The sequence below is a fragment of the Peribacillus sp. YIM B13477 genome (genome assembly GCF_042787955.1).
In the GTDB taxonomy this organism is placed as follows: Bacteria; Bacillota; Bacilli; order Bacillales; family DSM-1321; genus Peribacillus; species Peribacillus frigoritolerans.
Map to the genome: position 1 here is coordinate 287,615 of NZ_JBHZPD010000002.1, position 57,671 is coordinate 345,285.

The window sequence follows — 57,671 nt, forward strand, 5'->3', positions numbered from 1 at the left end:
ATTACAAGAATCGTACCTCCTTTTAAAAGTTTAGCTTACTGTACCGACATAAGAGATAACTAATTCTCTTACTAGCACTTCCCACGTCAAAATCTAAACGGCAAGATGTTCGAATAATCCAATTACTCCATTGTTACTTTTTGATCATTGGAAACAAAATGGGAAAGGATGATTACCATGAAGAAAGCGGAAGTTGGAAATATCATTGAATTTAGAGAAGGCTTAAAAGGAATCGTCGAGAAAGTGAACGAGAACTCAGTAATCGTGGACGTCACGTATATGGAAAATTATCGTGATTTGGAGCTTGAACAAAAAACAGTCGTAAACCATAAAAATTATAAAATCATAGGATAATCAATTTATCAAACGGGATGGTTTCTAGATGACCATTCCGTTTTTCACTTTTTAGCAATCGTCCCATTCAATTCCCCCGCTTTTTGTAACCATTTCCATTTCATGCCGTCTAATTCATTAAAGGGAAAAGCACCTGTATGTGATGCAGGAATATCCAGTTTGAAATTTCTATCAGAAAGAGGAGGGAAACACATGACTTGTTGGACGCGTTATATTGGCTGTGTCACATTCGCCGCTTTTCTGCTGACTGGCTGCGGTACGGCCACAGACGAAAATGCAGATGAGCCACAGGAAGATTCAATAAAAGAGGAGAACGAAGGCAACACTTCTCAAAGAGGCAATCGTAATAAAATAAGACTGATGGAGCAAAACCTGCAGTATACAATGAACGGGGAAGCAAAAGAAAAAACAGCATTCCTAAAAAAAAGCGATAATCAACCGTTCAGCCTCTATGTTATGCAACAATTCAGGTTAAGTGCCGAAGAACCAGGAAAAGATATTGTGTTCCTGATTGAAGATGACTCCATTTATATGAGAATCGAATTGTTGAAGGCCGATGTCAGTTGGGATGAGGTGGAAGAAAATGTTCAAGACCAGCTGAAAAGCATTTCAGAAACGATTAGGGATCCTTCACTCGATATCGAGAGCGGCACAGGATTTGAAGTGGAAAGTGGGGATGATGTCATTACTTCCATTTTGCTCAAGGATGAAAAAGCCCCCGTCCGCTTAACTATGTTCACGAAAAAAGATAAAGATTACCGGGATGCTTTTCTAGAGATGGCTAAGACGCTGATGAAAGGGTGACCATTGATTTCCCCATGGTCCGGAGGGCTAGAGGCAGTCCCTCCGTTCTCCATTACTCCTTGCCTGCCTTGCTCTTCCAGACCAGCACTAAAAAAAGGAGGCTTATGTATCCAAAAACCGGATAAATATATCCTAGTAACCTTCCATATCCGAATTCACTAATGACTAAAGCTATTAAAAAGATCACCGCTATGATCAGCATGCTTGGCAATTTAATATAACTGCTGATTTGTCTCTGTAAGCCATATATGTTTCCGATGACCGAAGTGAATATCTCGCCGTATATCACCAAAATGAACATCCAATACAACTGACTGGCCGCAGTTCTCATAATAACTGCTGAAGGAATTTCATAACGATTCACGTCAGGAAGTGTCATAAGTGAAAAATGCCCCGTCAATAAAATGATGGTCAGGAATATCCCTCCTAGAATTGCTCCATGCTTAATGACCTTCTCATCTCGAACTTCATACGCAACCGGAACCAGCACAGCCTGTGCCAAAGCAAGGTTAAAGGCTGTGTAGGCAAAGGGGGACAAAATCATTTTCACGGTGATCACTTCATCCGGAACTTTTGTAAGGGTCTTAAAGAAATCCCCATTACCTAAAGTCGAGAAAAAAAGAATCACGCTAAAGCAGATCATGATTGGTACAACAAACGAGTTCACAGTGAAAACACCGCGCATGCCCATCATCAGGACCAAGGATGCCAGTATGATCGTAGACCAACTTCCAATACTTTTAGGCACGCCAAGTTGTTCTTCAAAAACGGCTCCTGAACCCGAAATCATGACAGCCGTCACCCCTAACAGCATGATAAGGAAAAAAAAGTTGATGATTCCTGCTATTTTCTTGCCAAAAAGAAATTCATTGAACTCCTCATAAGAAGATGCTCTGATCCTTGCAGAAATGAGCATGATTTTCGTCCCGGTGAAAATGAAAATATAACCTGCTATTAAAATCCCGATAAAGCCATAAAAACCATAACGGGTAAAAAACTCGACAATCTCTTTTCCAGTTGCAAATCCTGCACCGACGACTGTGCCTACATAAACCGCTGCAATCTGAAAACTCCCTGACCACCTTGACAGCATACTCTCCCCTCCTCCCTACATTTATATGTAAGGAAGAGACATTTAAGACAAGCCGGGCAATATTCCTTTCGCCAGCTGTTTTTTTCCTCGGTTTCATTCTCTCTTAGTGCAGTCTGAAACCCCCTATGCATTTCACTTTGAAGCATCATTCCGAATGCATGAAGATTTAAAAAAACGCTTGGAATAATCTCCAAGCGTTCAGACTGTATACTAATTAATAAACGTACCAGTTGATTCCAGAAATTCGCTCCCTTTCCGCCGACTGTCTTTCATGCCGCATCATTGCAAGCACCTCGGCAGGAGTGTTACAAATTTCTTCAATCCAATAAGGTTTCTTTCTATATAAAAAAGGGTTCATGAAGGATAACCAAGTCTTCTTTTATAATCATGGTTCGGAGTTAGACCATTTCATAATGCCTTATCATCAACAGTGGAGAGCCATTCGTCTATCACCTTCACAACGGACTGTACAGTACCGTCAACAAACGGGGATTTCAGATTCGCAGATTCAACGAGATCAAGGAAGGACTTGCTGCCTCCAAGTTGGCACAGATTCAGATAATCCTCCCAAGCCGTTTCATCTTTTTCAGTCGATCTTTTCCAGAATTGGAAAGCACAAATCTGGGCCAATGTATAGTCGATATAATAAAAGGGTGATTGATAAATGTGGCTTTGCCGCTGCCAATACCCGCCATGCTCCAAGAATTCATTTCCTTCATAATCGCGATGCGGCAAATATTCCATCTCGATCTTACGCCAAGCCTGCTTTCTTTCAAAGGGGGAGGCATTAGGATTTTCATAGACAAAATGCTGAAATTCATCAACAGCTACCCCATACGGGAGGAATATGAGGGCACCGCTTAAATGGGAAAACTTATATTTTTCCGTATCTTCCTTGAAAAATAACTCCATCCATGGCCAAGTTAAAAATTCCATGCTCATCGAATGGATTTCACATGCTTCATATGTAGGCCAATAATACTCAGGAATATCAAGATCACGGCTGCGATAAACTTGGAATGCATGACCTGCCTCATGTGTCAAAACATCAATATCCCCGGAAGTACCATTGAAATTGGAAAAGATGAATGGAGCTTTATAGTCTTCTATAAAAGTACAGTAGCCACCGCTTTCTTTTCCTTTTTTCGCCACAAGGTCCATCAGGTCATTATCAATCATATAGTTGAAAAACTGATTCGTTTCAGGCGATAGTTCCTGGTACATCCTTTTCCCATTTTCGATGATCCACTCAGCATCGCCTTTTGGAATGGCATTACCGGTTCTGAAATGAAAATTCTCATCATAATAGTTCAGCTTCTCCAATCCAAGACGTTCCCGCTGCCGTTCCTTCAGCCGGGTGACAAGCGGTACCACTTCCTCTTTCACCTGCTTGCGGAATGCAGCAACCATATCAGCATCATAATCAGTCCTTGTCATCCGATAATACCCAAGTTCCACGAAATTCCCATAACCCAGCGCTGTCGAAATCCCATTCCTTACCTTGACAAGTTCATCGAATATACGATCCAATTCCTCCTGCTTTTCTTCAAAGAAACCGTAATATGCCTCACTTGCATCCTTCCTTAACTTACGGTCCGAGGATTCCATAAAAGGCTGAAGCTGCGCAAGCGTTAATTCTTTCCCATCAAAGCGAATTTTTGCAGAGGCGATTAATTGTGAATACTCACTTGATAATTTATTTTCTTTTTGCAGCTGTGGTATGATTTTGGGCGAAAAGGTTTTGAGTTGGGCCTCTGCCAGGTCAAATAGTTGAGTTCCCCATTTCTCCTCAAGCTCCTTACGGAATTTCGAGCGAACGAGTTCATTGTAAAATTTCGAGGTCAATTCTTCCATTTCAGGGGAGAAGTCATCTAAGTAATCATTCTCCGCTTTATAAAAAACATCATTGGTATCTATGGAATGCCGGATATAGACCAAATTAAACATCGTACCTACATAATTTCGAATTCCGTTTATTTCTTCCATGGCTTTTATTTGTGCATCGGCATTTGCAGCGTCCGTAAACTTTTCCAAAGCTTTCATGAACCGGGTTTTAATTTCATCCATTTCAGGACGTTTATATTGATACTCATTAAATTTCATATGTAGGCTCCTTTTCGAATATAAAACATTTTTTCTGTATAACAGAGTGACGTTATCCAATCGAATTCGTTTCCAAGAAAAATTCACCATTATCACGGTTATCGTAATGTAATTTAATTCGCCACAGCGTTATTAAAAACCTTTTTATGTCGCTAAAACAAATTCATGTTTTATCAGACACAAAAAAACCAGCACCTGAAGTTAAATCCGGTGCTGGTTCTTTAGCTAATTTTGAGCGGAATACCCAATCTTTTTAAGCAATTCGATCACGGTCGCCTTTTCATCTTGCGTAAGTACACTCATGATATCATCGATTCTTTTTTCATGCTCAGGAAATACTCCTTCAATAAAGGCCTTTCCTTTATCGGTTATCTTTGCAAAGGTTACACGGCGATCCTCTTTACATGCTATGCGCTGCAGATATTCCTTCTGTTCAAGTTTATCCACGACATAGGTAATGCTGCCGCTGGCTAGCAGGATCTTTCCGCCTATTTGCTGAAGAGGCTGATCCCCTTTATGATAAAGCAATTCCAATACTGCAAACTCAGTTGGATTCAATCCCTCTTCAGCTATATGTTTATTAACCACATCATTAATGGATCGATGAGCTCTAGACATCACAATGAACAGTTTCAAAGACTGTTGGATGTTATTATTCTCCATAACTTCACAACCTTAAAAATTTTTAATTAAAATATCTTGAATTAAAAGTTATTATATGACATAAAGGCTTTTTTGTCAATCTGCCCTGTTAGTATGCACTATTGTTTAATCAATCATTTTGATATACTTGAAAAAAAAGCTAAAGTAGTGACAAACATGAAAACGAGGCATAAATTCACCACATATCTACTTATTGTTATTTTACCATTAATTTTTCTCTCTATCATTTATTGGATGCATTTAGAACGTTCCCTTCTAAAAGAAAGACAGGAACAAGCTGAATGGGCGGGAACGGTTTATCAAGAATACATAGATCAAGTTATAAGGGAAACGAAGGAAAACCTTGAGCTGCTTAGCCTTAGCAGTTCCGTGCTTTATATGGATGACAAAAAAACCGAACTTCTTATGAACTGGATCAAAGATACAGATTCCAGGTATGCCGGAGTATATTGGCTAAATCGCGACGGTGTTTCCATTTCGGGTACGAGTAAGAATTTCCATCATTACCATTTAATCGAACAAAATGATATGGAACGTGCAGTAAAAACTGAAAAAGCAGTTGTTGCAGGAACAAAGGAGCTTTATAACGCTCATTTTAATTATTTTTCCATTTTTGCTCCCATACTGGATCAAGATAAAAAAGTGCAAGGGTTTTTATTGGCACATATCAGGCTGGATCATATGGAAAAAATATTAAAAATGCTCAGCCCTGGTCATTCCTTTATATTGGAAACAAAGGATAAAACCCGAATTTTAGATATAAATGCCGAGGGATTCAATGGACATTCAACATCGGTGGATGTTCCTTTGAACGAAGTCGATTGGACACTGTCCGTCAAAGTGCCCGACAAGATTAACACAAATAACATGAATGTTTTTTTAATGCTTGTCTTTTTCACCTTCTTTATTACTCACATGATTTATATCATCATGGAGGAAGTGATCGTTCGCAGGCATGACAAAAACCAAAAATTACTAAACGAAAGCCAAAAAATAGATTTTGTCGGTACATTGGCTGCAAGTACTGCACATGAAATAAAAAACCCACTTACCGGCATAAAAGGGCTAGTGCAGTTACTGGTAGAAAAACACCCTGAGGAGCAAGACCAGTTCTATTACTCTGTCATCATGAAGGAAATTGAACGGATCAATAGCATCGTCAGCGAATTTTTGATTTTAGGAAAGCCAATGGTACAAACTTTATCCTTATATGATATTCGCAGTATCATTGCTGAATTGAGACCAATAATAGAATCAGAAGCACGTCACTTCAATATTGAAGTGGAATGGAAAATCATAAAGGAGCCAATCCTGGTTCATTGTACAAAGGACCAACTTAAACAAGTCATTCTCAACATTGCCAAAAACGGTTTCGAGGCCATGGAAGTTGGGAAAAAGTTAAGGATTCGAATTCACCATGAAAATGAATGGGCTAAAATCATGATTATCGATAACGGGCAAGGACTGAATGAAAAAGATATAGGGAAAGTGTTCGATCCCTTCTATACATCGAAAAAAGAAGGAACGGGATTAGGGCTATTTGTGTGTAAACGAATCATTGAATCTTTTAACGGCACCATCGAGTTTTCAAGTAAACCTCTGGTCGGTACAACCGTTACAATCAGCCTGCCGCTTATAAAAGACCACACGTAGCAATACTTTGAAGAGTTACCGATTTTTTCATGAAGACTAGTAACGATCCCGATTTATTTAAAGGTGTCATGCATACGGTGCATGCTTATTGAATCTATTTATGGAATAGGTAAAAATCTTAATAAGGAAGAAGGATATATACAGATGGGAAGTATCGCTGCCATTAAAACAAAAACGCAAAAACAAGATATGACTCTGAAAATCATGATCATCATAGGCATATGCCATTTAATGAATGATTCTCTTCAGGCCGTCGTACCGGCCATGTTCCCAATCCTCGAAAAATCAATGTCGCTTTCGTATACACAGCTTGGAATGATTGCATTCTGCCTGAATATCGTCTCATCGCTCCTGCAACCGGCAGTTGGGTTTTATACGGATAAAAAACCGTTTCCATATGCATTGCCCATTGGGTTGACCAGTACTTTAATCGGGGTCATCATTCTCGCAATTGCCCCAAACTATACCATTATCCTTGGTGCAGTCATCCTGATGGGCTTAGGGTCGGCCATATTCCATCCGGAAGGCTCCAGGGTTGCCTACATGGCAGGCGGACCAAAGAGAGGCCTGGCACAATCCATTTATCAGGTCGGCGGGAATAGCGGGCAGGCACTTGCCCCACTCATCACAGCCATCGTACTAGTTCCATTTGGTCAAAAGGGCGCACTCTGGTTTGCCCTGGTTGCCTTAATGGCCGTTATCCTATTGCTGTATATTGCCAAATGGTATACCCAAAAATTAGTTCACTTCCAGCCTAAAAAGCTTGCTGCAAAAATAATCAATAAAGAGCGGTCCCATAAAGTGGCCAAAGCCCTGGTATTGATTTTATTCATAATCTTTGCCCGTTCCTGGTATGTATCGTGCATGACGAACTTTTATAGTTTTTATTTGATCGAACAGTATTCATTCACGATAAAAGCCGCACAATTTTTCCTATTTGCCTTTTTGGCAGCTGGTGCTGTCGGTACTTTTTTCGGAGGCCCGCTTGCTGATAGATTCGGGCGTAAAAACATCATTTTCTTTTCTTTCGCTGCCAGCATGCCAATAACCGCACTTTTACCATTCGTACCTCCTACAGCCGCTTTTATCTTATTATTGATAGCGGGATTCATTATAATGAGCAGTTTTTCCGTCACGGTAATATACGCACAGGAATTGGTCCCGGGAAAAGTCGGTACGATGGCAGGCTTGACCGTAGGTTTAGCCTTCGGAATGGGTGCCATTGGATCCGTTTCATTGGGAGCCATTGCAGATATAATTGGAATTGAATCAATGATTAAACTAGTGGGATTCCTGCCATTACTGGGGATCATCAGCATATTGCTACCGTCTGATCTAATATTGAAAAAATGGTATGCAGAAGATTGATGCAAAATGGTTTTTTCCAGGAACATATTCTTTATGTCTAAATACAATGAATTATTGTTTCACCCAAAAATTCGCAAAGATGTAACGATAAGTACCTTACAAAGGAGAAATTTATGAGTGGAGTTTTATTAGGAAGCATCCTATCTGCTATGTCTACAGGGTTTGGTGCGTTACCGATCTTGTTCATTCAAGGTTCAATCACACATCGATTCAGAGACACGCTACTGGCATTTACCGCTGGAATCATGATGGCTGCTTCGTTATTGAGCCTGATCCCTGAGTCTCTGGCCACCGGGGGGTATATTCAGCTGGTAATTGGGGTTTTTCTCGGGGTAATGACATTAACGATCATGGAACAAAACATTCCTCATATCGATCTCAGCCATACGAAAAGTGGTATTCAGTTCGATGAAAAGGCCTTGCTCATCATCACTGCCATTACACTCCATAATATTCCTGAGGGGCTTTCTGTCGGGGTCAGTTACGCCTCTGATACAGCTGATACAGGTAACTTGATCGCTTTTGCCATCGGCCTGCAAAATGCTCCGGAAGGCTTACTGGTCGCCTTGTTTTTAATTAATCAAAAAATCGGTAAACTCACAGCATTCCTGATTGCAACCTTAACCGGCACCATCGAAATAATTACAGGCTTACTGGGTTATTATTTAACCTCTTACATTGGGTTCCTGGTTCCATACGGCCTAGCTTTCGCCGCCGGGGCCATGCTTTTCATCGTTTATAAGGAACTGATTCCCGAAAGCCATGGGGATGGTAATGAACGCACATCCACCTATTCCTTCATTATCGGTCTTTTGTTTATGGTCATATTATTGGAAATTTTATAATTGCGGTACTTCCATGGCTGGCTCCATCAAGTGAGTCAGCTCTTACTTTTTATTTATCAGTGTAATCCATTTCAGAAAAATCAAGACTTCTAAACCAATCCGATGCACGAAAGACACCTTCTGGTGACCTCCCCTCGATATATACCCCAAATCCAAAGGAAATTCAAAAGATATATTCTTGTTTATATAAGTCTTTCTTTATTTGTTTTCAGATATGATTCATTTCACCAGAAATCACACAAAGTTGATTATCTCTTGCCTGCTAATATAAAAAGTCATGGGCATTCAGTTCCTTCTAAAAGGAAATGTCTTCATTAAAGGGCTGCTGTACAATAACAACCATTTCATCTCGCTTATTTCTCACTTCCACTGATGAATGATGTTGAAGGATCAGATACTCATTTATAAGTTTGTCAAGCTGCTCACTTTGGCGAAGGGTATACTCATGGCCAAGTCCATACATTTTCGCCAACTCCATCATTTCCCAACGCTTCATTCGAATCTCAGAACAAATTTCCGTTGCACACCTAGAATTCATAACTACATTCACTACTCCTGCCCTTTTAAAGTTACATTATAATAAAGAAGTATTACAAAATATGCCTTATATGTAAATAGATTCGCAAAAAAAGACAAAACTTCTTAAATTGCGATATGGCTTGGTCCATCAGCAGACAGGATATGACGGAAATTCCTAAGCATAAGCATCATATATTGATCAGGAAGATTTCATATGAAGGCAGCTCCGAAAATCGCTTTGAAAGATTCCCCTATTTGGATGCTATTATTAGTTTTCGCTTATTCAATTCTAGCAAATAATTTCTCAATGATTTAAAAGCAGGACAGCCCCTTAATTGAAGCAAAAATATTTATCATTGTTACAACCCTCATATGTAATCCCAGGATAATGATGCTGGAATAAAAAAAGGAATCCGATAAAGGATCCCTAAGGAAATAACCATGCTTTCCGTTAACTTAAGAAAGGTATAGAGCATCCCCTTCTACGTTACTCGAATGGCAAATAAATATGAAAGCTCGTCCCTTTTCCCACTTCGCTTTCCACTTCTATATAGCCATTGTGTTCTTCAATGATTTTATAGCTGACCATGAGCCCCAGCCCTGTTCCCCTATCCTTTGTCGTATAAAAAGGTTCACCCAATTTTTTTAGCATTTCCGTTGAAATCCCCATGCCTTTATCCGTAATTGAAATGCAAACGTATTTCTCTGAAAATCGGCTTGTTTTAATGTGAACAGACCCGCCATCCGGCATGACTTCCAATGCATTTTTGATGATATTAATGAACACTTGCTTTAACTGGTTTGCTTCACATAAAACCTTACATTCATCTTCTTCAAAGTATGTCTCGAATTGAATATTTTCCAACAGTGCCTGAGCGGCCAGTAATTCCAGTGTCTCTCTCAATATGGTATGAACGTCCTGTTTGAAAACTTTTAGCGCCTGCGGCTTTGCCAGAACCAAAAATTCCGTGATAATGGTTTCGATTCGCTTAATTTCGGATGTAATCACATGAAAATATGTGGAAAACTCCCCTTTAACACCATCCTCAAGCAACTGGATAAAACCTTTTAAAGCTGTCATTGGATTCCTGATTTCGTGAGCAATACCTGCCGCCAATTCACCAACGACATTCAAAGTATCCGATTTTCGGATTTGTTCCTGCATTTCGAGATTTTTACTCACATCACGGAAAATGCTTAAATTCAGGTTCGAATATAAATTTTTCCTCGTCAAAAATTCAATATGCTTAACTCTTCCATCTTCGAATGTTATCGGAATGATGGAGGAGTATACCTCATGCTTATAAACATTTTCAATGTGAGAGTTCAAGACTGGAGCATTTTCAGGAATTTTTTCGATGAACCCCTTAACAGATAAAGAAAGCAGTTTGCGCTTCGAAATCTCCAATATTTTCTGACCCGCTTCATTAATATCCGTGAACCCTTCATGATTCCATAAAATCAGGCCGTCTAATGTCCCCTCAAAAATCTTCCTGAACTTCTTCTCACTATCCCTTAATTCCTTCTCAATCAGCCAGCGCTCACTGACATTTCGAAAGATCGTTACGTTATACCCGTCACCTTCATGTTTTTTTGCAGTCAATTCTAGCAATTTAATTTGGTTATTAGGCATTTTATAAATTAGCTCACCCCGCACCTGGGTGTCTCTTTCAAATGTTTCCATCATCTGACTAAAATGGTGATTGTTACTGTAAACGTATTTCCAGATATAACTGCCAATCAAATCCTCCCTGCTGGATTCGAATATTTTACACGCTGAATGATTGACCCGAAAAATGATCCCGTCATCATTCCAGAATATGATTGCATCCATGGACTGGTCGAATAATTCCGCAAAAATCCGTTCGCTCGTCTCTAACTTTTTTTCTATTATATTTGATTCTGTAATTCTTCGAAGCACAGACATATATAGTTCATTTCCTACCGTTGAACTTATCGAAAAAGTAAAATGATGCAGTTCATCCCCGACCTTTATCTCTACCTCCCCTTTATAGTTCGACTCATCAAAGGCTCTTTGTATGCTCTCATCCCAATATCCCCGATAATCTGGAGAGATGAGGTCCCTCATATTCTTACCGACAATCTCTTTTTTCGGAATGCCCAAGGCATGGATAAAGGCATGGTTCACTTCCATTATTATTCCTGAACTGTCGAATAGAACGATGCTTTCTATGGCTGTATCGAAAATGTCCAAAAACATCTGTCTTGACATCCCTGTTTCCCTTGACGAAGAAACGTCCAATGTCACATCCCCCAAACGATAGAACTGCTGTCCTTCGGAAAGTGATCCCATTCGTATAAACTCTATTTGCTTAAGGGCTCCGGTATGTAGCTGGATAATTTGCCTTTCACTTTCATTCGAGGTTTTTAGGGTGCTTGACACTTCCTGGTTATTTAAAGGGATGACATCCAGAAAGTCAGTTATCCTCATGGACTCCAGTTGATCTTTAGGTGTTTCCAGCAGGGCACAAGCGGCATCATTGGCATAAGTGAGACGCAGTTCCTCATCAACCCTGATATAAGGCTCTGACATTGAATCGAACATATTCAGAAACCCTTCGATCTGTTTATTCAATTTTAAAATTTCCTGTTTATATTCCGTTTCATTCTCATAACCGATATTCATATTAACCCCCCTCATCAAAACCCATACCTACCCAACTTTATTCGACATCCATCTTGATTTTCCTCGGTATTTTTCGAAAATCAGCGCAAACACCTTTATCCAAAATTAACCTATATATCAAATGATAGTATATTGAATGCTGTAAAACTTAGCGTTAAGCTTAATTTAAGGTTTTTATAATAAATTTAATAAATAATGATTTAGTACAAGGTATTTAGGGAATAAGAAATAACAATGCTTTCTAGCTACCTTAAAATTTAGTAAATGGAGGCAATAAATGAAACAACGTGATTTTTTCTTCGATAACGCCAAGTTCATTCTCATGGCATTTGTCGTCTTTGGTCATTTGCTGAATACGTATATACATGACAGTGAAACGATATATGCTTTATATAAAACCATTTATTCCTTTCACATGCCTGCCTTTATCCTTGTTTCAGGATTCTTTGCGAAAGGTTTTTATCAAAAAGGGTATTTAGGTAAAATTACTAAAAAGCTGATTTTACCCTACATCATTTTCCAATTGATATATACCGTTTACTATTATTTCTTATATGAACGTTCTGCCATCACTGTAGACCTGCTTGACCCCCAATGGTCGCTATGGTTCTTGATCAGTTTATTCTGTTGGAACATCATGCTGCTTGGTTTCTCAAAGCTAAAGCCATCAGTAGGCATAGGTTTATCTTTAATAATCGCATTATTGATTGGTTATATAGACAATATTTCCAATTACCTTAGTCTCTCCAGGACATTCGTTTTTTTCCCGATGTTTTTAATCGGGTACCATTTAAGCAAGGAACATTTAAAAAAACTATTCACTCCCAAAGTTCGTTTGGCATCACTTATTGTCATGTTAGTGATTTTTATCGGTTTTTATTTAAATACCGATATTAATTATAAATGGCTGCTCGGTTCGAAACCATATGCCGAACTTGAAGATGCGACAATCGTATCCATGTTTAAACGCCTGGGATTTTATGGATTGAGTATCATTTCAGTGTTCAGCTTCCTTTCGTTCATCCCACGCAGACAATATTTCTTTACGAATTGGGGTAAACAAACCCTTTATGTGTATCTGCTGCATGGTTTCTTCATTCGTTTCTTCCGCGAAAGCACCATACAGGAATACTTCAGCAATACAGAGAGCTTTATCATGCTCGCCGGACTCTCTTTGTTGATTACGGTGTTATTATCAAGTGAAATGATCGCTTCCATGGCACAGCCGATCATCGAATTGAAGGCGACCAAAACAAAACGATTCATGACTAAAACGAAAGACTATATTAAACAAGCTTTTTAAAAAAAACGGATGAAGCATTTCCTGCTTTATCCGTTTTTTCAAATTCGTTTTCTTATCCGACTTTCAAGCAGAAAAGATTCCCCTTCGATACCATAACTCATTTTTCAAATGGAGCACGCTATGGTAAAATTACTCGTTAGTGCTTGTTGGCTTAAAAAGACATGTACACGAAAGGAGCCAGGCGTTTCTTTTACGCCCTTTAACATGAATATAATAATCAGTACTCTTAACGCAAAATATATCCATACATCGCTATCCATCCGATATTTAAAAGCTTACGCCCAGCCTGATTATGATGTCCAGCTGGCAGAATATACGATAAAAGATCCAATTATGAACATCGTTGGTGACCTTCATTCCAAAAAACCTGATGTCATAGGGTTCAGCTGCTATATTTGGAACATCGAGGAAACAATGAAAGTCGTAGCCATGCTAAAAAAAATCAACCCGGAATTGGTCATCATTCTCGGCGGACCTGAAGTCACCTATGATGTTGGGGAATGGCTTGATCAGATTCCCGGGGCAGATTTCATCGTAATAGGTGAAGGTGAAGTCACCTTCAAGGCCCTTTTATCTGAAATTGAAGGTTCGAATGACTATAAGAAGATCGGCGGCATTGCGTACCGACAAGATGGAAAAAAAATCATCCAGCCTCAGAACGGCAAGGTTGATTTAAAATCCCTCCCTTCTCCATATCGTTTGGAGGAAGACCGCGGCGACCTATCTAAACGTGTCACCTATATCGAAACTAGCCGAGGTTGCCCGTTCAGCTGCCAATTTTGCCTTTCATCGATTGAAGTGGGTGTCAGGTATTTTGATCGTGAAAAGATCAAAGAAGATATCAGGTACCTTATGGCTAATGGTGCAAAGACGATTAAGTTCGTTGACCGAACCTTTAATATCAGCCGAAGCTATGCCATGGAGATGTTTCAATTCTTAATCGATGAGCATCTTCCCGGTGTGGTTTTCCAGTTCGAGATCACGGCGGACATCATGCGTCCGGAAGTTATCCAGTTCTTGAACGACAATGCCCCTGCAGGACTGTTCCGCTTTGAAATAGGGGTACAATCGACGAATGATCATACGAATGATCTAGTAATGAGAAGACAGAATTTCGAAAAACTGACCAGGACCGTAACCATGGTAAAAGATGGTCAGAAAATTGATCAGCATTTAGACCTTATTGCCGGTTTACCGGAAGAAGATTATCATTCTTTCCGAAAGACCTTCAATGATGTTTTCGAGCTTAGACCCGAAGAGATGCAGCTTGGTTTCTTAAAGATGCTTCGTGGAACCGGCTTACGGATACGAGCCGATGAACACCAATATATATACAGCGAACATGCTCCTTATGAAATATTGGGGAATAATGTTTTATCCTTCGATGACATTGTCCGTATTAAACAAGTTGAAGATGTACTTGAAAAATACTGGAACGATCATAGAATGGATCATACTACTGAATATCTTGTCAAAACGGTATTTCAATCACCGTTCGACTTCTTTCAAGATTTCGGTACCTATTGGGATGAACAAGGGTGGTCACGAATCGGCCATCAGCTTGAAGACTTGTTCAGACGTTTACAGCAGTTTTTGGCTTCCCGGGAATCTGCCGAACTGAAAAACATTATCGGACTCATGAAATTGGATTATTTCATGAATCAAAAATACAAACCACGTAAACCTTGGTGGGAAGCTTCATTAGATAAAAGTGGTCGGAAAGAGATATATGAATATATTCTCAATAAGCCTGAACAGCTTGGTTCCTCTTTCACCGCTTTGGCCCTGAATGAAAAAGAAATACACAAACACACGTTGCTCGAGGCACTTCCCTTTGATTTGGAAACGTATTTAGCCGAGGGAACAATCGTCGATAAACCTTCATTCATGCTTGCCTATTTTGATCCGAGTGGTAAGGGATCAACGATTTTCCCTCTTTCAAAATCCGGCAGCATCATGCTTTAATAATAAGGACGGACCCAAGGCTGGGTCCGTCCTTTTTTACTTATCACTTTCACGTTTTTTATTTTCTTTTGCCAAAATTTCATAAATTTTAGTTGCGTTCATATCGCCGCTGAATTCGATTCCAAATTCAGTTCGTACATGTTCACCCATCTTTTCCCCGCTGTTCCGTTTTTCTTTATCCATTACTTCTTCCTTTTCTGCCTTGCTTTGAATTGCGGTTGGCACCTTTCATTGCATTTTCCTCCATTGCGAACTCATTGGAAAATTCATTTTCAGCTTGATTTCTTTTTGGCGTTTTACTTGCTTTGACAGCTCCATCCACATTGGCTTTCCGTTTCATTTTCATCCACCCTTTTTAATATAGTTTACCTTTTAGAATGGGGTAAAAATGCCGGAAATTATTCAGGGATAATATAGGGACAGACGAGAAAAATAACCGTAAAACGAAAAGGGAGACACTACATGAAAAAGAAATTGGACTCACCAATTGTCAACGATACACAACCACACCAAATTAACGCACCAAGCTTTAAAGGGACCGGCATAAAACCTCAGGCTCCATTCGTCAATGATTATGGAGTCGTCATTGGCGACAGTAAATATGCCTCTGAAAACTCACCACTCGAAAACTGGAGCGAGGATACAGACCCGGAAATCATGGCTGGAGACGAATGGGTACACCCCACCAATGATATAGGCTGGAATTCAACTGAAAACCGCCAACTATTAGAGTCTAAAATAGCGCCGCAGCCGCCTTTCATGCATCCAGATAAAGATGTTGGCACTGATACGGATTGAGGCGTGCTTTCTTTAGGGTCAAAGGAACAAGTGAAATCCTATAAGGGGTGCATCATACACCCCTTATTCTCACTTAACCTGCAAAATCAACTTCCCTTTCGTTTGCCGGGCGTTCATTTCCTCATGAACGGCTGCTGCCTTTTCAATTGGGTAGATGCCCCCGATAGTTAACTTAAGCTCCCCAGACGCAACGTATGCAAAAAGGTCTTGAATGCTAGGCAACAGCAAATCCGGGTTTTTCATGATCTGTGGCAGGAAAAAACCCACGACGGATTGATTGCGCCTCATTAATTGTTGCGGGTTCATCGTATAAGGCTTACGACTTGCATTGCCAAAAACAACAAGACGTCCAAAGGGAGCCAAACATTTCAATGTTTTATTGAAAATATCCCCTCCAGCCATTTCCAGCGCGACGTCTACTCCCTTTCCTCCCGTGACCTCTCGGACTTTCATTTCCCATCCTTCTTGCGTGTAATCAATGAGTTCATCTGCCCCCATCTCTTTAGCCAGTTCCAACTTTTCCACTGTACTGGCGGTGGCAATCACTTTTCCAGCCCCGAAGATTTTGGCTAACTGTACGGCAATCGTTCCCACTCCCCCACCAGCAGCATGGACCAATACCGTTTCCCCCTGTTGCATGCGTCCCATTGTCTTAAGAATATGATAGGCGCTCAGACCTTGGAGGGGCAAGGCAACAGCTTCATGGAACTGAATGGCATCAGGAAGCGGAATGGCCGAGAATTCATCAGAAAGGGCATATTCTGAATATCCACCAGATTCAATTAAGCTGACGACTCTTGTACCAGGTTTGATTTTGGTCACCTTTCCACCAACTTCCACCACTACGCCAGCCACTTCCGCACCGGGAATGAACGGAAGCGGCGTAGGAACTACATATTGCCCTTCCCTTCTGGCTGTATCTGCATAATTGACGCCTACACAATCGATTTCAATCAGAACTTCATGCCCTGTTGGCACAGGTCTTTCCATTTCAGTCAATTTCAGTACTTCCGGTCCGCCGTATTCTTCAAAATGAATAGCTTTCATCTTTATCCCTCCCTTATTAATTTCCTGTAAATTCCGGCTTTCTTTTTTCTTTGAATGCCGCTACCCCCTCCAGATGATCTTCCGTGGAAGCCATCAAGGTTTGCGTAATACGTTCCTGTTCCAGTATTTCATCAAGTGTAGCCGTAAATGAATGGCTGACGAGCTTTTTCATCATCCCATATGCTTTTGTCGGTCCATTTGCCAGTTTTACCGCAAGTTTCAATGATTCCTCTTCAAGTTGATTGAGTGGATATAAATAATTAATGACACCTAGCTGATATAAGCGTTCTGCAGAAATTGGCTCGGCCGAAAAGAAGAGCTGCTTTGCAAGGTGGGGCCCTACTAATTTAGGTAAAAAATACGAACCCCCTCCATCAGAGATCAGGCCTACCTGTGAAAAACTCATGGCAAATTGACTATCATCGGAAGCCACGATCAGATCACAGGCGAGTGCCAAATTGAATCCGGCACCAGCAGCAAATCCATGGACGGCAGCGATTACAGGAACCTCGGAAGCATCCAGAGCCAATATGCATTCATTCATTCTGCCAACATGATCATACAATTGACCTGCAGAGGCCTGCCCCATTGACTTCACATCGCCTCCTGCAGTGAATGACCTTCCCGCACCTTTGATGATGACTGCCCTTATATGCGGTGTTTGTTTAACATCCTTAATCGCTTTCGTTAAGCTTGCAATCATATCCGGACTAAATGCATTCAAGCTTTCAGGGCGATTCAAAGTCAGGATCATTACATTATCGATTACTTCTTTCAATAAGTGTTCTTTTAACATTTACCCATCCCCTTTTTCTATTTGATCAACCAGCCGCCATCCACCAATAAATCCGTACCAGTCATATAGGAAGCCTCCGGGGAAGCAGCAAAGGTAATGACATTACTTATTTCCTCCGCTTTCCCCACTCTTTCCAGTGCCGTGTTCCGCTGAATGGACTTCACGAATTTTTCATTTTGCAGTCCATCCTCCGTCAATGGCGTTTCAATGAATCCCGGTGATACGGAATTGACCCGAATGCCGACCGCAGCGAGTTCCAGTGCCAAAGATTTCGTTAAACTGATGACTCCGGCTTTAGCAGAGCTGTAATGCGGGATGAACGCTCCTGCCTGATGTCCTGACAGTGAAGCAACATTCACGATTGCCCGATTGCTGGAACCTTCATTTCCGCCACTAGCTCCTTCTTCCATCAATTTCCCCAAATACTTGGAAACTAGAAAGACACTTTTCAAATTGACATGTTGAATCATATCCCAATCAGCTGCAGATGTATCCAGGAGCTTCGAGGACTTTGAACCACCTGCGTTATTGATTAAAATGTGAAGGTCACGATATTTTCCCTTCACATACTTGGCCAGCTCCATTACCTCTTCCTCGACGGTAACATCTGCAGGGAAAATATCAGCAACCGGAATCGGATGCCTGGCATTGATTTCTGCAGCTGCTTCCTCCAGCTTTCCTTTCGTCCGCCCTACCAACAGCACTTTTGCCCCTTCGTCCGACAAGCGAATCGCCGTTGCTTTCCCAATACCAGAGCCTGCACCAGTAACCACCGCTATTGACTGCGAAAACCTCATCCCCTTCACTCCTTATCTGTATTTTTGAACTACGTTTCCTGCCTTTTCAATTCCGCTTCGATCCTTCCATCCACCAACTCTGGTACAAGATCCAACGAACCTTTTTGCGCCGCCAATTCCAAATCGGCGATCAAACTATGTTTGTCAAACAACTGTCCGACATACGATGATTTCAGGATATCAAAGGCATTTTCGCTATTCGTGCGATAAAGCGCGTTGGCAGCCTTTGCTGCATCGTTGAGTATGAACGTACCTTGTGATCCAGCAATCAGGCAATCTATCAAATGGCCTGCACCGTAAAAGTCTTCCAGACTGAATTCACCTGAATTTCCCGAACAAACGATGAGGATCGTTTCTGTTTTATGATATTTTTTTATTTTTTCCGCAACAGACGGATTATTCAACAAAGAAGCAATATAAACCCTTTTGGCAGCGGCTGAATGCCTCAACGCGACCGTTCCATTAGTAGTTGACAATATTAAAGTTTTGCCGCGTACCAACTTACTCAATAGCGTTGGACTTGGATACATTAAATCATCAACCGGCTTTGCTTTTAGTTCTCCTGCCACTACAAAATCCCCATGGTCCAAGTCCTGGCTTTTCACCAAGGCATCCAGTGGATCCATGACAGGTATCACCTGGCGTGCTCCATCATGAAGTGCTGAAATAATCGTGGTAGTCGCTAATAACACATCCAGGATGACCGCAACTTTCTCCCCTTCTTGAAGCTTTTCCACATCTATCTCTTCTTTTTTTAGTAGTAAATGAATGTTTTGAATATATTCCATTTTATTAAACTTCCTTCGCAGCTACATTTGCAGCATGAGTGAGTAAGCTTTTCACCGTTTTTCCAAGATTGGAAAAACGGGGATCATCAGTCTGGCCTTTTTTATATCGATAATAGATTTGCTGAAGGATGACAGCTAACTTAAAATAACCAAAGGTTAAATAAAAATCGACGTTGGTAACATCCCTGCCACTTCTTGCTGCATACGTCTCGATAAACTCCCTTCGGGTCAGGAAACCAGTTAAAGTCGTGACGGACGCTTGACCCACACCGATTTTGATAAGTTCCGGGTCACCGCTTTCAGTCCAGTAGCTTAATGCCACTCCTAGATCGGCTAGCGGATCACCAACGGTGGACATTTCCCAATCAAATAAACCAACCATCTCTGTAAGGTCCTGATTGAACATGGCATTATTGATCTTATAGTCATAATGGATTATTGAAGTCTGGCTATACTTCGGGATATTCTGTTGAAAATAATTAATAAGCGGACGTATTTCCTTTATTTCATCAGTCTTTGCTCTCTCATAGCGGGAAATCCATCCGTGTACTTGTCTTTCAATGAAGCCTTCAGGTTTGGATATTTCGACCAAACCCGTTTTCTCATAGGGAATCGAGTGAAGATCAGCAAGCCGATTCACCATCACATATGAAAGCTGTCGGCACTTTTCAACAGTAGGCTCGATTCCCTTCGGAAATTCAGTATCTATTACAATTCCATGTTTCCTTTCCATTAGGAAAAAAGGGGCCCCCGCAACCGATTCATCTTCCGAGAACAGAATAGGCTCGGGAGCTGCTTGGAAATATGGGTTGATTGAGGAAAGGATATGGTGTTCACGCTTCATATCATGTGCCTTTGGAGCAACAGGGCCAAGCGGCGGCCTTCTGAGAACAGCCTCCCACTCACCAACTTTCAGCTGATAGGTCAAATTGGAATAGCCCATAGAAAATTGTTGTAATTCCAACGGTTCATTTGGAAGGTCCAATACATTTTTTCTTAGGAAACCTTCTAATGCACCAATATTCAATTCCTCGCCGGGCCGAACAGGAATCGTATCGTCAACCATGTTCTTCCACTCCTTTAGCCTTTGTCATTCTAATTATGAACAAGATGTGAAATGAGCTTTTCTTTAATAAATTCAGGAATAGGTTCACTTTTTTGTTTCAAAAAATTAAAACAGACTAAAACTGCACTTCCTTTAGCAATCACTTCCCCAGTTTGTGAACAGAGGATATCATGGATCATATCACAGCTTTTCGTACCTACCTTTGTCAAAGATGTACGAATGGTCAAGAGTTGATTGAAATATCCCTGAGCAATAAAGTCGCATTTAGTGGAGGCTAACAAAAAATTCCAAGATTCTACATTTGTCGCTAGGCCTAAAGCTTCAAAAAATTTCATGCGTGCTTCTTCGAGGTATACGAAATAGCTTGTGTTATTGATGTGGCCCAAAGCATCCGTTTCGGAAAAACGGACGTTGACTTCCAATTCATGCATAAGCCCCCTCCTTGATTAACGATGTACGAAAGCAGGTTTACGTTTATCCAAGAAAGCGGAAACCCCTTCTTTAACATCTTCAGTTTGGAAGATTTCTTCAAAAAGATTCGTTTCAATCTCTAGACCTTGTTCAAGTGTTGCCTCACTTCCTTCATTAATCGCCTTCTTGATTCTCGAAAGTGCCTGAAGTGAGTGCCTTGTCATCCGTGAGGCCAAGATTTTCGCTTCCGATAAGCCGCTGCCTTGCTCAACGACTTTATTGACAAGCCCGATCTTTTCCGCTTCCGCGGCACCAAGCGGATCACCGGTAAATATAATCTCTTTTGCCTTTGCATTACCTACAAGTCTTGACAAACGCTGTGTACCGCCAGCTCCAGGGAATAAGCCTAATTTCACTTCCGGCAGTCCGATTTGAACTTGTGTTTCAGCTACTCGCAAATCACAGGCCAGTGCCAGTTCGCATCCGCCGCCCAAGGTCAGGCCATTTAATACAGCTATCGTAGGTTTAGGAAACTGTTCGATTTTAGTTAGGACGGCATGACTTTCCTTTACCATTTCTTTCATATTCGGGTTCCCCATCATGCTAGGGAATTCTTTTATATCAGCTCCGGCCGCAAATGCGATATTGCCTGCACCGGTTATGAGTACCGCAACAGTTTCAGTATCTTTTGAAAGTTCATCGAAAGTTTCTCCCAATTCTCTGAATACTTGTTTGCTGATTACATTTAATGGAGGATTATCGATGGTGATTACCGCAAGCTTATTTTCCTTAACCACATTAATTAATTTTGTCATCAATTCTTCACTCCTTGGTTTGGATAATCATACCAGCCTTTTCCTGTTTTCCTGCCCAAATGTCCTTTATTCACCTTTTCTTCTATACAAGCATTTGGCTTGTCTTCTTGATTTCCAGTTTCATTGAAACGCTGCTGCATGACAAAATACCCTACATCAATACCTGATAGATCCATCAGTTCAAAAGGACCAATGGGATGGCCTAAAGCTTTCCTGCAGATCAAATCGATATCCTTATAGTCAACAATTCCTTCTTCATACAAATATAAGGCCTCACGCTGCAACGCTCCCAAAATTCGGTTGGCTACGAATCCCGATATCTCTTTCCTCAACAAAACTCCTGTCCTATTCATATTCTCTGTGACTTCCATTGCAAGCTTCGCTGTTTCCTCGGATGTTTGGTCACTCATTACAACCTCAACACAATCCATTACTAGAGGCGGGAAAAAGAAATGCATATTAATGAACTTATCCGGACGATTCGTCACACTCGCAATCAGGCTATTGACAATCGTTGAACTATTCGTTGCAAAGATGGTTTCTGCTGGGGCCAGTTCTTCAAGTTGGGCGAAAACCTCCTGCTTCACATCAAGTTTTTCAACTACCGCTTCAATGATCAAATCAGCCCCCCTGGCCGCTTTCTCAAGATCGGTGGTATATTGAAGACGGCTAAAAGCAGCCAATTTACGATCTTCAGACAATTTTCCTTTTTGAACCCATTTAGTCAAAATGACGTCCAATTTTTCTTTGGCTGCATTCAACGCATTTTCATGAACATCCTGAAGAATCGTTTCGTAACCTCCTAGTGCAGCAAGCATCGCAATTTGATGCCCCATCTGCCCAGCCCCAATAACGGTAATTGATTTAATTTGCTTGTTGGCCATGCCTTCTATCTCCCTTCGACTAACCGGTTAGTATGTAACCTGGTCACGCTTCAATTCCCTGCAGAATCATCCCCATAAAAATGGCTGCAACTTCCTGTTCGGTTTTTTCACCTTCTGGGTCGAACCAATGATAGCTCCAATTGGCCACACCCAAAATAGCAAAAGAGATGATCGATGCATCGAGATTGGAACGCAGTTCTCCGCTCTCGATGCCACTAATCAGAACTTGCTCGATTTTATTACGGAACTCATCCCGCTTAGGAAGGATTTGTGCAAGCTTATCGTCACTTAGATTCTTCATTTCACGGAAAAAGACCGTTGCGCTGGATTTTTTGGTTTTAATGCTCTTTAAAAGCATCAAGACCATATCGAAAAGTTTATCCTTGCAGCTTTTCCCAGATTCCAACATGATTCTTTCCTGCTCACTAAGCAACTCGTCGATATAAGCTAGATGAATATCCATTAGCAACTGCTCTTTGCTCGTAAAGTAATAATAAAACGTTCCCTTCGTCACCCCGACCGATTCGACGATATCAGAAATCGATGTTTCACTAAAGCCCTTCTTTTCAAATAAGCGTATGCTATGTTCTGTCATTTTTTCTTTCATGTATGCATCCTCGCAATCTGTTAAAATTTCAGCTGAATTGATATCATACGCTTTCGTGCTATCAAAACCCTTTTATTTCCTGGAAAGTTCTTCTCTTAAAGCCCGCCTTAAAATCTTTCCGACATTTGTTTTCGGTAACTCTTCACGAAATTCAACGAAATGCGGAACTTTATAAGCCGATAGGTTTGCACGGCAGTAATCGATGATTTCCCGTTCATTGGCCGTTTTATTATTTTTAAGTACAAGCACCGCTTTTACCGACTCCCCTCGGTAAGCATCTGGAACTCCGATGACAACGGCTTCCTGGACAGCCGGATGTTCATAGAGAACTTCCTCGACATCTCGCGGATATATATTATAACCACTTGCGATGATCAAATCTTTTTTCCTGTCGACAATATAGAGGTATCCATCTTCATCAACTTTGGCGATATCACCCGTATAAAGCCAACCATCCCTTAGCGTAACCGCCGTTTCCTCTGGCATATTCCAGTAACCTTTCATCACTTGAGGCCCTTTGACGACCAATTCCCCCAATTCGCCGGATCCCACTTCCTTTGTTCCGTCTTCCAGGTCCATCACTTTATATTCAGTCGAAGGGACACCAATCCCTACGCTCCCAGGTTTCCTTTTTGCAAATGCCGGATTACAATGCGTTGTTGGAGAAGCTTCCGTAAGACCGTAGCCTTCCAATATCTTCGCACCTGATTTTCGTTCGAACTCACGCAGCAGTTCCACGGGCATCGGTGCGCTTCCGCTGTTACAGACCTGAATGGAACCCATTCCATATTCTTCTGCCTTCGGATGATTCGTCAACGCTACATACATGGTCGGTACACCAGGAAAAGTGGTCGGCTGTTCACGCTTAATCGTTTCCAGCACTTCTTCTATTTCAAATCGTGGCAGCATGATGGAGTCACCCGCGATATACACGGATAAATTCATTGCGGACGACATTCCAAAAACATGAAAAAGCGGGATGACCGACAGCGTTCTTTCAGTACCTATTTTTAATTCATGCTTGAAGAATTCATACGTTTGAACGACATTGGCCAGAATATTGCTGTGTGTCAGCATCGCCCCTTTTGAACGGCCAGTCGTTCCTCCTGTATACTGAAGAACGGCTATATCATTTTCCGGATCGATTGATACGGGATTGATTTTTCCGTCTCCTGTCTTCATGAATTGATCAAAAGACGCATCAGGCTGAAAATCTGCATCCGAAGTCTGCAGGCTTACGACGATAATATTTTGCAAATTTGAATGTTGCTGCACACTTTTCACTTTCGGGTATAATCCATCCAATACAACGATCGTTTCTGCACCGGAGTCCTGTAAAATATGCTGCAGCTCCCTTTCAACCAGCATTGGGTTGATTTGGGTGATAATGGATCCTGTTGTCAATGATCCATAATAAGCTATTACGTACTGCGGACAGTTAGGCAGCATGATGGCGACACGATCACCTTTTTGAACACCTTTTTTTTGCAAGGCTGAAGCAAAGGCTCGCGACGCATGAAAAAGTTCCTGATAAGATATCTTTCGGTCATAAAAAGTAATAGCTGTATTGTTTGGATGGGACTCACATGCATTTTGAAGGATTCTTTGCATCGGGAACTCAGGGACTTTTATTTCCTTTGAAATTGAATCAGGATAAACGGAAAGCCATTTTTTTTCATTCATCATTTCATACCCTCCAGCCATATTTACTTACCTTTCATTACTTTGCATGTGAACCCCCATCGACGATCAAAATATTACCAGTCACAAAATCAGATGCCTTTGAGGCCAGGAAAACCGCTGCCCCTTTCAAATCATCATCACTCCCTAACCTTTTTAGCGGCGTGGAATCCAGGATAGGATTCTTTCCTTGCTCAAGAACCCCTTTCGTCATTTTTGTCGGAAAGAAACCGGGTGCGATTGCATTAACATTGATATTATGCTGACCCCATTTAACGGCTAAATCCTTCGTTAAAGTAATGACCGCCCCTTTACTCGTATTATATCCGACCGTATCGAGCACCCTCGGGTCGGTACCCCCTAATCCGGCAACGGAAGCGATGTTTATGATTTTCCCATGTCCCTGCTCGATCATGACCCTGCCTGTTGTCTGGCTCATGATAAAGGTTCCGGTTACATTGACATTCATCACCTTCTGCCACGCTTCAAGGGGCATGTCGACGGCTGGTGCCCCCCAGGATGCCCCGCTATTGTTCACTAATATGTCGATGGCACCAAATTCACGGTAAGTTTCGTTAACGACTTCCTGGACATCTGACGGATTGGTGATATCACACTTGAAGGAAAGCGCTTTGACTCCAAGCTTTTCGATTTGCGAGGCAACTTCGTCACATGCTTCCTTCTTCCTTGAACAAAGTACGACATTTGCCCCTGCTTCGGCAAAGCCGGTCGCTATTTGTGCTCCCAATCCTCTCCCTCCACCGGTTATGATCGCCGTCTTTCCAGTTAGATCGAATAAGTCGGTAACTTTCATATTTTCACCTCATGCTTTTGTTGGTATTTTCGAAGTTCTATTTTAGCAACTTGTGAGCGGTGAACTTCATCGGGACCATCAGCAAGCCTTAAAGTCCGTGCATTGGCCCAATGAGCAGCAAAAGGGAAATCATCGGAAATCCCGGCAGCTCCAAAGCCTTGGATGGCCCTGTCCAGCACATTCAATGCCATATTTGGCGCCACCACTTTTATCATCGCGATCTCCGCCTTCGCTTCCTTGTTCCCGACGGTATCCATCATATAGGCAGCTTTTAAGGTCAGAAGTCTTGCTTGTTCGATTTCAATCCGTGAATCAGCAACCCACTCCATGATTACACCTTGTCTCGCCAATGTTTTACCAAAAGCGACACGTTCTTGAATGCGCTTACATAATTCTTCAAGTGCTCTTTCAGCCGCGCCGATCAGCCTCATGCAATGATGTATCCTTCCCGGTCCGAGCCTTCCTTGGGCAATCGCAAATCCTTTTCCTTCACCCCATAGAATATTCGTTGCCGGGACCCTTACATTTTCAAACGTGATTTCGGCATGGCCATGCGGGGCATGATCATAACCAAACACAGGGAGCATTCTTTCGATTTTGACACCAGGTGTATCGAGCGGGACAAGAATCATTGACTGTTGTTCATGCTTGGCCGCCTCAGGATCTGTCTTACCCATGACGATGGCAATCTTGCATCGGGGATCGCCTGCTCCTGAAGACCACCATTTTCGGCCGTTGATGACATACTCATTACCCGCCCTTTCAATCCTGCATTCGATATTGGTCGCATCGGAAGACGCCACTTCCGGTTCCGTCATCGAGAAGCATGAACGGATTTCTCCAGCAAGCAAGGGCTTCAGCCAGCGTTCTTTATGTTCATCCGAGCCATATCTCACCAACACTTCCATATTACCAGTGTCCGGCGCATTACAGTTGAAGATTTCAGGTCCTATCGTCGACCTACCCATGATCTCGCAAAGCGGGGCATATTCTAGATTTGTTAAACCCGCGCCATAACAGCTATCAGGTAAAAATAAATTCCATAATCCTTCTTCTTTTGCTTTTGCAGTCAATTCAGATAAAATCGGGGGAATTTCACTCCAGCGGCTTTCCTGTGCTTCGAGCTGCTTTTTGTATGTCGATTCATTTGGGTAAACGTGCTTCTCCATGAATTCCGTTAACTTCTTTTCCAGATTTTTCACCTTTTCAGTATGTTCAAAGTGCAAATTGAATTCCTCCTTTTAACTTACTAACCGGTTAGTATGTTATTACTTTTAAATTATATACACAAGATTCTGACTTTTTCAACAATTGAATCTTTTGTTTTCTTGTCATTCAAGATCCTGTATCTTGACCTTTTCGTTCTCACTATATTGCTTTTGTTGCACGATTGGAAAAATACAAACGATTTTCGTACCTTTTTTCAGTTCACTTGTGATGAATACTTTTCCGCCATGCTTTTCGATGATTCTAAAACAAACGGAAAGACCCAAACCCGTTCCTGATGTTTTTGTAGTGAAAAATGGTTCTCCTACTTTTTGAAGGGAGTTTTCCGGAATACCATCCCCTTCATCCAAAATGCTCAAAAAAACTTCCCCATTTTTTTCATTTATGCTCACAAATATATTTCCGCCATTCGGCATCGACTCTATGGAATTTTTTATCATGTTTATTAGCACTTGCTTGATTTGGTTTTCATCAAAATACATAAAAATTGGTTCTGAATCATAATTTTTATGAATTTGAATATTGTTCAGTACGGCATTTGTCTCCAACAGCGTTACGGCATGGTTGCAGCTTTCCTTTATATCCTTCTCAAGGAATACCGCCCCAGCGGGTTTCGATAGCAGCAAGAGTTCATTCAGCACTTTCTCGATTCGATTTATTTCCGAAAAAATAATATCGTAGTATTCCTGCTTTTCGGCACCGCCATCTTTAATCAGCTTCACGAATCCCATTATCGCCGTCATCGGATTCCTGACCTCATGTGCAATCCCAGCCGCAAGTTGGGCAGCCGTTGATAACTTGCTTGATGTGATGGCCAAATGTTCGTTTAGGCTCACAAGCTTTTCCTCCGCATGTTTACGTTCATTAATTTCCGATAATATGCCCGCCGTCCCGATGAATTTCCCAGCGTCATCGTAAATAAGTTTAACGAATGCCTCCACCCAGCTTGTTCCCTTTTTCGCATTTAGTTTAATGTCCGCACGAAAATATTTATCCCCTCGATGAAAGGAGTCCGCAAAGGCCTTTAATACGTCTTGATAAGAATTGTTATCCATATGTTTAGAAAAGTGAAGCCCCAGGGATTCATTCACGGATGCACCACTCATCGATTTCCATGCCGGGTTTAAGTACAACCATTTTCCTTTATCATCCGTTTGGAAAATAACCTCATTGAAGCTATTGACCAATTCTTTAGAGTAATTGGAGAAAATGCGATAACGCCCTTCACTATCCTGCAATAAAGCGATCGTTTTCCGTTTATGATCATAGATGGCACCCAAACACCAGGCTATGGTTAAAATTACGACTAAATATATTCCTGCAAAGGCGGAAAACCCCCGTTCTTCATGACCCAGCCACCCTATATAGGGTAATATCAATACAAAAAAAAGAACAGGGACAATGATCCTTCCAGTATATTTCTTCACATTCTCCACCTCCTTACCAAAATGATTTATACTTCATCCGATCGAATTCCAAGTAAGGGATCAAATTATGCATATTTGAAATGGCAGGACACTCACTTATAGGTAAATTTCAACATTTTATCCATGATTCCTGCAAACAACACAAAAAACCTTCCCACGGGTGGAAAGGTCACTGTTCAACTTAAATCATTTACCCAATGATGACGCGTTCTTTTGGATAATGGAAATTTTCCGTAACTTCTTTATGGCCTATGATATACAGGAGGGAGGTTATCCCAACACGGCCAATAAACATAATGATCATAATGACAATTTTACCGGTATTGCTGAGGTCAGGTGTAATTCCCATCGAAAGGCCGACTGAACCGAAAGCCGAACATACTTCAAAAATGATTTGCATCAAAGTGAAATTTTCGGTAATGGATAATATGAAGACCGCCATTATGCAAAGAAGCGATCCCATGATCATAACCGCTGTCGCTTTTCGGATATCATCGGGATGAATCTCCCGTTTGAAAACTTTTATGGAACGCCTTCCTCTCATGAAATTCCATAAAAATAGAATCATGATGGCCAGTGTAGTTGTCCGGATTCCTCCCCCGACTGAACTTGGGGAGGCTCCAATGAACATCAATATGCTCAACAACAAAAGGGTCGGTTCCGAAAAGTCACTCACATTCATGGTTGCCAACCCGCCGCTCCGCGTATTGGAGGACATAAATAATGAGTAAAAAAACGATTCATGCCAGTTCTTATTTTTAAAGAACCCATTAATTTCCAGAAGGTAAATCAGGATCGTTCCTCCAACGATAAGGGAAAAGAAAGTGACTGAGGTCAGCTTCGTGAACAAAGAAAAATGAAACTTATAAGTACGTGCCTTATTGGACAAAAACTCCCTCAGTTCAATCAAGACAGGAAACCCAATGGCTCCAAGGGTAAGCAGCATAATCGTTATGAACTGTACAAAATAATCGTCTTTAAATGGAATCATCGATATACCGGTAATATCAAAACCAGCATTCGTGGTGGCACTTACGGCTAAAAATAAGCCATTTAAAAAGGCTTCTTTCCCGTTGGGAAAATAATTCAGAAAGTAAATGCCTAAAACGAGAGCCCCTATCATTTCAATTACGACAAAAATCTGAATGATTTGGATCAATAATTTAACAAGACCGGAAAGATTCGATTGGTTTTGATCTGTCATGATCAATTGTCTTTCCTTCAAGCCGATTTTCTTGCCCACTATAAGCCAGAAAAAGGTTCCGAGTGTCATGATGCCAATACCGCCAAATTGGAGAACGAACATGAGAATGAAATAGCCTACCTCATTATACACTTCGGGCAAACTTACAACTGTTAGACCTGTTACACTAACTGCACTTACGGCTGTGAATAAAGCATCCATGAACCCAAATTCCACGCCTGGCTTAAGAGCGACCGGCAGACTCAACAGTACGGTCGAGATGCTGACTGCCAAAACATAATAACCGACGATAAGCTGAGCTGGTGTTAACTTTGATAATATTTTTTTGATAGCAAACATAAAGAGTTTCCTTTCTTGCTCCTTTATAGCTATGCAAATCACATAACCATTAAAAATCTAGTTTACCCTTTTTTCATTCTTTTTTCCATTCTCTTTTAAAACTGTCTTACTTACAACAAAAAGGCAGGTTTACCAATAAGTTTGATACTGCTCGTATAAGTAAAACTCCACATTCTACTTATACTATCATTACAGCGGCAAAAGCCGTTGAAAAAGCAAAGGGGAGATTCAAATGGCTAACAGCAGTAACAACCTTCTTGTTCCAGGAATCGAACAAGCATTAGAACAAATCAAATATGAAATTGCATCTGAATTCGGTGTACAATTAGGTTCCGATACTTCAGCACGTGCCAATGGTTCAGTTGGCGGAGAAATCACGAAACGTCTTGTTCAACAAGCACAATCTCAACTTAAAGGTCAATAATTCACAATTAAATATCCATGGCTAAGAGTCCAGCTCCATGCTGGACTCTTTTTAATGATTATGTCCATTTCCATTTCCATTATTGCCTCTACCCCTTTTCGACTTATCCCAATCTTTCTTATCTTGTTTATACTGCTCACCCTGTTTACCTTGTTTAACTTGTTTTTCCTGCCTATCCTGTGGATCCTGTTTATCTTGTCTATCATGTTTATTTTGCTTATTTTTATTGTCGGGCTTTATAGAATCATCACTATTCTTTTCTTTGAGTGATGAAACTTTTTTCACATCGAACTTTTTATCTTTCTGTTCATTTTTCTGCTTGTCCTTTGATTGGTTGCGGTGAAAGCTATCCGATTTCCCTTTTGACTCGTTGCTTTTTTCCTTATATCCATTTATCGCATTCCGTCTTCCACTTGTATCTTCCCGTTCGGTTTGTTCCTTAATTTCGGTAACTTCCGCGTTTTTCCGTTCAGTCGGTTTGGCTTCATTGGCCGGCTTTTGTTTTATTTCATTTTCATTATTCTCTTTTTTCTTTTCTTCATCCGATTTGTTTTCCGCACTTGACATTAAGCCCTTTTCTTTCGGAATAACAACGTTTTCCTCGACTTTTTTAACTGGCGCCGGGGCAGGCTCCCTCTTATTGACCTTTATCTTATCTTTATCTTCATTCAACTTCTTTTCGAGATACTTACCCGTGGATATGCCTTGTTCCCTAGCTTGCTTCCGATCGCTTTTTGTTGCCTGGATCACTTTCATCTTTTTTTTGGAAACATTATCCTGCTCAGATATTTCTTTTATTTCCTTTTTTAAATTCTTATCCAGTTCTTTATTTTTTTCCATTAACGTTGTGGAAACGACTATTTGTTTATTTCCTTTCAAATAACCAAGTTGCTTCGTCGTTTCAACGATTCGGTATGTGACAGCCTTTATATCCTTGCCTTTCCAGTCCTTCAGCTGACCGATCACAAGCTTTCCGTCTTCATTTAATCCTGTAAGCTTAAGAACTTCTAAATCATCGTCAAGCTCCAATTCAATGCTTGGATTCACATCTATCGTCATATATGCCGACACAGGACCAGAGAAATAAGAAGGAAGTATTGAAAAGAGAATCAGGAAGGTGGAGGCAATGCTTAGCACGGCCGTTTTTTTGAAAGATGAATGAATATTGGAAAAGGCTAAAGTGAATTTTTGTTTTGCAGGTGAAAAAGTGATTTCCTCACCCACTTCATATTCCCTTTCCTGCCTTTTGGTTTTCAGAAATTCACCCTCGGGGGTCAATAGGGTTACAAATCGTTTATTAACTGAAAGAATAACTCCTTTTTTCATTCATCGATAGCCCCTTTTATATAATCATTCAAATACAAAAAATCTCCGTTTATTATGATTGCCACGGCAATGATGTATTTTCTGTTCCGTTCAATCGTTTTTCTGCTTACTTCCACTTTTCCCTCAAGCTGTTTTACGGGCAGCCGCTTTTTTGCAAACAGGATTTCCTTCAGTTCGTCATCTTCCATTAACAATTTAGCGATCATAATAGCTCCCTTCCTGGCATCTGCATGTTTGGGAGAGTTTTCAACTAAATCCTCAAATGACAGACCAAAATCCTCTAGATGGCTTATATAAAGCTGAATTTCTTCTTTTCTTCTTTCCGATTCCTTCTGCATCTCGTATTCATTGATGGAATTTTCATTATCGATATATATTTGGCTTTGATCATTCTCATCATTCAGTGTTAAATCCAATAGGATTTCTTTTTGTTTGGACTGGCTTCTTAAATAATCTATAACCCTTCGTTTAACGAGGGTTTCGGCAAATGCCAATAAAGAACGGCCTTTTTCCGGGGAGTATTTTTCAATTGCCTCGTTAAAAGCAATCATTCCAATACTGAATTCATCATCTGATTCGTATATGTAACGTTTGCAAACCGATGAGACTGTTTTTGCAATAAAAGGTTTGAATGACTCTATAGTATCATTACGAAGGCTATTATCGCCTTGTTGAATTTTCAATACGGTTTCTTCTAAAGAACGCTTTTTTTTGAATGCTGTAAACAACAAACCAAGCATTTGCTCACCTCGCTCCTGTTGAACATAAAATACGCATCAACATACTTATCTTAAGCGGAGGGAGTCTAAAAGACAGTACCAAAAGAACTATTTTTGCGATAAAAATGAAATCACACAATTTATCAACATGATAAAATACTTAGTTTTTTCTCGTTTGTTACAGTGCAATTACAGTAAAATATCTTTTTCCGTTTTTTTGTCAAATACAATGGGACAATTGTCATTTTTATAACCGGAATTTAATATTCACATCTTTTAACATATCATTCGTAAACATACCTGCGCTTTTGAGGGTCATCTCCTAAATACTTTAAGAAGCAAAAAAAATAGGCGTGACCGGCACGCCTGTTTTTTTTAAGCTTCCTGTATTTTTTTCTCTTCTTTCTCTTTTTTTTCTTTTTTGCTTGAAATGATCCATGCACCTGCTGCAATTCCAATCAATACAGTCCAGAAAATCGATTTCCAAAGAGTTGATTCAGGGAAATGATGATCAATGAAAGCAAGTGAAGGGTGTGCAAGTGTGTGTACCGCCAATTTCACACCAACCCAACCCACAATCAAAAATGCTGCCGTTTCAAGTGAAGGACGCCGATGAAGCAGCTTAACGAACGCATTTGCTGCAAATCGCATAATGATCAACCCGATCATACCGCCGAGGAACATGACAGCGAATTGCCCTCCGTCAATACCTCCGACTTTCATCCAGCCTGTTGCAGGAAGTGTAACAGCCAGCGCGACGGCGGCCAACATGGAATCGATTGCGAAAGCGATATCAGCCGCTTCAACCTTTACCACGGTCATCCAGAAGCCGGATTGCTTTTTAGGTTTCGTGACTTCCTTCTCACCTTTACCAGCGTATTTTTTGTAAATGTGCTGAAAAGCGATGAAAAGTAAATAAATCGCACCGATTGCTTGAACTTGCCACACCTCGACAAGAAAGGAAATAAGGAATAGACTGGCAAAACGGAAAACAAAAGCTCCCATCAGACCATAAAACAAGGCTTTCCGCTGTTGTTCTTTTGGCAAATGCTTAACCATGACAGCCATGACGACTGCATTATCTGCAGCCAGTATCCCTTCTAATCCAACCAAGATAAGTAGGACCCAGCCATATTCCAATAACATTGATGCTTCCATCCATTCAACCTCCAATAGTGGTATTTCCTTCCTATTGGCATTGGCAAAAAGAAAAAGACCTCTGCCGTATAGGCAAAGGTCTTGCTGAACATGAAATCATGTCAACAAAGCCGATGAATGTTTAACATTCACGTAATGACGACTTTGTTTTAGGGCGAACCCTAACGCTACTCCCCTTTGAAAAGGAAAATCAGTTATTAAGTATATTAATAGTATACGCGCTCGTTATGAAAATAACAATCTTTTTTTATATTTATAAATGGATCTCATTTTCTGTTCCTTTTGGATAATTTTATCAACGATAAATATTCTTTGCCGAAACGAATCCAGTTCGGTTTGGCAGAAAAATAGTTCTGAAACAGCGATAAAAAACTCGTGTATTTCCCTTCATATGGATACCATTGTATTTCTGTATCGTTTTTACCTTTATCGATCATGATTGCTTTTTCATGGCAGAAAATCTTCAATCCATGCTCGCCATGATAGCGGCCAACCCCACTTTGTTTGGCACCGCCAAAGGGTAAATGATGATTAGCAACCGTAATCAGCACATCATTGATCGTGACCGCACCGGTTACTAACCGTGACGCAATCCGACTTGCTTTTTCCCTATCCATTGTCCAAACGCTGGAATTGAGTCCATATTCACTTTCATTTGCCAGGGCGATCACTTCTTCCTCCGTATCGAAAGGCACAACAGGCAACACGGGTCCGAACGTTTCTTCTTTCATGATTTTCATGGAATGATCGACATTGGAAACAATCGTCGGCGGAATGAAATGGGTCTGCCCCGTTTTCCACTCTTTCGGAGGTGTTCCGGTTTCAAGTACGGCCCCTTTATTCAGTGCATCCTCCAGTTGGTCAGCCACAATATCGACCTGTTTAGGGAAAGTCATTGAACCGATATCATCCTGCGATTGGACCCCCTGCCTCATGGACTTCGTTTTTTCTTTAAGAAGCATCAGGAATTCCTTATAAACAGGACGTTCCACATAAACCCTTTCAACACTCATGCACACCTGCCCACTATTTGTGAAAGCCCCCCATAGAGCCCCGTTCACAGCCCGTTCCAGGTTAGCATCACGCAGAACGATCATCGGATCCTTACCGCCAAGCTCCAAGGTCGTTGGGATCAGGTCTCTTGCTGCAACCTCACCAATCATTTTTCCGGTTTTTACAGATCCAGTAAAAAATATATAATCTGGTTTTTGCTCAGTTAATGCCGCACCCAATTCTTTCCCTCCATGGGCAAACTGTATAGATCCTTCCGGGAAACCAGCTTCAAGAAACAGATTTTCGATGCACGCCCCAACTAAAGGAGTTACCTCTGATGGTTTGGCGATCACAGTATTTCCAGCCGCTAGGGCATTAAGAATGGGAACCATGGAAAGCTGCAGCGGATAATTCCATGGTGAAATGACGAGAATCGTTCCACGGGGCATATAATGGACATAAGATTTTTTACCAATAAACAAGAGTGGAGTGGTGACCTTCCGTCCGGAAAGAGTTTTCACTGCATGTTTCTCGATATGCTTGATTGCATCGATCGTAGGCATGATGTCAGCAACCAGCGCTTCAATTTTCACTTTTCCCGCATCTTTTGAAATGACTTCTGCTATTTCATCCATCCTTTCAACCATCAATAAACGGAGCCGTTTTAAATAGTGCAGCCGTTCCTTGATGGGAAGATTCGACCATGATTGGAACGCATGTCTTGATTTCATATATATATGAGGAATCGACTTCAATGGTGTTGGGACGATTTCCGCAATCTTCTCACCTGTTGCCGGAGAAAACACTTCCAACTTGTCATGTATTTCTTCCATAACTACTCCCCTTGCTTTAACTTTTTTTATCGGTACTCCATATCATTTTTATGCTTTAAATAAAGATCGACCGAGGAGGAACACCTCCTCTGAAATGCAGCAAAACTTCTCGGCTGCACAGCTGTCAAAACGCCCTTTTAAAAGTGAAATTAGGATGCCTGGAAGAATTGATAAGAGCGCCTGAGCTCTTTTCTTGAACAGATATACGTTCTTATACTTCACTAAACGCACGAAAATTCTCCCCTGAACCCTCTTTATATAATGCCAGAGACACAGCAGCCTGTATAATATAATCGCTTGGAACCAACATCACAACCGGTTCTTTCTCTTCATAAGATTCCTGACCGATTCCCTGCCGCGCTTAATCGGTGTATTCCCCTTAAGATGAATTACACTAACAAATTCGTTTACAGTTTACAGTATCCACTGCATCACATCACGTTTTACAACTCAATTGGTGAAGCTCCATGAAATCCATCTCCATCGCAAATACCATTAACTTAATCTTCCAGACATGATAGCACTTCAAAATGGAATATATAGTAAAATTTTTTCGTTATTAACAGGAATACTCACTTTTTTATCGAAGGTAATGTATATAAGAATCGAAATTCTGATAATCCGGCAGACAAGTTTATCGGTTTTAGTGTTTAATACTGGGTAATGGAGGATAAATTCATATTATCGAATAAAAATTATTATCTATATAACCGATTTTCCGTTACTATATAAGAAGGCGATTTTTTCGCGCATACATATTTGAGGTGAGCGCACAAGTGAAAAGAATAATTAAAGCATACGACTTCCCTATTTTCATCGCTGTCGTATTACTCTGTTTGTTTGGTTTAGTCATGATTTACAGTTCGAGCATGATCACTGCTGTCGCTCGATACGGCCAGTCCATGGATTTCTTCTTTGAGAAACAAAAAACGGCCTTTCTCATTTCATTCGTGGCAATGATCGTCACGATGATTCTTCCTTATAAGATGTACAAAAACAAAATGTTCTTGATGTCTATGATGTTTGGCATGGCCGGTATCCTTTTGCTGTTATTTATCTTCGGCCATACAGCAGGAAATGCCACAAGCTGGTTCAAGTTAGGGACAGCATCGATACAACCTGCGGAATTTTCCAAGTTAGCCATAATCATTTATCTGGCAGCCATTTACGGAAAAAGGCAGGATCGAATCAATAGTATTGATAAAGCCGTCATCCCGCCGATTTTCTTTCTGGTATTCATCTGCTTTTTAATCGGAATACAGCCTGACTATGGAACGGCAGCGGTCATTTTCCTTATTTCAAGTACCATGATCATTTCATCCGGTATGTCTTTTAAGAGTATATTCAAACTCTCTTTGATCACTGCGATATTCGTTGCCATATTTGCATTGGGGGTGCTTGTGACAGGAAATTTCTCAGCCGTTCTTACTGAAAATAAGATTTCTCGTTTTACCGGGTTTGCAGACCCTTTCGGAAAGGCAGGAGAAAGCGGGTATCAACTCGTGAATTCCTTATTTGCAATAGGATCCGGCGGCCTTACTGGAGTGGGACTTGGTGACAGTGTACAAAAATACGGGTATCTGCCTGAATCACATACTGATTTCATCATGGCCGTCATTGCAGAAGAGCTCGGGATATTCGGAGTGGGATTCGTTCTATTGACACTAGGTTTTATCGTCCTGAGGGGATTTGTACTTTCAGCTAAATGCAAAGATCCATTTGGAAGTCTTTTATTGATCGGCATCTCATCCATGATCGGCATTCAAGTCGGTATAAACGTTGGCGGAGTGACCGGACTTATCCCAATTACAGGGATCACCCTTCCATTCATCAGTTATGGAGGTTCTTCCTTACTGCTGCTCATGCTTTCAATGGGCATATTCCAAAATGTCGTCATGCGAATGAATTTACTTGAACAGAAAGAAAAAGTCGTGTCCATCCCAAAAGATGAGATCGCGTCTTCAAAATAATCGATCAAATCCCCCCTGACATTTCTGCTAATGTCAGGGGGGATTTGCCTTCTCTGAAGGTTTTGGATGTAAAAAAACAGGCAGTCGAATCCGACCGCCTGTTTTTTCATTTATAATGGATACCGATTTTAGTAAAGCCAGAAATCAGGCTAAGCAAAGGACAAAGTAGGCAGAAAAATGCAAACGGAGCATATTCAAGGGTTGAAACACCCAAAACCTGTGTCAGGAATACACCGCAGACACCCCAAGGAACCAAAGGATTCACAACTGTTCCCGCATCTTCAAGTACCCTCGCAAGCGTTTTGGGCTGCAAGCCTAAATCTTCATATTTCTGCTGAAAAGCTTTCCCAGGCAGTAAAACTGACAAATACTGTTCACCTACAAGGAAATTCACGCTGACACCTGCAAATACGGTAGCGGAAATCACTTTAGCTACACTCGTCAATGAATCCTGGATTGCATTTAGAATAGAAGGTATGACTCCCAACTCGAACAATAGTCCCCCCATCGCCAATGCCAACAACACCATCGAAACGGAGAACATCATACTTTCAATTCCGCCCCGCGATAGGATTGAGTCAAGTTGTTCCATTCCACTCTTCAGTACAAAACCGCCGTATAAGATATCCGCTAGTTTTGCAACCGTCAAACTTGGGGTTTGTATGAATGCAATGACAGCCGCCGAAATGATCCCTGCCGACAATGTCGGAATCGCTGACACCTTTTTCAAAGCCATGGCAAGAACGATGACAAACGGAATCAAACTCCATATGCTTATATTCGTTTCCATCTCAAGGACTTTGGTCATGGCTTCGATTTCCTCAACACGACCCACTTTGACATTCGGTGAAAGGAAGTAAAAGATGATAAGCGATATGAAAAAACCTGGAATCGTAGTCCAAAGCATATTTTTAATATGTTCAAATAATGATACTCCAACCGTTTCCGAAGCAAGGTTGGTCGTATCGGATAATGGAGACATTTTATCGCCAAGAAATGCTCCGGAAATGATTGCCCCTGCTGTGATCGCCAACGATAAATCCATCGCCGCCGCCATGCCTATGAAAGCAACACCGATAGTGGCTGAAGTTGTAAGTGAACTCCCGATACAGAGCCCTAGTAGCGCTGTCACAAGAAAAGTGACCGCATAGAAGGATTCACCTGAAATCCAGTCAAACCCATAGTACATGATGGTAGGGATCGTTCCGCTTGCCATCCAGATCGAAATTAACATTCCAATGAAAAAGAATATATAGATGGCTCCCATACCAGTGCCTGCACCTTTGACGATAGCTGCCTCCATAATCGAAAATGGCAGCTTCTTGAACTTTCCATAAACAAATAAAAATAGAATGGCCGCTATTATTGGAATATGGGGGGCAAGTCCATAATGTATGATACCAGTTGCAATGATTAAGAAAAGAATGGCCAAAACCCCGATTGCTTCAGGTAAGGAGAGTTTTAGCTTTGCATCTTCAAGACGCATGATGTATTTCCCCGCTTTCATGTTGTGTATTCACTGAGGTAAGGATCGGACCTTTTCACCCCTCATAATTACTGAAACGCTTTTAAGCACTAAAGTTACTAGCTAAATATAAAGGAGTTTCAGGAGATTGTCAAAGGAATAATAATCTATTTTAGTAGAATTCGATTCTTCATTTCCTTTTTATCACAAAACGAAAACCCATACTTTGCTTCGTATAGGCTCAGCCTAGTATACCCTAAGATATAAGTCCTCTTCTTTGCTTTGCAAATTCTTTAATTATAATCTTATTTTGATTAATAGCGAATTTTTGCAATTGATACTTTTTGCGACGCATCTTCCTGGGCTTATACCTTTATTAAAACGCCATTCATACCTTTTAAACTATCTATTTTATTAATTTACCTTTACCTTTAACAGAGCCTTAAATAAAAATAGCCAACATCTCCTCTTTTCAAAAAAAGGTTAATGTTATACAATAAGTTTGTTAAGTATTTCACAAACTTCCGTTGAAAAGTATCCATCCAAAAAGGATGGATACTTAGAAGGCTACATTAACAAGGATATATAGATAGGTAATGTAATTAAAGATAGAATGGTACTAATTACAAATGAAGATGCTGTTTCAGTTGATAACGAATCAAATCTAGTTGAAATCATTGCCGCTACAGCAGATCCCGGAAATGATACTAGCAAAATGGCTTTAATTGTATCTGCATGATCAAGGCCAATTAGATGAGCAACCAGAATCATATATAATGGAATAGCCACAACTTTTAAAATGGAAATACCAAAAGCAATTGGTCGTAAGCTAATCTTACGGATACCCACGGTTACACCAACAGCAAATAATGCAACCCCAGATGTCACTGACCCAATTTGATCGAACGCATTTTTTATGATATCCGGTGCCTGGAACCCTAATAGTGTTAATACAACAGCAAGTAAGGGAATACATGCAAGCGGTTCGCTAAGACCATGCAAAACGATACCCAGAATGTTTGTTTTTTCATCTTTAGATTTACCCAATCCGGATTGTCCGACCGTACCAACTATTGTTGCTAATGGATCTAGAAGGGCATTCACCACAATACCGGTAATCGCAATAGGTATAGCTATCTCTTGCGCCCCAAACAAGCTGCCTAATACAGATATCCCCATAAAAGCAAAGGCTGGCTGAGTTGCGTTTAATGAAAACATAGATGCTTTAGTTAAATCGAATTTAAACACCAAACGAGCCACTATTAAAAGGATAATGTAAAAGCCAATAACACCTATGGTCATAGTTAAGAAAAATGACCATTGATTAATTAAGGTTTGTTTTGAGGTTGTTGTGATCCCAATGAATAAGTGTGCAGGTAATGCAAATTTTGTAACTAATGTGTTAAGCCCTTTGGATGATTCTGAATTAAAAACTTTAAAATATCCACCCAAATAACCAATAATAATTGTAAAAAAGATTGGTATTAATGTTAAAAATATATTCCCAATATTCACTCGAGATGCACTTCTCTTTCCAAAAAATTGTCCTATTTAAAAGATTACTATGAATGACTTATACGGAGATTCCCCTAAAACGGATCCCCTTTCTTTTGAGACAACAAAATAATCTGGATTTATTTCCCACGAATAGTTTTGTACTCCGGCTTCCACATGGATTCTGTTATTGCTTTTTCAATATCTGTTATATCCGCTTTCGCAATGCCTTCTTCAATGGCTGTCTTTGCCACTTCAATGGCTACAGATTTGGAAACCTCCTGCAATTGTTTGATTGAAGGGAGTAAAGAAGCACCAGGCTTACTGCTATCCGATAATCTTGAAACAGCAGATGAGGCTGCTGCAAGCATTCCCTTAGAGACTTTTGTTGCTTCTGCGACAATTGCACCAAGTCCAAGTCCTGGGAAAATATATGCATTATTAGATTGTCCGATTGAATAAATCACATCATTATAGTCAACATCATCAAACGGGCTTCCTGTCGCTATTAAGGCTTTACCTTGAGTCCACTTTATAAGGTCTTCAGGAACAGCTTCCGCTAAGGAAGTCGGATTTGACATCGGCATAATTATAGGATGTTCCACGTGCTTTGCCATTTCTTTTACAACTTCTTCTGAGAAAGCCCCTGTTTGACCAGAAGTGCCGATTAAGATGGTTGGTTTAACCTTTTTTATTACCTCTAATAATGGAATAATTCCGACTTCATTGCGCTCCCAGTCCTCGACTTCCTCAGCTTTCCGGCAATACGACTTTTGGAATTTCAAAACATCTGGAATGTCATCTATCAACAATCCACGATAATCGACGGCCCAAAAGTTACCATATGCCTCTTCTCTGGAAACGCCATCTAGGATCATGGCTTCAACCATTTGATCAGCATTACCGATTCCTGCTGCACCTGGACCAAAAACAACAACCCTTTGTTCCTTTAAAGGAACACCAGTTACTTGTAAGGCAGACATTACGGCGGCTAGTGTTACTGCACCTGTACCTTGTATATCATCATTAAAAGTGAGAATTTTTTCGCCATAATTATCGATTATATTTCGTGCATTTATATTCCCCAAGTCTTCCCAGTGAAGTAATGCCCTTGGGAAGAAGGCTTGAGACATTTTAACAAATAAATCAATGAATTCGGTGTATTCATCACCACGAACACGCCCAAACCTGTTACCAATATACAGTGGATCACTAATCAGGCTTTCATTGTCTGTCCCAACATCCAGGACAATAGGTAGCACCCTGCTTGGATCAATTCCCGCAGCTGCTGTGTAGACTGCCAATTTGCCAATGGCTATGTTAATTCCACCAACTCCCTGATCTCCGATTCCAAGAATACTTTCAGAATCTGTAACAACTATTAAATCGATATCATCAGATGAAAGGTCCAGGTTATTAAATGCATCTTCCATTCCCTCCATATTATCAATAGATAGGTAAAGACCTCCTGGACGGTGATATTCCTGGGAGTACTGTTGAATAGCCTCTCCTACAGTAGGTGTGTAAATGATCGGCAGTATTTCACTTAGATGGTCTTTAAGTAGCCGGTAAAACAGGACCACATTCCTATTAAATAAATCATATAACATTCCATTCTTCCGAATATTGCTCGGTTGAGTGGAGAATTGTTCATAAGCTCTTTTTACTTGTTCCTCAAGAGTAAGCACCTGGGATGGTAGCAAGCCTACCAATCCTAGCTCCTTTCTTTCTTCCTTAGTGAAAGCGACCCCTTTATTAATAAATGGGTTTGACAGAACACCTTTTCCTCTTAAAGTTGTATCCAAACCCGTTTTTGTCTTTTCATAAGCTGTCATAGACGTTCCCTCTTCCTAAAAATGTATATTTAAAAATGATCATTACCAGGCAATAGAGTATATTCTTCCCTGGGGAAGTGTAATTACTAAAAGAAAACTGTAAAAAGGAAAATAAATATACAGCACAAAAATAATATTTCCTCATTACTGCTTATCTGTTCAATCTTGTGAAAAATTCATAAATAACTCAATCGCCAGTCTATATCTTAGTAGTCATTTACGGAGGACACTAGCTTATTTAACTAATTTTAGTATTATGTAATTAAAAAAAGTAAGCAGCACTTTGGCTGCTTACAGATAACGTTGAATAATATGGCTCTTTTCATCATTAAATTTGTGTTGGGAGACTGGTCGGCCTACAGTTCCATAGATTACCTTAACATCAAGGACACCGATATCCTTCATGAATTTTAAATATTTCCTTACTGATACCCTGGATATACCCGCCACATTTACGACTTCCTCTGTTGAAAAGGGAGAATTTTTAAATACCTGTATCACATTCCATATAATCTTTAAGGTATCTTGTGATAATCCTTTCGGTAATTCCTCTGGTAAATGAATTTCTTCTTGATGCAAAATTCGATAATCCAATTCTTCTTGATTTAGCATATTTTTATCTTGAATAAAATCTGATTTGTTCCGATATGCTGATAAGGCCGCGTTAAAACGGTCAAATTCAAACGGCTTAATTAAATAATCTACAGCACCTAGTCTTAATGCTTTCTGAATCCTCTCAATGTCCGACGCAGCAGAAATGACAATAACATCTATCTCTTTTTCACTTTCTCGAATTTGCGAGAGTAAATCGAGTCCATTTTTCCCAGGCATGAAAATGTCTAATAGAACTAACCCTATTCTTTGATCTTCCAATACATTCAGAGCTTGATCCACTGAGGAACAGACAGCAGCTAATTCGTAGCCATCGACTTGATTCAAATAGCGCTTATTGAACTCTGCAACCATCGGGTCATCTTCTACGATCATTACCTTAATCATCCTACATCATCCTTGCTTTGTATGGTATATAAACCACAAACGTTGTTTCTTGACCTTCTTTTGAAATAATATTGAGATCTCCTCCTAGCTTATCCAAGCTTGCCTTAACTAAATATAAACCAATCCCCCTGTCCTCTCCTTTTGTTGTATATCCTTTTTGAAGGATATGATTAAGATTGGCATCAGATATTCCCTGTCCAGTATCATGAACTTCAATAGTTAAAATATCATCTGCATAATCAAACTTTAATTCAATTCGTTTAACGGGCCTTTTTTCTACTGCTTCTATAGCATTGTCAATCAAATTTCCTATTATCGTAATTAGCTCATGAGTAATAGCTGCATTTTCTGGTTCGGGCAATTGAAAGTCAGAGGATAATGCCAGCTTAGCACCTGCTTCCCTTGCATAACTTAGTTTTCCAATTAAAAAACCGGCTAGTACTGGATCTTTAACGGTTTTGGTAATAAAGCCAATCTCGTTTTCTCTGTGGTCAACAAGATCACTAATATATGCTGCAAGCTGATCATAATAATGCATATGCACCATACCAAGTATTACATGAAGTTTGTTCATGAATTCGTGCGACTGGGCCCTTAACGATTCAGCATATAAGCGGACTCCAGTCAGCTGTTCCGCCAGCAGATGTATTTCTGTTTTATCACGAAATGTAGCCACGGCCCCTACGATTTCATCCTTCACAAATACTGGTACCCTATTCACTAGTAAGACACTATCTTTTAAATCCTGCTCTTTATCTAATTCGACTTTTCCGGTCTCCAGGATTCTATCCAGGTTTGAGTCAGGCATATAACTAGTTACCTTTTTACCCGTTGGATTTTCATTAATGCCCGCTTTCTTAAATATCTTTAAAGCTGCTTTGTTTACGAGAGTAATGGTTGAACTCTGATCTACCGCTATGATTCCCTCTCGAACTGATTGTAAAATGGCATTTCGCTCTTTTAAAACCTTCGCAATAGCAAAAGGTTCCAGCCCAAATAATATTTTCTTAATATACCTTGCCAAAAGTATTGCGCCGGCAATTCCGGTTAATATTCCAAAAACGGTTCCTACATAAATATTAAAACGGCTTTTTAAAACAGCATCATTAACTTTTTGAAGGGAAATACCGACCACCACGGCTCCAATTTGATTATCCTCTGAATTATAAACAGGGGTGAAAGAACGCAAAGACCTGCCTAAAGTTCCTTTGGAGATAGAGATGTGCTCTCTACCTCTTAACACATCTTTCTCATCCCCTCCAACAAATTTTTTTCCTATTTTACTTGGATCGGGGTGAGTTTTCCGAATTCCATTATTATCGATTATTACTACAAATTCTACATCTGTCGATTTTTTAATCCTATTGGTAAATTGCTGAACTTCCTGATTGTTTTCACTTCCACTTAACGCTTCGATTACAAGCGGGGTTTGTGCTGCCATGCGTGCTACGTTTACTGCTTTTTCAGTCTGGCTCTTTTCTATAGTATCTGCAACTGTTTGGCTAATGAGAATATCTGTAATGAATAATGAGAGGGCTACTACCCCACACACCAGTATCATAATAGTAAACTGTAGACTCCATTTACCTTTCTTCACTTCTACACACCTCTTTGGTCTAAAAACTCTATTAACTTTAAGGGATACTTTTATGTTAAGTATGTTCATTTTGCTTACATCACACAATTATTCGGTACTGTATCAAGTTTAAAAAGGTAGCCAAGTGATTTAAATCAATTAAGAGAGATATATATAACCTAACCATTTGCTAATGGTATCCTTAAAAAACACTGATTCAACCGCAATATTTTCCAAATAATAAAACAGACTATACCTTCGTAGGCTTGGATATAAATTAATTATTCCCCTTTAATGTCTTAACCCCAACTTACCTCGATAGTTCAATATAAGTAATATTTTTGCTATACTCCTCCTGCACCAAGGTTAAATCCACAAGTTTTCTATTAGTATTATTCAGTTCATAAGAAGTTTAGCGGAATATCCCAGCAATTCTTACAATGCTCGAAGTTACTATGATTTTCTTATTTAACCTTTCCAATTAGTTACTATTTAATTTTCAAAAATACAGCTGTCTACCATCTTTTATCTCCATGTTTCCGTATATCTAAAATCGACAAGTTTAAAACAGGAGGAATGATTAAAATACACGCATTTTCAACAGATTTCAAAACAACAAAGTAATAAAGAGAGTACTCAAGAATCTTCTACCCTATCTAGACTTTTTGACCAAAAAGGGTCGTCATTTTCCCTAGTATGGAAACATGTTTAAGGTACTAAAAAAAAAACCTTTTGATATTCAAACAATGCCCCAGATAAAGAAAAAAGCCCGTGTATAAAACACGGGCTTTCTTCATTATTTCAAATCCATCGGATTATATAATTCCACGTCAGGATTTTTATCTTGGAACCAACGAAGTGCAAACTCATTTTCAAATAAGAATGCATATTTATCAAACCGGTCCTTAACAAGGATGCTTCTTGAGCTATGAAGATTTTCATCAAGCTTTTCATCCTCAGCCCAGCGTGTAATCTTGCTGCCCATGCGCTCCATCACGACTTCAACATTGTACTCGTTCCTCATTCGATGCTCGAATACTTCAAATTGAAGCTGCCCAACCGCACCAAGCAGATATTCTTCCATCCTAACCGTTTTGAAGAGCTGAATTGCCCCTTCTTGTACAAGTTGGTTAATACCTTTATGGAAATGTTTCTGTTTCATGACGTTTTTAGCTGTTACCCTCATGAATAGTTCCGGAGTAAACTGAGGCAGCCTTTCAAACTGAAACATGTCTTTGCTTGTGGTAATCGTATCGCCAATTTGGTAATTACCAGTATCATATAAACCGATGATATCTCCGCTTACCGCTTCATTTACAGTGTTTCGATCATCAGCCATGAATTGGGTAGAGGAAGAAAGGTTGATCGGTTTCCCTGTCCTGCTCAAGTTGACGCTCATTCCACGCTCGAATTTACCGGAACAAATGCGAAGGAAGGCGATTCGATCACGGTGTTTTGGGTTCATATTCGCCTGGATCTTGAAAATGAAACCGGAAAAATCATTGCTGACAGGATCCATTTCACCTGATGTTGTCATCCGTGCTTGTGGAGCTGGTGCAAACTTCAGATAAGCATCCAAAAACGTCTGAACACCGAATGTTGTTAAAGCACTTCCGAAAAATACAGGACTAAGTTTTCCATTCGCAATGTTTTCTTCAGAGAATTGGTTACCCGCTTCCGTCAACAGCATGATTTCTTCCAAAGTTTGCTCATATAGCTGGGAATCCTTAAGTTTATGATCCACTTCGAGTTCACCATCTTCATTCAACGGAAGGAAACGCTCTTCCCCTTCAGTTTTGAACTGTTCAATCCGATTGTTGAACCTGTCGTAAATGCCCACGAAGTCTTTTCCCATCCCGATCGGCCAGTTCATTGGATATGTTTCTATTCCTAATACCTCTTCAAGTTCGGCAAGCAATTCTAGCGGCGTTTTACCTTGTCGGTCCATTTTATTAATAAAAGTGAAAATCGGTATCCCCCTCATCCGGCATACTTTGAATAATTTAACCGTTTGATCCTCGATACCTTTTGCCGAGTCGATGATCATCACGGCGCTATCAACAGCCATCAGTGTACGATATGTGTCTTCACTGAAATCTTGGTGGCCCGGTGTATCGAGAATATTGACACGGAAGTCATCATAATCGAATTGCATGACTGAAGATGTAACGGAAATTCCCCGTTGCTTTTCAATTTCCATCCAGTCACTGGTTGCATACTTCCCTGTTTTTCTAGCTTTAACTGTTCCGGCATCGCGGATCGCGCCGCCAAACAGCAATAATTTTTCTGTCAAAGTCGTTTTCCCGGCATCCGGGTGAGAGATGATTGCGAAGGTCCGTCGGGATTGAACCTCGTCTTTTAAATTAGTCATAATATGTTCCTTTCATTATTGGAGTCATCAATAAAAAAAATTTATAGGAGGTTTATTGTATTTTTTACATTGGAATGGCAACCTTTCTTTGTATGCAAAAATCCTGATCATACACAATATATGTAAGAAGAAATATATCATAAGGCTTAAGCATTGGCTACTCAGCATTCATTTCAATCAACCTTTCTATTTTAACACGATATGAAGGAAAGATGTAGAGGTGAATGAAACACCCATTAGGGGATTTGTTCAGATGGCAAAACAAAAGACGCTTAATCAGCGCCCCTTATCTTGATCCATATGATTACCGTTCATTTATTCATGGTTTATTTATTTACCTTGCAGTTTTAAACGATTTTTGATTCCGCTTGTTCTTCCAGCGTTTTTTTACTTCCTTGAATATGATTGGAGCAGCAAAAATGAGAGCCCTTTTTAATAATTTCTTCATTTTTCATCAGTCCTTTCTTTCTTATCCTATACCCGATTATTTTCGCAGAAAACTTTTAATGCCAAATTGTTTTCCTGTTTTCAACCATAAAGCCATTTCATATTGGACATGGAATCCCCAGTCAAATCTCAATCAAGGAAAATCCCGCGCGACAATACCGTTATATTTCCCCGTATAAAACCTGTCTAATATTATTTTCCCCAAATGGGAATGTATAAATTACTTCCATTTGTTTTATCCTTTATAAAGGTGGGTATATACTAAAAAACTGGAAATTGCTCCAAAGGTTTTTGTGGTAATTTCCCCTGTAGGCTTTCACATATTATCAAGCATCATCGTATGATAATTTTAACTTGAATGAGGGTGCTGGCTAATGTGTGAAATTGATTTTTCCATCTAGGTAAAATCATCACCATTAATATTTTTTAACTTTTTAGGAGGATTCATCGAATGACAGTAACAGGTAAAGTGAAATGGTTCAATAGTGACAAAGGATTTGGTTTCATCGAAGTACCAGACGGAGATGATGTTTTCGTACATTTTTCCGCCATTCAAGGAGAAGGTTACAAAAGCCTTGATGAAGGTCAAGAGGTTGAGTTTGAGATCGAAGAAGGAAACCGCGGACCTCAAGCTAAAAACGTCGTAAAACTCTAAAGCATAGATACACAAACATAATTGATAGGCAATGCAAAAGGATGCCGCCCATATCGGGCGGCATCCTTTCCTTTGCGAAATATTCACGTTATTTTTCATTAAAATGATCCAAAATGAAATCGGGAACATGTTCGCCAGAAAAACTCTTGATGCCCACATCTCTGCTTTCTTTATAATAAAAGGCAGCTGAATACTCCCCGCTCCAATCAATTTGGGCATTATCAATCGCTGTCTCGATTTCAGAAGCGGTTTTAATTTTCAAGTGATTTGGCTGTTGCTCAATCTGCTGTGCAAGTTCACTTTCAGAATTAGTGTGATAAATTTTCGAATCGGACTTCGCAACCAGGATATAAGAAATATCATCAGCCATTAACCGCGCTTGTTCCGATTGTCCGGTACTTACCATCCATTCTGAAAACTGAGGATATGAAGAGTCCCAATTCATATAAATGGTTTTGTTATTATTCAAAAGAATCTCTATGGAGGCATAATCTCCAAAAGAAGAAGTCATTTGTGCGAACGATTGATTATTCAGGTCCTCCGACAATGCCTTCACTGCAGCTTCCAGCTGTTGACGGTCCGTAATCGTTATGGATTTGTCCACTTGGCCGCTCGCCGTTATCTTGATTTTAGAAACGTCTTGAGCGGAAACATTCAATACCTGATTAACCATTTTTTTATATTCATTCGACTCATATATTTTCGCCAATAGTGGCATGTAGGAGTCGTAATTCTGCAAATGATACTCTCTTGCTAACCGTTTTCCATTCTTGAGTTCATACATCAGAAATACGGATTGACCATCATTCCATTCACCAATTGAAACCTTTTTACCCTTATCGATGATTTCCTGATGCAATAACCTGATCGCTTCAATATTTTCCTTCTCTTTAAGATAATTGGAAGCATTATTCGACGTGTCATCGCCTTCAAAAAATATAGGAGAATCACCCATATAAATTTGGCTAATCATCTTTTCATCAGGAATCTTGGTCTTATACTGAAGGGGATCTATTTTTATAATGAGTGCCAGCACAATGACAGCCGCTATAAACGCTACATAACCTTTCAGGTTGACCCGTATACGCCAAGTCTTTTGCAGGACGATTTCCCCTAAATAATATCCAAGCAAAGAACCGACGGCATATCCGAAAAAAATCCACCCAGGTTCGCCGGTCGTTTCGCTAAAATAAAGCCCTGCAAACAGCATCATGCATAATGTCAGGCCGAATTTAAACACTGGCTTAATCTTCGGGTAAACAAATGCCTGCGACACATGCTCCAGCTTTCTCCTCTCATAGAGAAAAAGAGAGCTGATCAGAAATAGAAAGGTTAATATACTATAAATTAATGTATTAATAGAGAAGAAAGTGATTTTTTCCATCTCCGTTGCTGCTAATAATGGGGAGATGCCATTCATATTGGCACTTAGATAATACTCTGCAGAAAATCCTGCTATCAAAAATTTCACATTAGCTGCAAACAATACAAAAAGCCCCACCGGCAAAGTAAGAAAAATATAGGTCAGCACTCCTTGAAAGGCTGATAATCCCGTAACCATTCCAAGTAAAACGGCAACGGAAAAGATCAAAGCTTCCAAAATAAATGTTGTCCCCATCCAAGACCATATATCCGTCATGGTATATAGCCGTTCTATATCAATTGCCGAGTGAATTAATACCAATATTGAACCTGTAAGTAAAATCGGCAAACCCATGAAGCCAATTCCCGTTCCAATCATATGAGCGTAGATGCTGCGTCTCGTAATCGGTAAACTATGAATGAAGTCTGAGGCTTGTTTCATTTGTAAAAACCGAAAAAGGAAGATGGCAAGTAATACTGGAATAACGATGACCAAAACAAACTGTATCATCTGCTGACAGGAAAAAAGGTTTTCGAATTCCACATATTCATTGTTTCCATTCAAGATAATCGCTAACATTTCCAGAGGCAGCGCAAATATGAGGCCTACAAGATATAAAAAACCAATCCAGCCAGTACTTCTGAAAATATAGATAATCAGTTCCCTATTAAACCAGGTAATTCTGGATGACATAACCGATATCCCCCATTTCATAAATGAATATCTCCTCAAGAGTAAGGGGGAGAATATCTAATATTTCTGGCTGAAACTGATTAAAATGCGATTTAATCATGGCTTCACTACCTTTAACGATACAAACGATCACGCTGCCGCGTCTTTCCTTGTTAAGGATTTGAATTCCGCGGTATAAACCATGGGGAATTTTATGTTTAAATGCAATTTGCACTTTATGTACATCAGCTTTCAAGTCATTCAAAATCTTTTGGATAACAAGCTCACCCTTATGCAAAATCCCTACATGATCGGCTAAATCTTCAATTTCCCGGAGATTATGGGACGATAGTAAAATCGTCATATCCCTTTCCGATACATCCTGAATCAACAACTGTCTCACATTTTTTCGCATGACCGGATCTAATCCATCAAACGGTTCATCCAATATTAGAACTTCCGGCATCGTCGAGAGTGCTAGCCAAAAAGCAACCTGTCTCTGCATTCCCTTCGATAGTTTATGTATTTTATTTTGGACGGGTATCGGGAATACTTCCTGTAATTGATAGAAACGTTCATGATTCCACTCACTATAAATATGGCTATAAAAACCTGCCATTTGCGTGATCGTATAGTTAGCCAGGAAATAAGGCGTATCAGGAAGGAAGAAACAACGATTTTTCACTTCACGGTTTTCAAACACATATGATCCATCAATAAGAACTTCACCTGCATCCTGTATCAGGTTGCCTGAAAGCATTTTTAATAGAGTCGTTTTCCCCGCCCCATTTGAACCTAGTAACCCGAATATGGAGCCTTTTGGTATAACCAAGGTAACGTTTTTGATTGCTTCTTTTCCTTCATAGAATTTACTCACCTGTTTTATTTCAATCATGAATCCCCCCCCTTTGCCAATGGACTGATTTCCTTTATTATTCTATAAATTTCACGTTTATCGATTCCGATATACAGAGCTTCAGCGAGTACCTTTGAAAGCTCGTTTCTAATCTCTTCTTCTTTCAATGAATTTTTGAAGGATTTAGGAGGTGCCACGAAATTCCCTTTGCCTGGTAAGGTATATATAAACCCGTCAGACTCAAGCTGCTTGTACGCTTTCTGGATCGTATTTGGATTGATGGTCAACTCCTGAGCCAATATTCGTATGGATGGGAGCTGATTATGTTCCTGTAAAACTTCATTGATCATTAATTCCTTTAACTTATCCATCAATTGCTCATATACCGGCTTTCCACTTTGAACATCCAACTCAATCATCATGAACCCTCCTTGCAATGGGTGTATTACATCTCCTAATACAGTACATTATAAAACAATATCTTCCAATTTAAAACCAATTTAATACCATTTTCAAACAATACTCGCTTTCATTTTGTTTAACAAGACTTACAGCAGGGAAGTAATGATAGTAAGAATGAATAAAGGAGTTGTTTTCATTGAAACCATTATATACAGCTACAGTTACCGTACACGGTGGTCGTGAAGGACATATTAAATCAGAGGACGGGATTCTGGATTTCGATGTGAGGTCACCGAAGGAATTAGGTGGTTCCGGTGAGCGCGCCACAAACCCTGAACAGTTATTCGCAGCCGGTTACGCGGCATGTTTTGACAGTGCCTTGAATCTTGTACTGCAAAAAGAAAAGAAAAAGGTCGATACGTCCGTGACGGCAAATGTAACGATCGGTAAAGATGAGGAAGACGGCGGTTTTAAATTGGCTGTTAGGTTGGATGTTTCGATTCCCGACCTAAGCAGGGAAGAAGCCGAAGACTTCGCCAAAAAAGCACACATGACCTGCCCCTATTCAAAAGCAACACGCGGAAACGTCGATGTCACCTTGATTTTGGTATAACGTTTAAGAAAGGGACTGGATACGGCATTAAGGCCGGCTCCAGTCCCTTTTTCTTATTTCACTTCTTCCAATCCCTTCAGTTTCAAAAGAAAGCCAAGACCTATTATCGCCATGATGATCAATGACCCTAATGCCATCCGGCTCGCCAATGTACCGAGGTCATGGAATATCAACGTTATCGTTCCATATAATAGCGGACCGATTATTGAAGAGACTTTTCCAGAGAATGCAAATAGTCCAAAAAATTGCCCCCTCTTCTCATCTGGAGTCAATTCAATGATATACGTCCGTGATGTCACCCACATCGAACCTAGCGAAATGCCGAACATACTCCCTGCAACCCAGAACCAAATGGCGGTTTGTGCGAAGACCGCTATAAATAATGCGACCAAGAGCAGAACCCCCACATACGTCACAGCCAGCCGCGGTCCCTTCGACTGCGTGACGTATCCAAACAGAAACGATCCGGCAATGCTCGATACTGTCGATACCAGGTATAGCAAAATGAATCCACTGGAGGAAAATCCAACAACAGTCTTGGCATATACGGCCATCATGCCGATAGTGGTAGCAATTGCATCATTTAAAAAGAAATAAGCAATCATGAATGTAAAAACCGATCGATAGGAGCGCATCTCTTTAAATGTTGTTTTAATTTCCTTATAACCTGATAAAAAAGGTTCTTTCGCTTTTTGCTGTTTTGGAGACTCTTTTAAAAAAAAGAATAAGGGAAGGGAAAAAACCAGAAATAAAATGGCCGTGGGTATGAAGGCTTCATGTGAACTCCCTTTACTTATGAATGGATAGATTGACAGTCCCACTAACGTTCCAAGGTAGCCTACCGCCACGCCAAATCCTGATATTAGCGGCAATTGCTGTTTCGTGCCTAAATCACTCATCATCGTATCATAGAAAACCAGACTCGAATGATAGAAAAACTTTGCTATCACAAATAAAAGAATGACGATCGCCAAGGAAACGGGAATGCCCAGAATCTTTCCATCCAACGGCGTCCCTCCGAATACCCCCATTAAAAATGTACATACAACGGAAATAAGTGTGAAAATCATAATGTATTTTTTCATTTTTCCCGTTCGATCGATCATGACACCGAACAGCGGGGAAAACAAAACGAGAAACAAACTGGCAATCGCATTAGCGTAGGAGATGAAGGTACTCGCAATCTGATCAAGAACGGCATTTTCCCCAATCTGTTCCTGGAGGAAGAATGGAAAGAAAATCGTATTGATATTAGAAGAAAAAATCGTATTGGCAAAATCGTAAAACGCCCAAGAGAGAATGGGAAGGGAAAAATATAAACCAAAATTCCCCTTCCATTTTTTAGACTTCGGTTTCACCTGCAATTCCATCTGCTTTCCCTCCTTATTGATACTTAAATTATATGTATTCCATACCTTTCCAATAAATCCTTTAAGTCGGATTATAACATTGTGTAAAACATGATTTTTTCCTGCCTAACATGTAATATTATGAAATGAGACTGTCCTGCTAACTTTTAATCATTGTGCCTGATAGGAGTGTGAAAGATGACCGCATTTTTTCTTATTATCGTGATAACCATGCTTGTCCTGTTCGCTCTCTACGCTAAAAGATCAAAAAGAGATTTCCCTGAAAGCTTAATAAAGCAGCATTCCCCCCTTAAAATTGGACATCGAGGTGCATCTGGATATTGCCCCGAGAATACAATGGCATCTTATAAAAAAGCCATTGAATTGGGTGCTGATTTCCTGGAAGTGGATATCCACCTCAGTAAAGATGATGTCCTTGTGGTTCATCATGATCCCACCTTGGATCGAACCACAAACGGCAAAGGGAACCTCCGTGATTACACGGCAGCCGAGTTAAAGGAACTGGATGCAGGAAGCTGGTATCATACTCGCTATAATAACGAAAGGATACCTTTACTAAGTGAGGTATTGGAGAATTTCGGGTCTGAGGTCGGAATTTTAGTCGAATTGAAACACCCCTCTGCTTATCCCGGGATTGAAGAGAAACTTGCCGAAGAATTAGGTAAATTCCAAGAATGTTCAACAAGTAAAAATAAGATAATGGTTCATTCGTTCGATATGGATTCCATGAAAAGGTTTCATCAATTAATGCCGGACATACAAGTGGGCGTTTTGATAAAACGGCGAATCAATGACCAAAAAATAAAAGAGATTGCCGAGTTTGCATCATTTTTGAATCCAAAACAAACGATTTTGAGTACGAAGCTGCAAAAGCGAATCCAAAAGCACGGGATGAAAGTATTTACATGGACCGTCAACAATAAAGAACAAATACACATGTTCAAAAGGATGCAGGTAGATGGGATCATTTCCGATTTTCCGGATTATTTTTTGGATTGAAACTTTGAATGATAAGTGAAAAAATGAAGATAACTAGTTCTTTACACAATTCAGGGTGAGACCATTCCGAATCCCTTTTAAAATTCCCTATGAAATTCCGATTAAAGGTTAAGAACAAAAGACTGCAGGCAAAAACATAGTTGATTGGAGCGGGTGGATCCAAGGGAGACCCCACAGGCGCAAGTGCGCCGAGGGCGGACCGCCAGCAGAAAGCGAGTGCCCTACGTTCCAATCAACGTCCAAATTTGCACAAGCAAAAAAAATGAAGACAAACTCGATTTTCATCGAGTTTGTCTTCATTCTGAACAATCCGCAAATGCGGATTGTTTTTTAATAACAATGAAAGAACTGTATTTCATGCGCGTCCGTTCCATAATAAGCCCATCGCTGTTGACTTCGTCTCCATCGATAACCTGCCACTGAATTATATCCGACATATGTTGGGTAAAACCAAAATGAACGGCCATTCTTAAGCCAAATATACGTATGTTTGTATAAGCACCCTTTCATTGACCCAGTGTCCATTGCCTCATACATTCCTTCATGAAGTTGTGGAGTGAATAATGGCGGAGCTATATGAGGCGGTCCTCCTCCGTGCGGCGGCCGTGGCGGCGGCTGGCCCCCTCCATAGGACGGACCAGGCGGGCCAGGAGGAGTCCTTACATCCATCATCTGATTTTCTAATGGATAGGGCGCTGCCAAGAAATCTATGCCCATATTTCGGAGATATGCATTTTGATCATTACCGTTATGGTCGTTCTGTTGATTCAATGAATCGTATGGTTTCATACCTTTTCACCTCATAATTGAACTTCCTTTTAACCGTATGTAGTCGAATGACCATTTGTGCATTCTTTGCTCTGAACAGTCTCGAAATTGGTTGCTATTTGATCTATTCCTGAAAATGATTCATCAGAAAATATTCCCTGTTTATTTTTTGAAGAAATCCCTATATTTTTTAGCTTTCTTGCCCTAGAATTGATATAGTGTTGTTAATGATTTAAACTAAATATGGTCAAAAGTCATTTTGGCCCTAAATCATTTTTGGACAAATTTAATTATCTTGGAAAAAACGAGGGATTCCTATGTGGGAATTATTATTAGAATTCGATTATCAAACCGTTCGCCATGCGGTATGGGCAGGTTACTTATTTACCTTTGTCTTTCCACTGGCCGCGTTTTACTTCTTAAATAAAAAGCAATCACTCTTGAATGACAAATATCAAGCTTCCGTTCATACAGATAAAAGTAAATCCCCTGTTCATGCAGGCAGCATTTTCGACTGGCGCGGTGCACAGCGCTTTTTCACCTTTATCCGGCAAAAGGATTCACCAGATGATTCCGATGAGCCAAGCCTCCTTCTAGTTGTTTAAACATTAACAATTCGAGGAGGAAATTATATTGAAGAAGAAAAATATGTTTTTAATTGCCGTCCTATTTTTGGCAACGACCCTTTTGACTGGTTGCTCAGCAGCAACGAGCGGTCCATTTCATACAGCATTGGTTAACCCCATGACAAAAATGCTAGAATTCAATGCTGATTTATTTAATGGCAACTATGGTTTAAGCATCATCATGATGACATTTTTGATTCGCCTTGTTTTGCTTCCACTGACTGCCAAGCAATATAAAACACAGCTTAGCATGAAGACGAAGATGAATGGGCTGAAACCGGAAATGACAGCAATCCAGCAGAAAATCAAAGAGACGAAAGATCCAGCTAAACAAAAGGCCCTCCAGCAGGAAATGATGCAGCTTTACCAAAAACACGGAGTCAATCCTTTAAACATGGGCTGTCTGCCGCTCTTGATTCAAATGCCGATCCTAATGGGCTTTTATTATGCGATTCAAGGTTCCCATGAAATTGCATCCCATAGTTTCCTTTGGTACAGCCTAGGCCAGCCGAATATTGCCATGGCGATTATCGCTGGTGTCATTTATTATTTCCAATCGGTCATATCCGTGAGACAGATGCCGGAAGAACAGCAGAAACAAATGAAGATGATGAGCTTGCTCTCACCAGCAATGATTTTATTCATTTCTTTCTCCGCTCCTGCTGCATTGCCACTATATTGGTCAATCGGAGGTATATTCATGATTGTTCAGTCAATCGTGCTTCAGCGAATATATAAAAAAGACCATGCCGCTGTCCCGGCTGCAAATGAAACGGTCATGAAAAAAAGCTAATCCACTTGGATTAGCTTTTTTTCATACTTTCATTTTCCACTCGCACTGGAAATTGATGGGGTTTCTAGAGTGAGATCACTTTGTTTTATTTCTTCGGCAATGGATTTGTTGAAACTTTTTCGAAAAATTTCTCTACATATTCAAAATCCGTGTAAAAGAACAATAATAGGTCACCCGGTTGTGATTTCTCCCAGGCTTTTATGAATGCGTCCAATTCATTAGGTTCGATGAATGTCCGATCTTTTTGTAACCCAGCTTCTACCGCAGCATCCTGAAGCAGCCCGGCTACTTCTAACGGCTCCCTTCCCCGCAAATCATCGTCTTCTTTAATGATGAACAGATCGGAATTAATAGCCGCTACCTTGGAGAGTCTGATAAGTTCTTCATCAATACGGTCCCCCGGCCCTGCCAAAACAGTGATAAGTTGATTTTTGTTATAGGCACTGACCGTTTCGAATATGGCCTTCAATCCCGCTTCATTATGGGCATAGTCAATGATGATCGTGCGCTCTTTCAACTTTTTCAAATTGAACCGTCCTTTGGACAAATTCGTATCAGGCATAAATGTGACAGCCTTCCTTCTTAGTTCTTCCATGGAAATGCCTTGTGTTTCGGCTGCGGCTAACGCCTGAAGTAAATTGGCGATATTATGACGTGCCATGCCGGAGATCGTTATTGGAACCATGGTGCAATCCATAAATGGATGGATGACTCCATCAGCTGAATGACAAATGACGCCTTTTTCATTGACGTACCAAACTTTACATCCCTTATCTATCGCAGCTTTCACGTGAGGCTGGGTGGCATCTGTAGAGGTGTAAATGACCTCCCCATCTGTATAAGCGTTCATGGCAGCTACATTCGGATCATCTGCATTCAGTACACAATAGCCTGTTTTCATTACGACTTCGGCTACCAGCCTCTTTA

General features: G+C 40.3%; 52 protein-coding genes (1 of these 52 cut by a window edge). 15 read left to right on the forward strand and 37 right to left on the reverse strand.

The genetic code is table 11. The features are described from left to right. The first annotated feature begins 177 nt into the window (after positions 1 to 177). Positions 178 to 354 carry a YkvS family protein gene (locus tag ACFX4H_RS08120; protein WP_064505160.1) on the forward strand — a complete coding sequence of 59 codons (177 nt, stop codon included), beginning with the start codon at positions 178 to 180 and terminating at the stop codon, positions 352 to 354. A 192-nt stretch (positions 355 to 546) separates the two neighbouring features. Then, positions 547 to 1,158, forward strand: a complete 612-nt coding sequence (locus ACFX4H_RS08125) for a hypothetical protein (RefSeq protein WP_249597103.1) — start codon at positions 547 to 549, stop codon at positions 1,156 to 1,158. A gap of 52 nt (positions 1,159 to 1,210) precedes the next feature. Here the strand turns inward: ACFX4H_RS08125 and ACFX4H_RS08130 are convergent, their stop codons facing one another. The 3 genes from ACFX4H_RS08130 to ACFX4H_RS08140 form a co-directional block, all read right to left on the reverse strand. After that, complete coding sequence (locus ACFX4H_RS08130; protein ID WP_377434877.1) at positions 1,211 to 2,251, reverse strand: YkvI family membrane protein; 1,041 nt, start codon at positions 2,249 to 2,251, stop codon at positions 1,211 to 1,213. A gap of 408 nt (positions 2,252 to 2,659) precedes the next feature. Further along, on the reverse strand, positions 2,660 to 4,354 hold the full coding sequence (locus ACFX4H_RS08135; RefSeq protein ID WP_249597101.1) for a M3 family oligoendopeptidase: 1,695 nt from the start codon (positions 4,352 to 4,354) through the stop codon (positions 2,660 to 2,662). Positions 4,355 to 4,579: 225 nt separating this feature from the next. After that, on the reverse strand, positions 4,580 to 5,017 hold the full coding sequence (locus tag ACFX4H_RS08140; RefSeq protein ID WP_034314147.1) for a MarR family winged helix-turn-helix transcriptional regulator: 438 nt from the start codon (positions 5,015 to 5,017) through the stop codon (positions 4,580 to 4,582). 156 nt (positions 5,018 to 5,173) lie between these two features. Here ACFX4H_RS08140 and ACFX4H_RS08145 point away from each other — a divergent pair, with 156 nt between their 5' ends. The 3 genes from ACFX4H_RS08145 to ACFX4H_RS08155 all read left to right on the forward strand — a co-directional run bounded on the left by ACFX4H_RS08145 (position 5,174) and on the right by ACFX4H_RS08155 (position 8,883). Further along, on the forward strand, positions 5,174 to 6,670 hold the full coding sequence (locus ACFX4H_RS08145) for an ATP-binding protein (protein ID WP_377434878.1): 1,497 nt from the start codon (positions 5,174 to 5,176) through the stop codon (positions 6,668 to 6,670). Positions 6,671 to 6,814: 144 nt separating this feature from the next. Then, complete coding sequence (locus ACFX4H_RS08150; protein WP_249597128.1) at positions 6,815 to 8,038, forward strand: MFS transporter; 1,224 nt, start codon at positions 6,815 to 6,817, stop codon at positions 8,036 to 8,038. 113 nt (positions 8,039 to 8,151) lie between these two features. After that, on the forward strand, positions 8,152 to 8,883 hold the full coding sequence (locus tag ACFX4H_RS08155) for a ZIP family metal transporter (protein WP_034314151.1): 732 nt from the start codon (positions 8,152 to 8,154) through the stop codon (positions 8,881 to 8,883). Between the two features lie 295 nt (positions 8,884 to 9,178). Here ACFX4H_RS08155 and ACFX4H_RS08160 read toward each other — a convergent pair whose 3' ends face one another. Continuing rightward, positions 9,179 to 9,421, reverse strand: a complete 243-nt coding sequence (locus tag ACFX4H_RS08160) for an aspartyl-phosphate phosphatase Spo0E family protein (RefSeq protein ID WP_034314155.1) — start codon at positions 9,419 to 9,421, stop codon at positions 9,179 to 9,181. A 468-nt stretch (positions 9,422 to 9,889) separates the two neighbouring features. Next, positions 9,890 to 12,049, reverse strand: coding sequence for a PAS domain S-box protein (locus ACFX4H_RS08165; RefSeq protein ID WP_241637097.1), 2,160 nt, complete (start codon positions 12,047 to 12,049; stop codon positions 9,890 to 9,892). Between the two features lie 277 nt (positions 12,050 to 12,326). On the opposite strand from ACFX4H_RS08165, the gene ACFX4H_RS08170 reads away from it, so the two are divergent. Further along, positions 12,327 to 13,352 (forward strand): acyltransferase family protein, encoded by a 1,026-nt coding sequence (locus tag ACFX4H_RS08170; protein ID WP_241637098.1) that lies wholly within the window; start codon positions 12,327 to 12,329, stop codon positions 13,350 to 13,352. 204 nt (positions 13,353 to 13,556) lie between these two features. After that, positions 13,557 to 15,317, forward strand: coding sequence for a B12-binding domain-containing radical SAM protein (locus ACFX4H_RS08175; protein ID WP_095391730.1), 1,761 nt, complete (start codon positions 13,557 to 13,559; stop codon positions 15,315 to 15,317). A 36-nt stretch (positions 15,318 to 15,353) separates the two neighbouring features. Here ACFX4H_RS08175 and ACFX4H_RS08180 read toward each other — a convergent pair whose 3' ends face one another. Together ACFX4H_RS08180 and ACFX4H_RS08185 are read right to left on the reverse strand one after the other, a co-directional pair. After that, positions 15,354 to 15,500, reverse strand: a complete 147-nt coding sequence (locus ACFX4H_RS08180; protein ID WP_164468810.1) for a hypothetical protein — start codon at positions 15,498 to 15,500, stop codon at positions 15,354 to 15,356. Next, positions 15,493 to 15,657, reverse strand: coding sequence for a hypothetical protein (locus ACFX4H_RS08185; protein WP_057278994.1), 165 nt, complete (start codon positions 15,655 to 15,657; stop codon positions 15,493 to 15,495). Before ACFX4H_RS08185 ends, ACFX4H_RS08180 begins: the two co-directional genes overlap by 8 nt. 122 nt (positions 15,658 to 15,779) lie before the next feature. On the opposite strand from ACFX4H_RS08185, the gene ACFX4H_RS08190 reads away from it, so the two are divergent. After that, complete coding sequence (locus tag ACFX4H_RS08190) at positions 15,780 to 16,115, forward strand: DUF3905 domain-containing protein (RefSeq protein WP_241637099.1); 336 nt, start codon at positions 15,780 to 15,782, stop codon at positions 16,113 to 16,115. Positions 16,116 to 16,184: 69 nt separating this feature from the next. On the opposite strand, the gene ACFX4H_RS08195 is transcribed toward ACFX4H_RS08190, so the two are convergent. The 14 genes from ACFX4H_RS08195 to ACFX4H_RS08260 all read right to left on the reverse strand — a co-directional run bounded on the left by ACFX4H_RS08195 (position 16,185) and on the right by ACFX4H_RS08260 (position 30,074). Beyond that, positions 16,185 to 17,162 carry a quinone oxidoreductase family protein gene (locus tag ACFX4H_RS08195; RefSeq protein ID WP_377434880.1) on the reverse strand — a complete coding sequence of 326 codons (978 nt, stop codon included), beginning with the start codon at positions 17,160 to 17,162 and terminating at the stop codon, positions 16,185 to 16,187. A gap of 16 nt (positions 17,163 to 17,178) precedes the next feature. Then, a complete protein-coding gene (locus tag ACFX4H_RS08200) occupies positions 17,179 to 17,958 on the reverse strand; it encodes an enoyl-CoA hydratase/isomerase family protein (protein WP_098936665.1) in 780 nt (259 codons plus the stop codon). A 17-nt stretch (positions 17,959 to 17,975) separates the two neighbouring features. Beyond that, positions 17,976 to 18,755, reverse strand: coding sequence for an SDR family NAD(P)-dependent oxidoreductase (locus tag ACFX4H_RS08205; RefSeq protein WP_241637101.1), 780 nt, complete (start codon positions 18,753 to 18,755; stop codon positions 17,976 to 17,978). 29 nt (positions 18,756 to 18,784) lie between these two features. Beyond that, on the reverse strand, positions 18,785 to 19,543 hold the full coding sequence (locus tag ACFX4H_RS08210) for a 2-phosphosulfolactate phosphatase (protein ID WP_377434882.1): 759 nt from the start codon (positions 19,541 to 19,543) through the stop codon (positions 18,785 to 18,787). 4 nt (positions 19,544 to 19,547) lie between these two features. Continuing rightward, positions 19,548 to 20,609, reverse strand: coding sequence for a phosphotransferase family protein (locus ACFX4H_RS08215; RefSeq protein WP_377434883.1), 1,062 nt, complete (start codon positions 20,607 to 20,609; stop codon positions 19,548 to 19,550). Between the two features lie 29 nt (positions 20,610 to 20,638). Next, positions 20,639 to 21,040: an acyl-CoA thioesterase gene (locus ACFX4H_RS08220; protein ID WP_377434885.1), complete on the reverse strand. Its 402-nt coding sequence runs from the start codon at positions 21,038 to 21,040 to the stop codon at positions 20,639 to 20,641. Between the two features lie 15 nt (positions 21,041 to 21,055). Beyond that, positions 21,056 to 21,835, reverse strand: a complete 780-nt coding sequence (locus tag ACFX4H_RS08225) for an enoyl-CoA hydratase (RefSeq protein ID WP_034314182.1) — start codon at positions 21,833 to 21,835, stop codon at positions 21,056 to 21,058. After that, positions 21,835 to 22,719 carry a 3-hydroxyacyl-CoA dehydrogenase family protein gene (locus ACFX4H_RS08230; RefSeq protein ID WP_241637105.1) on the reverse strand — a complete coding sequence of 295 codons (885 nt, stop codon included), beginning with the start codon at positions 22,717 to 22,719 and terminating at the stop codon, positions 21,835 to 21,837. The genes ACFX4H_RS08225 and ACFX4H_RS08230 overlap by 1 nt, the downstream gene beginning before the upstream one ends. A gap of 43 nt (positions 22,720 to 22,762) precedes the next feature. Continuing rightward, a complete protein-coding gene (locus ACFX4H_RS08235) occupies positions 22,763 to 23,326 on the reverse strand; it encodes a TetR/AcrR family transcriptional regulator (RefSeq protein ID WP_034314187.1) in 564 nt (187 codons plus the stop codon). 72 nt (positions 23,327 to 23,398) lie between these two features. Then, positions 23,399 to 25,009 (reverse strand): long-chain-fatty-acid--CoA ligase, encoded by a 1,611-nt coding sequence (locus ACFX4H_RS08240; protein ID WP_377435286.1) that lies wholly within the window; start codon positions 25,007 to 25,009, stop codon positions 23,399 to 23,401. A gap of 37 nt (positions 25,010 to 25,046) precedes the next feature. Further along, positions 25,047 to 25,820 (reverse strand): SDR family oxidoreductase, encoded by a 774-nt coding sequence (locus ACFX4H_RS08245; protein ID WP_034314189.1) that lies wholly within the window; start codon positions 25,818 to 25,820, stop codon positions 25,047 to 25,049. Further along, the gene (locus ACFX4H_RS08250; protein WP_377434887.1) at positions 25,817 to 27,046 is read right to left on the reverse strand and encodes an acyl-CoA dehydrogenase family protein; all 1,230 of its coding nucleotides are present in this window, start codon (positions 27,044 to 27,046) and stop codon (positions 25,817 to 25,819) included. The genes ACFX4H_RS08245 and ACFX4H_RS08250 overlap by 4 nt, the downstream gene beginning before the upstream one ends. A 105-nt stretch (positions 27,047 to 27,151) precedes the next feature. Beyond that, the gene (locus ACFX4H_RS08255) at positions 27,152 to 28,474 is read right to left on the reverse strand and encodes an ATP-binding protein (RefSeq protein WP_377434889.1); all 1,323 of its coding nucleotides are present in this window, start codon (positions 28,472 to 28,474) and stop codon (positions 27,152 to 27,154) included. Positions 28,475 to 28,664: 190 nt separating this feature from the next. After that, complete coding sequence (locus ACFX4H_RS08260; RefSeq protein ID WP_377435288.1) at positions 28,665 to 30,074, reverse strand: TrkH family potassium uptake protein; 1,410 nt, start codon at positions 30,072 to 30,074, stop codon at positions 28,665 to 28,667. Positions 30,075 to 30,249: 175 nt separating this feature from the next. On the opposite strand from ACFX4H_RS08260, the gene ACFX4H_RS08265 reads away from it, so the two are divergent. Beyond that, on the forward strand, positions 30,250 to 30,441 hold the full coding sequence (locus ACFX4H_RS08265; protein ID WP_034314196.1) for an alpha/beta-type small acid-soluble spore protein: 192 nt from the start codon (positions 30,250 to 30,252) through the stop codon (positions 30,439 to 30,441). A 51-nt stretch (positions 30,442 to 30,492) separates the two neighbouring features. Here ACFX4H_RS08265 and ACFX4H_RS08270 read toward each other — a convergent pair whose 3' ends face one another. The 4 genes from ACFX4H_RS08270 to ACFX4H_RS08285 form a co-directional block, all read right to left on the reverse strand. After that, entirely contained in the window at positions 30,493 to 31,767 is a 1,275-nt protein-coding gene (locus ACFX4H_RS08270; RefSeq protein ID WP_377434890.1) for an anti-sigma factor domain-containing protein, read from the reverse strand. Then, the gene (gene sigI, locus ACFX4H_RS08275; RefSeq protein ID WP_034314203.1) at positions 31,764 to 32,507 is read right to left on the reverse strand and encodes an RNA polymerase sigma factor SigI; all 744 of its coding nucleotides are present in this window, start codon (positions 32,505 to 32,507) and stop codon (positions 31,764 to 31,766) included. The genes ACFX4H_RS08270 and sigI overlap by 4 nt, the downstream gene beginning before the upstream one ends. A 354-nt stretch (positions 32,508 to 32,861) precedes the next feature. Continuing rightward, positions 32,862 to 33,644 carry a TerC family protein gene (locus ACFX4H_RS08280; protein ID WP_249597089.1) on the reverse strand — a complete coding sequence of 261 codons (783 nt, stop codon included), beginning with the start codon at positions 33,642 to 33,644 and terminating at the stop codon, positions 32,862 to 32,864. A 266-nt stretch (positions 33,645 to 33,910) separates the two neighbouring features. Then, complete coding sequence (locus ACFX4H_RS08285) at positions 33,911 to 35,470, reverse strand: aldehyde dehydrogenase family protein (protein WP_377434891.1); 1,560 nt, start codon at positions 35,468 to 35,470, stop codon at positions 33,911 to 33,913. 776 nt (positions 35,471 to 36,246) lie between these two features. Here ACFX4H_RS08285 and ACFX4H_RS08290 point away from each other — a divergent pair. Continuing rightward, the gene (locus tag ACFX4H_RS08290) at positions 36,247 to 37,440 is read left to right on the forward strand and encodes an FtsW/RodA/SpoVE family cell cycle protein (RefSeq protein WP_364278869.1); all 1,194 of its coding nucleotides are present in this window, start codon (positions 36,247 to 36,249) and stop codon (positions 37,438 to 37,440) included. Positions 37,441 to 37,546: 106 nt separating this feature from the next. Here the strand turns inward: ACFX4H_RS08290 and nhaC are convergent, their stop codons facing one another. The 6 genes from nhaC to ACFX4H_RS08320 all read right to left on the reverse strand — a co-directional run bounded on the left by nhaC (position 37,547) and on the right by ACFX4H_RS08320 (position 47,180). Further along, positions 37,547 to 38,926 (reverse strand): Na+/H+ antiporter NhaC, encoded by a 1,380-nt coding sequence (gene nhaC / locus ACFX4H_RS08295; protein WP_377434892.1) that lies wholly within the window; start codon positions 38,924 to 38,926, stop codon positions 37,547 to 37,549. A 546-nt stretch (positions 38,927 to 39,472) separates the two neighbouring features. Then, positions 39,473 to 40,420 carry an AEC family transporter gene (locus tag ACFX4H_RS08300; RefSeq protein WP_063591753.1) on the reverse strand — a complete coding sequence of 316 codons (948 nt, stop codon included), beginning with the start codon at positions 40,418 to 40,420 and terminating at the stop codon, positions 39,473 to 39,475. A gap of 119 nt (positions 40,421 to 40,539) precedes the next feature. Continuing rightward, positions 40,540 to 42,234, reverse strand: a complete 1,695-nt coding sequence (locus ACFX4H_RS08305; RefSeq protein ID WP_098865241.1) for an NAD-dependent malic enzyme — start codon at positions 42,232 to 42,234, stop codon at positions 40,540 to 40,542. Between the two features lie 291 nt (positions 42,235 to 42,525). Then, a complete protein-coding gene (locus ACFX4H_RS08310; RefSeq protein WP_098184742.1) occupies positions 42,526 to 43,233 on the reverse strand; it encodes a response regulator in 708 nt (235 codons plus the stop codon). 1 nt (position 43,234) lies between these two features. Then, the gene (gene dcuS, locus ACFX4H_RS08315) at positions 43,235 to 44,830 is read right to left on the reverse strand and encodes a DcuS/MalK family sensor histidine kinase (RefSeq protein ID WP_377434894.1); all 1,596 of its coding nucleotides are present in this window, start codon (positions 44,828 to 44,830) and stop codon (positions 43,235 to 43,237) included. A 775-nt stretch (positions 44,831 to 45,605) separates the two neighbouring features. Further along, the gene (locus ACFX4H_RS08320) at positions 45,606 to 47,180 is read right to left on the reverse strand and encodes a peptide chain release factor 3 (protein WP_034314233.1); all 1,575 of its coding nucleotides are present in this window, start codon (positions 47,178 to 47,180) and stop codon (positions 45,606 to 45,608) included. An 898-nt stretch (positions 47,181 to 48,078) separates the two neighbouring features. Between ACFX4H_RS08320 and cspD the strand changes: the two genes are divergently transcribed. Beyond that, entirely contained in the window at positions 48,079 to 48,282 is a 204-nt protein-coding gene (gene cspD, locus ACFX4H_RS08325; protein ID WP_053534241.1) for a cold-shock protein CspD, read from the forward strand. Positions 48,283 to 48,370: 88 nt separating this feature from the next. On the opposite strand, the gene ACFX4H_RS08330 is transcribed toward cspD, so the two are convergent. The 3 genes from ACFX4H_RS08330 to ACFX4H_RS08340 are packed head-to-tail and all read right to left on the reverse strand — an operon-like array spanning position 48,371 to position 51,595. Beyond that, entirely contained in the window at positions 48,371 to 50,338 is a 1,968-nt protein-coding gene (locus ACFX4H_RS08330) for a DUF6449 domain-containing protein (protein WP_377434895.1), read from the reverse strand. Then, positions 50,313 to 51,212, reverse strand: a complete 900-nt coding sequence (locus tag ACFX4H_RS08335; RefSeq protein ID WP_377434896.1) for an ABC transporter ATP-binding protein — start codon at positions 51,210 to 51,212, stop codon at positions 50,313 to 50,315. Before ACFX4H_RS08335 ends, ACFX4H_RS08330 begins: the two co-directional genes overlap by 26 nt. Continuing rightward, positions 51,209 to 51,595, reverse strand: coding sequence for a GntR family transcriptional regulator (locus tag ACFX4H_RS08340; protein ID WP_312024420.1), 387 nt, complete (start codon positions 51,593 to 51,595; stop codon positions 51,209 to 51,211). Before ACFX4H_RS08340 ends, ACFX4H_RS08335 begins: the two co-directional genes overlap by 4 nt. A 176-nt stretch (positions 51,596 to 51,771) precedes the next feature. Between ACFX4H_RS08340 and ACFX4H_RS08345 the strand changes: the two genes are divergently transcribed. Next, positions 51,772 to 52,188 (forward strand): organic hydroperoxide resistance protein, encoded by a 417-nt coding sequence (locus ACFX4H_RS08345; protein ID WP_034314249.1) that lies wholly within the window; start codon positions 51,772 to 51,774, stop codon positions 52,186 to 52,188. 53 nt (positions 52,189 to 52,241) lie between these two features. Here the strand turns inward: ACFX4H_RS08345 and ACFX4H_RS08350 are convergent, their stop codons facing one another. Next, a complete protein-coding gene (locus ACFX4H_RS08350) occupies positions 52,242 to 53,558 on the reverse strand; it encodes an MFS transporter (RefSeq protein ID WP_063591760.1) in 1,317 nt (438 codons plus the stop codon). Positions 53,559 to 53,735: 177 nt separating this feature from the next. On the opposite strand from ACFX4H_RS08350, the gene ACFX4H_RS08355 reads away from it, so the two are divergent. Next, positions 53,736 to 54,557 carry a glycerophosphodiester phosphodiesterase gene (locus tag ACFX4H_RS08355; RefSeq protein ID WP_249597085.1) on the forward strand — a complete coding sequence of 274 codons (822 nt, stop codon included), beginning with the start codon at positions 53,736 to 53,738 and terminating at the stop codon, positions 54,555 to 54,557. Between the two features lie 330 nt (positions 54,558 to 54,887). Here ACFX4H_RS08355 and ACFX4H_RS08360 read toward each other — a convergent pair whose 3' ends face one another. Beyond that, positions 54,888 to 55,346, reverse strand: coding sequence for a hypothetical protein (locus ACFX4H_RS08360; protein WP_377434898.1), 459 nt, complete (start codon positions 55,344 to 55,346; stop codon positions 54,888 to 54,890). Between the two features lie 296 nt (positions 55,347 to 55,642). Between ACFX4H_RS08360 and ACFX4H_RS08365 the strand changes: the two genes are divergently transcribed. Together ACFX4H_RS08365 and yidC are read left to right on the forward strand one after the other, a co-directional pair. Then, positions 55,643 to 55,930 (forward strand): hypothetical protein, encoded by a 288-nt coding sequence (locus ACFX4H_RS08365; RefSeq protein ID WP_048687259.1) that lies wholly within the window; start codon positions 55,643 to 55,645, stop codon positions 55,928 to 55,930. A 28-nt stretch (positions 55,931 to 55,958) separates the two neighbouring features. After that, positions 55,959 to 56,744 (forward strand): membrane protein insertase YidC, encoded by a 786-nt coding sequence (yidC, locus tag ACFX4H_RS08370; protein ID WP_240660903.1) that lies wholly within the window; start codon positions 55,959 to 55,961, stop codon positions 56,742 to 56,744. A gap of 85 nt (positions 56,745 to 56,829) precedes the next feature. On the opposite strand, the gene cphA is transcribed toward yidC, so the two are convergent. Further along, positions 56,830 to 57,671 carry the end of a cyanophycin synthetase gene (cphA, locus tag ACFX4H_RS08375; RefSeq protein WP_377434899.1) on the reverse strand. Its footprint extends 1,780 nt past the window's final position, so 842 of the gene's 2,622 nt are visible here — the last part of the coding sequence; the start codon falls outside the window, past its right edge — the gene reads right to left on this strand; it ends in the stop codon at positions 56,830 to 56,832.

Coding starts and splice junctions, on each gene's coding strand:
- ACFX4H_RS08120 (WP_064505160.1), top strand. CDS start 178: ATGAAGAAAGCGGAAGTTGGAAATATCATTGAATTTAGAGAAGGCTTA.
- ACFX4H_RS08125 (WP_249597103.1), top strand. CDS start 547: ATGACTTGTTGGACGCGTTATATTGGCTGTGTCACATTCGCCGCTTTT.
- ACFX4H_RS08130 (WP_377434877.1), bottom strand. CDS start 2,251: ATGCTGTCAAGGTGGTCAGGGAGTTTTCAGATTGCAGCGGTTTATGTA.
- ACFX4H_RS08135 (WP_249597101.1), bottom strand. CDS start 4,354: ATGAAATTTAATGAGTATCAATATAAACGTCCTGAAATGGATGAAATT.
- ACFX4H_RS08140 (WP_034314147.1), bottom strand. CDS start 5,017: ATGGAGAATAATAACATCCAACAGTCTTTGAAACTGTTCATTGTGATG.
- ACFX4H_RS08145 (WP_377434878.1), top strand. CDS start 5,174: ATGAAAACGAGGCATAAATTCACCACATATCTACTTATTGTTATTTTA.
- ACFX4H_RS08150 (WP_249597128.1), top strand. CDS start 6,815: ATGGGAAGTATCGCTGCCATTAAAACAAAAACGCAAAAACAAGATATG.
- ACFX4H_RS08155 (WP_034314151.1), top strand. CDS start 8,152: ATGAGTGGAGTTTTATTAGGAAGCATCCTATCTGCTATGTCTACAGGG.
- ACFX4H_RS08160 (WP_034314155.1), bottom strand. CDS start 9,421: ATGAATTCTAGGTGTGCAACGGAAATTTGTTCTGAGATTCGAATGAAG.
- ACFX4H_RS08165 (WP_241637097.1), bottom strand. CDS start 12,049: ATGAATATCGGTTATGAGAATGAAACGGAATATAAACAGGAAATTTTA.
- ACFX4H_RS08170 (WP_241637098.1), top strand. CDS start 12,327: ATGAAACAACGTGATTTTTTCTTCGATAACGCCAAGTTCATTCTCATG.
- ACFX4H_RS08175 (WP_095391730.1), top strand. CDS start 13,557: ATGAATATAATAATCAGTACTCTTAACGCAAAATATATCCATACATCG.
- ACFX4H_RS08180 (WP_164468810.1), bottom strand. CDS start 15,500: ATGGATAAAGAAAAACGGAACAGCGGGGAAAAGATGGGTGAACATGTA.
- ACFX4H_RS08185 (WP_057278994.1), bottom strand. CDS start 15,657: ATGAAACGGAAAGCCAATGTGGATGGAGCTGTCAAAGCAAGTAAAACG.
- ACFX4H_RS08190 (WP_241637099.1), top strand. CDS start 15,780: ATGAAAAAGAAATTGGACTCACCAATTGTCAACGATACACAACCACAC.
- ACFX4H_RS08195 (WP_377434880.1), bottom strand. CDS start 17,162: ATGAAAGCTATTCATTTTGAAGAATACGGCGGACCGGAAGTACTGAAA.
- ACFX4H_RS08200 (WP_098936665.1), bottom strand. CDS start 17,958: ATGTTAAAAGAACACTTATTGAAAGAAGTAATCGATAATGTAATGATC.
- ACFX4H_RS08205 (WP_241637101.1), bottom strand. CDS start 18,755: ATGAGGTTTTCGCAGTCAATAGCGGTGGTTACTGGTGCAGGCTCTGGT.
- ACFX4H_RS08210 (WP_377434882.1), bottom strand. CDS start 19,543: ATGGAATATATTCAAAACATTCATTTACTACTAAAAAAAGAAGAGATA.
- ACFX4H_RS08215 (WP_377434883.1), bottom strand. CDS start 20,609: ATGGTTGACGATACGATTCCTGTTCGGCCCGGCGAGGAATTGAATATT.
- ACFX4H_RS08220 (WP_377434885.1), bottom strand. CDS start 21,040: ATGCATGAATTGGAAGTCAACGTCCGTTTTTCCGAAACGGATGCTTTG.
- ACFX4H_RS08225 (WP_034314182.1), bottom strand. CDS start 21,835: ATGACAAAATTAATTAATGTGGTTAAGGAAAATAAGCTTGCGGTAATC.
- ACFX4H_RS08230 (WP_241637105.1), bottom strand. CDS start 22,719: ATGGCCAACAAGCAAATTAAATCAATTACCGTTATTGGGGCTGGGCAG.
- ACFX4H_RS08235 (WP_034314187.1), bottom strand. CDS start 23,326: ATGAAAGAAAAAATGACAGAACATAGCATACGCTTATTTGAAAAGAAG.
- ACFX4H_RS08240 (WP_377435286.1), bottom strand. CDS start 25,009: ATGAATGAAAAAAAATGGCTTTCCGTTTATCCTGATTCAATTTCAAAG.
- ACFX4H_RS08245 (WP_034314189.1), bottom strand. CDS start 25,820: ATGAAAGTTACCGACTTATTCGATCTAACTGGAAAGACGGCGATCATA.
- ACFX4H_RS08265 (WP_034314196.1), top strand. CDS start 30,250: ATGGCTAACAGCAGTAACAACCTTCTTGTTCCAGGAATCGAACAAGCA.
- ACFX4H_RS08270 (WP_377434890.1), bottom strand. CDS start 31,767: ATGAAAAAAGGAGTTATTCTTTCAGTTAATAAACGATTTGTAACCCTA.
- sigI (WP_034314203.1), bottom strand. CDS start 32,507: ATGCTTGGTTTGTTGTTTACAGCATTCAAAAAAAAGCGTTCTTTAGAA.
- ACFX4H_RS08280 (WP_249597089.1), bottom strand. CDS start 33,644: ATGGAAGCATCAATGTTATTGGAATATGGCTGGGTCCTACTTATCTTG.
- ACFX4H_RS08285 (WP_377434891.1), bottom strand. CDS start 35,470: ATGGAAGAAATACATGACAAGTTGGAAGTGTTTTCTCCGGCAACAGGT.
- nhaC (WP_377434892.1), bottom strand. CDS start 38,926: ATGCGTCTTGAAGATGCAAAGCTAAAACTCTCCTTACCTGAAGCAATC.
- ACFX4H_RS08305 (WP_098865241.1), bottom strand. CDS start 42,234: ATGACAGCTTATGAAAAGACAAAAACGGGTTTGGATACAACTTTAAGA.
- ACFX4H_RS08310 (WP_098184742.1), bottom strand. CDS start 43,233: ATGATTAAGGTAATGATCGTAGAAGATGACCCGATGGTTGCAGAGTTC.
- ACFX4H_RS08320 (WP_034314233.1), bottom strand. CDS start 47,180: ATGACTAATTTAAAAGACGAGGTTCAATCCCGACGGACCTTCGCAATC.
- cspD (WP_053534241.1), top strand. CDS start 48,079: ATGACAGTAACAGGTAAAGTGAAATGGTTCAATAGTGACAAAGGATTT.
- ACFX4H_RS08330 (WP_377434895.1), bottom strand. CDS start 50,338: ATGTCATCCAGAATTACCTGGTTTAATAGGGAACTGATTATCTATATT.
- ACFX4H_RS08335 (WP_377434896.1), bottom strand. CDS start 51,212: ATGATTGAAATAAAACAGGTGAGTAAATTCTATGAAGGAAAAGAAGCA.
- ACFX4H_RS08340 (WP_312024420.1), bottom strand. CDS start 51,595: ATGATGATTGAGTTGGATGTTCAAAGTGGAAAGCCGGTATATGAGCAA.
- ACFX4H_RS08350 (WP_063591760.1), bottom strand. CDS start 53,558: ATGGAATTGCAGGTGAAACCGAAGTCTAAAAAATGGAAGGGGAATTTT.
- ACFX4H_RS08355 (WP_249597085.1), top strand. CDS start 53,736: ATGACCGCATTTTTTCTTATTATCGTGATAACCATGCTTGTCCTGTTC.
- ACFX4H_RS08360 (WP_377434898.1), bottom strand. CDS start 55,346: ATGAAACCATACGATTCATTGAATCAACAGAACGACCATAACGGTAAT.
- ACFX4H_RS08365 (WP_048687259.1), top strand. CDS start 55,643: ATGTGGGAATTATTATTAGAATTCGATTATCAAACCGTTCGCCATGCG.